Origin of the sequence: Pontibacter pamirensis (assembly GCF_010015475.1) — a bacterium.
GTDB lineage: Bacteria > Bacteroidota > Bacteroidia > Cytophagales > Hymenobacteraceae > Pontibacter > Pontibacter pamirensis.
Genome location: NZ_SSNI01000005.1, coordinates 57,672 through 115,342 on the forward strand (window position 1 = coordinate 57,672; position 57,671 = coordinate 115,342).

At 48.0% G+C, this 57,671-nt stretch carries 46 protein-coding genes (2 of these 46 cut by a window edge); 17 read left to right on the forward strand and 29 right to left on the reverse strand.

The features are described from left to right. A protein-coding gene (gene ppsA / locus E1919_RS06490) for a phosphoenolpyruvate synthase (RefSeq protein WP_162052545.1) crosses the window boundary here: on the reverse strand, positions 1–630 show its beginning. The gene continues 1,815 nt to the left of window position 1, outside the view; only the first 630 of its 2,445 coding nucleotides appear in the window; it begins with the start codon at positions 628–630; its stop codon lies off the left edge, out of view. A gap of 903 nt (positions 631–1,533) precedes the next feature. Here ppsA and E1919_RS06495 point away from each other — a divergent pair. Next, a complete protein-coding gene (locus E1919_RS06495; protein WP_162052546.1) occupies positions 1,534–1,860 on the forward strand; it encodes a hypothetical protein in 327 nt (108 codons plus the stop codon). Between the two features lie 262 nt (positions 1,861–2,122). Continuing rightward, positions 2,123–4,792 (forward strand): cation-translocating P-type ATPase, encoded by a 2,670-nt coding sequence (locus tag E1919_RS06500; RefSeq protein WP_162052547.1) that lies wholly within the window; start codon positions 2,123–2,125, stop codon positions 4,790–4,792. Positions 4,793–4,964: 172 nt separating this feature from the next. On the opposite strand, the gene E1919_RS06505 is transcribed toward E1919_RS06500, so the two are convergent. After that, positions 4,965–6,512, reverse strand: a complete 1,548-nt coding sequence (locus E1919_RS06505) for an N-acyl-D-amino-acid deacylase family protein (protein WP_202915864.1) — start codon at positions 6,510–6,512, stop codon at positions 4,965–4,967. Positions 6,513–6,799: 287 nt separating this feature from the next. Here E1919_RS06505 and E1919_RS06510 point away from each other — a divergent pair, with 287 nt between their 5' ends. Beyond that, positions 6,800–7,402: a hypothetical protein gene (locus tag E1919_RS06510; RefSeq protein ID WP_162052548.1), complete on the forward strand. Its 603-nt coding sequence runs from the start codon at positions 6,800–6,802 to the stop codon at positions 7,400–7,402. Between the two features lie 85 nt (positions 7,403–7,487). Here E1919_RS06510 and E1919_RS06515 read toward each other — a convergent pair whose 3' ends face one another. From E1919_RS06515 to E1919_RS06545, 7 genes are all read right to left on the reverse strand, one after another. Continuing rightward, complete coding sequence (locus E1919_RS06515) at positions 7,488–8,297, reverse strand: tRNA pseudouridine synthase A (RefSeq protein ID WP_162052549.1); 810 nt, start codon at positions 8,295–8,297, stop codon at positions 7,488–7,490. 376 nt (positions 8,298–8,673) lie between these two features. Then, entirely contained in the window at positions 8,674–11,112 is a 2,439-nt protein-coding gene (locus E1919_RS06520) for a TonB-dependent receptor (RefSeq protein ID WP_162052550.1), read from the reverse strand. Positions 11,113–11,814: 702 nt separating this feature from the next. Continuing rightward, complete coding sequence (locus E1919_RS06525) at positions 11,815–12,105, reverse strand: isoamylase early set domain-containing protein (protein WP_162052551.1); 291 nt, start codon at positions 12,103–12,105, stop codon at positions 11,815–11,817. 206 nt (positions 12,106–12,311) lie between these two features. Then, positions 12,312–12,764 carry a peptide-methionine (R)-S-oxide reductase MsrB gene (gene msrB, locus E1919_RS06530; RefSeq protein ID WP_162052552.1) on the reverse strand — a complete coding sequence of 151 codons (453 nt, stop codon included), beginning with the start codon at positions 12,762–12,764 and terminating at the stop codon, positions 12,312–12,314. Positions 12,765–12,818: 54 nt separating this feature from the next. Continuing rightward, the gene (locus tag E1919_RS06535) at positions 12,819–15,248 is read right to left on the reverse strand and encodes a TonB-dependent receptor (RefSeq protein ID WP_162052553.1); all 2,430 of its coding nucleotides are present in this window, start codon (positions 15,246–15,248) and stop codon (positions 12,819–12,821) included. A gap of 434 nt (positions 15,249–15,682) precedes the next feature. Then, a complete protein-coding gene (locus E1919_RS06540) occupies positions 15,683–17,137 on the reverse strand; it encodes an alanine/glycine:cation symporter family protein (RefSeq protein ID WP_162052554.1) in 1,455 nt (484 codons plus the stop codon). A 303-nt stretch (positions 17,138–17,440) separates the two neighbouring features. Next, positions 17,441–17,770, reverse strand: coding sequence for a hypothetical protein (locus tag E1919_RS06545; protein ID WP_162052555.1), 330 nt, complete (start codon positions 17,768–17,770; stop codon positions 17,441–17,443). Between the two features lie 284 nt (positions 17,771–18,054). On the opposite strand from E1919_RS06545, the gene E1919_RS06550 reads away from it, so the two are divergent. Both E1919_RS06550 and E1919_RS06555 read left to right on the forward strand, forming a co-directional pair. Further along, positions 18,055–19,383, forward strand: coding sequence for an MFS transporter (locus E1919_RS06550; RefSeq protein ID WP_237144061.1), 1,329 nt, complete (start codon positions 18,055–18,057; stop codon positions 19,381–19,383). A 135-nt stretch (positions 19,384–19,518) separates the two neighbouring features. After that, on the forward strand, positions 19,519–19,731 hold the full coding sequence (locus tag E1919_RS06555; RefSeq protein ID WP_162052556.1) for a hypothetical protein: 213 nt from the start codon (positions 19,519–19,521) through the stop codon (positions 19,729–19,731). A 141-nt stretch (positions 19,732–19,872) separates the two neighbouring features. Here the strand turns inward: E1919_RS06555 and E1919_RS06560 are convergent, their stop codons facing one another. The 5 genes from E1919_RS06560 to E1919_RS06580 form a co-directional block, all read right to left on the reverse strand. Further along, positions 19,873–20,211: an STAS domain-containing protein gene (locus E1919_RS06560; RefSeq protein ID WP_162052557.1), complete on the reverse strand. Its 339-nt coding sequence runs from the start codon at positions 20,209–20,211 to the stop codon at positions 19,873–19,875. A 486-nt stretch (positions 20,212–20,697) separates the two neighbouring features. Next, positions 20,698–20,964, reverse strand: coding sequence for a hypothetical protein (locus E1919_RS06565; RefSeq protein ID WP_162052558.1), 267 nt, complete (start codon positions 20,962–20,964; stop codon positions 20,698–20,700). Between the two features lie 221 nt (positions 20,965–21,185). Continuing rightward, positions 21,186–22,277 (reverse strand): ABC transporter permease, encoded by a 1,092-nt coding sequence (locus E1919_RS06570; protein WP_162052559.1) that lies wholly within the window; start codon positions 22,275–22,277, stop codon positions 21,186–21,188. Further along, entirely contained in the window at positions 22,274–23,611 is a 1,338-nt protein-coding gene (locus tag E1919_RS06575; protein ID WP_162052560.1) for an ABC transporter permease, read from the reverse strand. The genes E1919_RS06570 and E1919_RS06575 overlap by 4 nt, the downstream gene beginning before the upstream one ends. 64 nt (positions 23,612–23,675) lie before the next feature. Further along, the gene (locus E1919_RS06580; protein ID WP_237144062.1) at positions 23,676–25,394 is read right to left on the reverse strand and encodes an ABC transporter substrate-binding protein; all 1,719 of its coding nucleotides are present in this window, start codon (positions 25,392–25,394) and stop codon (positions 23,676–23,678) included. A 587-nt stretch (positions 25,395–25,981) separates the two neighbouring features. Here E1919_RS06580 and E1919_RS06585 point away from each other — a divergent pair. From E1919_RS06585 to E1919_RS06595, 3 genes are all read left to right on the forward strand, one after another. Next, on the forward strand, positions 25,982–27,466 hold the full coding sequence (locus tag E1919_RS06585; protein ID WP_162052561.1) for a hypothetical protein: 1,485 nt from the start codon (positions 25,982–25,984) through the stop codon (positions 27,464–27,466). A 21-nt stretch (positions 27,467–27,487) separates the two neighbouring features. After that, positions 27,488–28,978, forward strand: a complete 1,491-nt coding sequence (locus E1919_RS06590; RefSeq protein ID WP_162052562.1) for a hypothetical protein — start codon at positions 27,488–27,490, stop codon at positions 28,976–28,978. A 129-nt stretch (positions 28,979–29,107) separates the two neighbouring features. Next, the gene (locus E1919_RS06595) at positions 29,108–30,436 is read left to right on the forward strand and encodes an MFS transporter (protein ID WP_162052563.1); all 1,329 of its coding nucleotides are present in this window, start codon (positions 29,108–29,110) and stop codon (positions 30,434–30,436) included. Positions 30,437–30,616: 180 nt separating this feature from the next. Here E1919_RS06595 and tnpC read toward each other — a convergent pair whose 3' ends face one another. From tnpC to E1919_RS06615, 4 genes are all read right to left on the reverse strand, one after another. Continuing rightward, positions 30,617–32,008, reverse strand: a complete 1,392-nt coding sequence (gene tnpC, locus E1919_RS06600; RefSeq protein WP_162052564.1) for an IS66 family transposase — start codon at positions 32,006–32,008, stop codon at positions 30,617–30,619. A gap of 46 nt (positions 32,009–32,054) precedes the next feature. Further along, the gene (gene tnpB / locus E1919_RS06605; protein WP_162052565.1) at positions 32,055–32,399 is read right to left on the reverse strand and encodes an IS66 family insertion sequence element accessory protein TnpB; all 345 of its coding nucleotides are present in this window, start codon (positions 32,397–32,399) and stop codon (positions 32,055–32,057) included. 499 nt (positions 32,400–32,898) lie between these two features. Continuing rightward, positions 32,899–34,560, reverse strand: a complete 1,662-nt coding sequence (locus E1919_RS06610; protein ID WP_162052566.1) for an amidohydrolase — start codon at positions 34,558–34,560, stop codon at positions 32,899–32,901. Positions 34,561–34,569: 9 nt separating this feature from the next. Further along, entirely contained in the window at positions 34,570–35,343 is a 774-nt protein-coding gene (locus E1919_RS06615) for an AMP nucleosidase (protein ID WP_162052567.1), read from the reverse strand. A 91-nt stretch (positions 35,344–35,434) separates the two neighbouring features. Here E1919_RS06615 and E1919_RS06620 point away from each other — a divergent pair, with 91 nt between their 5' ends. Further along, on the forward strand, positions 35,435–35,884 hold the full coding sequence (locus tag E1919_RS06620; protein WP_162052568.1) for a type I restriction enzyme HsdR N-terminal domain-containing protein: 450 nt from the start codon (positions 35,435–35,437) through the stop codon (positions 35,882–35,884). Positions 35,885–35,940: 56 nt separating this feature from the next. Here E1919_RS06620 and E1919_RS06625 read toward each other — a convergent pair whose 3' ends face one another. The 3 genes from E1919_RS06625 to E1919_RS06635 all read right to left on the reverse strand — a co-directional run bounded on the left by E1919_RS06625 (position 35,941) and on the right by E1919_RS06635 (position 40,079). Next, the gene (locus tag E1919_RS06625) at positions 35,941–37,812 is read right to left on the reverse strand and encodes an LTA synthase family protein (RefSeq protein ID WP_162052569.1); all 1,872 of its coding nucleotides are present in this window, start codon (positions 37,810–37,812) and stop codon (positions 35,941–35,943) included. Between the two features lie 146 nt (positions 37,813–37,958). Continuing rightward, positions 37,959–39,071: an alanine dehydrogenase gene (gene ald / locus E1919_RS06630; RefSeq protein WP_162052570.1), complete on the reverse strand. Its 1,113-nt coding sequence runs from the start codon at positions 39,069–39,071 to the stop codon at positions 37,959–37,961. Between the two features lie 243 nt (positions 39,072–39,314). Beyond that, complete coding sequence (locus E1919_RS06635) at positions 39,315–40,079, reverse strand: DUF1573 domain-containing protein (protein ID WP_237144063.1); 765 nt, start codon at positions 40,077–40,079, stop codon at positions 39,315–39,317. 201 nt (positions 40,080–40,280) lie between these two features. Between E1919_RS06635 and E1919_RS06640 the strand changes: the two genes are divergently transcribed. Further along, positions 40,281–42,689 carry an alpha-ketoacid dehydrogenase subunit alpha/beta gene (locus tag E1919_RS06640; RefSeq protein WP_162052571.1) on the forward strand — a complete coding sequence of 803 codons (2,409 nt, stop codon included), beginning with the start codon at positions 40,281–40,283 and terminating at the stop codon, positions 42,687–42,689. Between the two features lie 78 nt (positions 42,690–42,767). Here the strand turns inward: E1919_RS06640 and E1919_RS06645 are convergent, their stop codons facing one another. Then, on the reverse strand, positions 42,768–43,322 hold the full coding sequence (locus E1919_RS06645; protein WP_162052572.1) for a hypothetical protein: 555 nt from the start codon (positions 43,320–43,322) through the stop codon (positions 42,768–42,770). Positions 43,323–43,391: 69 nt separating this feature from the next. Here E1919_RS06645 and E1919_RS06650 point away from each other — a divergent pair, with 69 nt between their 5' ends. Together E1919_RS06650 and E1919_RS06655 are read left to right on the forward strand one after the other, a co-directional pair. Continuing rightward, positions 43,392–44,387: an acyl-CoA synthetase family protein gene (locus E1919_RS06650; protein ID WP_162052573.1), complete on the forward strand. Its 996-nt coding sequence runs from the start codon at positions 43,392–43,394 to the stop codon at positions 44,385–44,387. A gap of 35 nt (positions 44,388–44,422) precedes the next feature. Beyond that, entirely contained in the window at positions 44,423–45,346 is a 924-nt protein-coding gene (locus E1919_RS06655) for a M90 family metallopeptidase (RefSeq protein ID WP_162052574.1), read from the forward strand. A gap of 166 nt (positions 45,347–45,512) precedes the next feature. Here the strand turns inward: E1919_RS06655 and E1919_RS06660 are convergent, their stop codons facing one another. The 3 genes from E1919_RS06660 to egtB form a co-directional block, all read right to left on the reverse strand. Continuing rightward, positions 45,513–46,619 (reverse strand): pyridoxal phosphate-dependent aminotransferase, encoded by a 1,107-nt coding sequence (locus E1919_RS06660; protein WP_162052575.1) that lies wholly within the window; start codon positions 46,617–46,619, stop codon positions 45,513–45,515. Positions 46,620–46,766: 147 nt separating this feature from the next. Then, the gene (gene egtD / locus E1919_RS06665) at positions 46,767–47,774 is read right to left on the reverse strand and encodes an L-histidine N(alpha)-methyltransferase (protein ID WP_162052576.1); all 1,008 of its coding nucleotides are present in this window, start codon (positions 47,772–47,774) and stop codon (positions 46,767–46,769) included. A gap of 4 nt (positions 47,775–47,778) precedes the next feature. After that, complete coding sequence (gene egtB / locus E1919_RS06670) at positions 47,779–49,053, reverse strand: ergothioneine biosynthesis protein EgtB (RefSeq protein ID WP_162052577.1); 1,275 nt, start codon at positions 49,051–49,053, stop codon at positions 47,779–47,781. A gap of 260 nt (positions 49,054–49,313) precedes the next feature. Here egtB and E1919_RS06675 point away from each other — a divergent pair, with 260 nt between their 5' ends. Then, positions 49,314–50,372: an o-succinylbenzoate synthase gene (locus E1919_RS06675; RefSeq protein WP_162052578.1), complete on the forward strand. Its 1,059-nt coding sequence runs from the start codon at positions 49,314–49,316 to the stop codon at positions 50,370–50,372. 370 nt (positions 50,373–50,742) lie between these two features. Here the strand turns inward: E1919_RS06675 and E1919_RS06680 are convergent, their stop codons facing one another. Next, positions 50,743–51,081, reverse strand: a complete 339-nt coding sequence (locus E1919_RS06680) for a cytochrome-c peroxidase (RefSeq protein ID WP_162052579.1) — start codon at positions 51,079–51,081, stop codon at positions 50,743–50,745. Further along, complete coding sequence (locus E1919_RS06685) at positions 51,056–51,232, reverse strand: hypothetical protein (RefSeq protein WP_162052580.1); 177 nt, start codon at positions 51,230–51,232, stop codon at positions 51,056–51,058. The genes E1919_RS06680 and E1919_RS06685 overlap by 26 nt, the downstream gene beginning before the upstream one ends. A 303-nt stretch (positions 51,233–51,535) precedes the next feature. On the opposite strand from E1919_RS06685, the gene E1919_RS06690 reads away from it, so the two are divergent. After that, positions 51,536–51,841 carry a ferritin family protein gene (locus E1919_RS06690; RefSeq protein WP_162052581.1) on the forward strand — a complete coding sequence of 102 codons (306 nt, stop codon included), beginning with the start codon at positions 51,536–51,538 and terminating at the stop codon, positions 51,839–51,841. Between the two features lie 271 nt (positions 51,842–52,112). Here E1919_RS06690 and E1919_RS06695 read toward each other — a convergent pair whose 3' ends face one another. Next, positions 52,113–52,808 carry an SIR2 family NAD-dependent protein deacylase gene (locus tag E1919_RS06695; RefSeq protein WP_162052582.1) on the reverse strand — a complete coding sequence of 232 codons (696 nt, stop codon included), beginning with the start codon at positions 52,806–52,808 and terminating at the stop codon, positions 52,113–52,115. Positions 52,809–53,023: 215 nt separating this feature from the next. Here E1919_RS06695 and E1919_RS06700 point away from each other — a divergent pair, with 215 nt between their 5' ends. Both E1919_RS06700 and E1919_RS06705 read left to right on the forward strand, forming a co-directional pair. Further along, a complete protein-coding gene (locus tag E1919_RS06700) occupies positions 53,024–53,470 on the forward strand; it encodes a LexA family protein (protein ID WP_237144064.1) in 447 nt (148 codons plus the stop codon). A gap of 3 nt (positions 53,471–53,473) precedes the next feature. Next, positions 53,474–54,781: a Y-family DNA polymerase gene (locus tag E1919_RS06705; RefSeq protein ID WP_162052583.1), complete on the forward strand. Its 1,308-nt coding sequence runs from the start codon at positions 53,474–53,476 to the stop codon at positions 54,779–54,781. Positions 54,782–54,827: 46 nt separating this feature from the next. Here the strand turns inward: E1919_RS06705 and topA are convergent, their stop codons facing one another. Further along, complete coding sequence (gene topA / locus E1919_RS06710; RefSeq protein WP_162052584.1) at positions 54,828–57,290, reverse strand: type I DNA topoisomerase; 2,463 nt, start codon at positions 57,288–57,290, stop codon at positions 54,828–54,830. Between the two features lie 163 nt (positions 57,291–57,453). Here topA and E1919_RS06715 point away from each other — a divergent pair, with 163 nt between their 5' ends. Further along, positions 57,454–57,671, forward strand: the 5' portion of a protein-coding gene (locus E1919_RS06715; protein WP_162052585.1) for a SixA phosphatase family protein. It continues 277 nt past the right edge of the window; the window shows 218 of its 495 coding nt (coding positions 1–218); it begins with the start codon at positions 57,454–57,456; the stop codon falls past the right edge of the window.

Below are 57,671 nucleotides of genomic sequence, written 5' to 3' on the forward strand. Positions count from 1 at the left end.
ACCTGATTCCGGATCAAGGGTGAAGCATACGCCCGCGCTGGCTAAATCAGAACGCACCATTTTCTGTACGCCTGCCGAGAGGTACACTTTCAGGTGATCGAATCCGTGGTCGTGCCGGTACTTAATGGCCCGGTCTGTAAAAAGGGAAGCGTAGCAGCGCAAACAGGCTTTCAGCACCTGCTCTTCTCCGGCTATATTCAGGTAAGACTCGTGCTGCCCGGCAAAGCTTGCGTCAGGCAGGTCCTCGGCAGTGGCACTGCTTCTTACAGCCACCTGAACCTCGGAGCCATACTGCCGGCACATTTCTTTGTATGCAGTGCGTATGGCTTGCTCTACGTTATCCGTTATTTTGGCCTGCAGCACAAGCTCCCGTATCTGGGCGCCTACCTCCTGCAGGTTAGTAAAATTATCTGTGTCCAGCCCCGATAAGTGCTCCTCAATCTTTTCTGTCAGGTTATTATTTTCCAGAAACTCCTGGTAACCCTTCGCTGTGGTGGCGAAGCCGTCAGGCACGCTGATATTGTCAGCAGCCAGACTTTGCAGCATTTCACCAAGGGAAGCGTTTTTGCCCCCAACATCAGCAACATGCTGCATGGTTAATTTTTTGAATGGGATAGTGTAAGTAGACATAGCTGGAAGTTTATATAAGATTGTGCTTATTCAATATAGTTTTGTGCTTCTCTAGTAAGAGTATACTTGGTTTAAAGCAAAGTGTTTAAGGGGGTTAGCGTAGTTCAGGAGAGAGGTGCATGTCGTGGTTTAACTGAAAAGGCGGGAGATTAATCCCTCTTTTTCAGCTTCAAAACTGACTTCATCAATCTGAATTGCCTTCTTGTTGCCAGCGGCTGCCTCTTCCTTCTTCGGCAGTGTCAGGCTTTAAAACATTGTTTTTTAATTTACCAGTGACATTTTTTGATGATTAAGGTTAGGTTTAAAGAATATGGCTATTTCTGATGTCATCTTTTGTAGTGCGCAAAAAGCACTGGCAAGTACGTGTGGTATACTTTTATCCATGGCAGCACCCACGTTGCGCAGGTGCTGCCATGGTTATTCAGCATGATAGCCCAACACCAGCATATCCACTCTTCGCTCGCCGGTAAAACGGCTTGATACCTTGTTCGATGCTGTCATGTATAATACTTAAAATAGATTTCATAGTGTAGCAATTGAAGTGTGTAATAATTGCTATAAAATTCCGTTATAAAACAGTGATATCTAATGATTAAGGTCAGTTTCAGACATGATTTATATCTTTTTGCCAGAACTACAGGAACAGCTTTGGTCGGGTGCATAGACTGAACAGTTAATTCAGATACTTAAAAGGCTCGAACAGAACATGACATGTTCTTACCGCTGTCCTTCTATTAAAAAGAGTGCATGTCGGTTGGCAGGAGGTATACTACGGGCATACTAGCTGTGCAAAGGTTAATGATATCCGTCCTGCTGAGCGATGACTTGTGTCATATTTATGGTCATAAGATTAGATTAGAATTGTATAGCAATTATTTCAGACAACAGTTAAAAGCGCTAACTATGTTAATTGTAAGAGACTTAAACAGACTGCAAAAAGGGTTAAAGAACAGCAGCACCTTGTTGATGAAGAAAGTTAGTGGGGGCTTAGAGTGCTCTTTTTTAAAAGAAGGCTTTACAAATAATGTCGTTTTGATAAAGGATGATATTCTTGCTGAAGCGTTGAACAGCTCAGGAGTAAATGGTATTATAGCAGGGGTGGATTTCCTGGTGTTCAGAAGCGTGTTTGATACCTTCTCTTTACGCGTAAAAGCCAGGAAGCTGTACCAAGAGCTACATGCCTCTCTTCCTGCTGCCAACGCAGCCATGCTGGATGCTATAGCGGCTTAAGTAGCTATCTATACCCTCTGCAATAGGATTCTGGTTAATCTTAGTTTATATCTTCAACTATATATTTTTTTCATCAGAAGGAATGCAAAAGTCCGTTTAACTGCTCATTTTATTAGCAGTTAAACGGACTTTTGCATAGATGGAAAAAGAGCAGGCTTTCTGTATATTAACACGCTTTTTAAGATGCAGGCTGGGGTTAAGGACTTTATACCGCATGTTTCCGTAACAACAGTGAACTAAGTGGCTACAGCAATATATAAGAATGAACAATTGGTACACAAGAACGAAAGATGAAGTTTTAGCTGAACTCGATTCATCAGTCAATGGCATTTCGGATGCTGAGGCAGGTGTTCGGCTTGAAAAATACGGACCTAATAGTCTGGAGGAAAAGAGGCAGAAAAGCCCTTTTAAAATGCTGCTGCAGCAGTTCACTGAAACTATGGTGCTTATTCTGATTGCTGCTGCACTACTTTCCCTCTTTCTTGGCAAGTACACAGAAGCCGTGGCCATCCTGGCTATTGTGCTGCTTTTCGGGTTTCTCGGGTTTATTCAGGAGTACCGGGCAGAGCGTGCTATGGCCGCACTCAACCGCATGGTGGTGCCTAGGGTGAGGGTGAGGCGCAACGGAACAGTAAAAGAGATATCCGCAAAGGAACTTGTGCCGGGAGATACTGTGGAAATCGAGGCCGGAAATGTAGTGCCCGCCGACCTCCGTATTCTGGATGCCTTTAACCTGAAAGTGCAGGAAGCCTCTCTGACGGGTGAGTCTGAGTCTGTAGAAAAAGCTACAGCGCCCATCACCAAAGAAGATGTGCCTATAGGTGACAGGAAAAACATGGCTTATATGGGAACCCTGGTAACCTATGGAAGAGGGGTGGGAATTACGGTTTCTACCGGTATGGGAACCGAACTAGGAAACATAGCCAATCTGATAGCAACCGTTGAAACAAAGAAAACACCATTGCAGGAAAGGCTGGACAAACTCGGCAAAATGCTGGCACTGTTTGGTGTTATTGCGGCCGCTGTTATTTTCGGTATAGGCATTCTTTTAGGTGAGTCAGCCGCAGATATGTTCCTGACGGCTGTGAGTGTTGCAGTAGCTGTCGTTCCCGAAGGCCTTCCTGCAGTGGTGACCATTACGCTGGCGCTGGGCGGACAAAGAATGCTGAAGCGGAATGCCCTCATCAGAAAGCTACCCGCCGTGGAAACACTCGGCTCTGTTACCGTTATCTGCTCCGACAAAACGGGTACGCTAACGCAGAATAAAATGACGGTAACGGTAGTAGACCTGCCAGAGCACACCATTGATTTGAAACCTGCAGCCACAACAGAAATAGAAGGGCAAGGGGCAGCTGCCCTTGATTTTGCCCTCGCTGTTTCAGTTTTGTGTAATGATGCCACACTGGAAAAAGGTGGAGAACCTGGTTCAGAACAGGTAATCGGAGACCCTACAGAGACTGCTTTATTAGTAGCAGGTGCTAAAAGAGACATTCATAAGGATGACCTGTACCAGACGTTACCAAGAGTTAACGAAATACCCTTCGACAGTGACAGAAAAAGGATGTCTACTATTCATAAAGTGGAAGGAGCTTTACCTGAATATTTTCAAAACCTTCCGGACACACCTTTTCTACTCTGTAGCAAAGGTGCTCCTGATTCTCTTTTAAATGTTGCTGATTTTGTGTGGGTGAATGGGAAACAGGAGCCGCTGAACAATGAATGGAAGGAAAAAATTTTAGGAGCGAACACGAAACTGGCCAAGAACGGGATCAGGGTGCTGGGGCTGGCCTTTCGCATGGTGGAATCGGATAACGGTAACGATGAAGTGGAGAAGGGGCTCACCTATATCGGACTTACGGGTATGATAGACCCGCCACGGGAGGAGGTGAAGGTAGCAGTTGAGAAGTGTAAACTGGCAGGGATCAGGCCCATCATGATTACGGGAGACCATCCGCTGACTGCCGCAGCCATTGGAAGGGAGCTGAACTTTGCGGAGCAGTATGATGCCGTATCAGGAGAAAGGCTGCACAAAGCAGATGAAGAGGAGCTTCTTTCATTAGCTGAAAAAACATCGGTATATGCACGGGTATCTCCGGAAGATAAACTTCGCATTGTGAGTGCTCTCCAGAGAAGAGGAGAAGTAGTAGCTATGACGGGTGATGGCGTAAACGATTCTCCGGCTTTGCGGAAAGCCAATATTGGTGTAGCCATGGGAATAACAGGAACAGACGTTGCCAAGGAAGCTGCTGATATGGTGTTGCTGGACGATAACTTCGCTACAATTGTGGCTGCTGTGGAGGAAGGAAGAGTAATTTTTGATAACCTGCTTCGGTTTATAAGATTCTCGCTTGCAGGAAACGTCGGTAAAGTCCTTATAATGCTGGTGGCACCGTTTTTTGGGATGGTGATAGCCCTGCAGCCTTTGCAACTACTGTGGCTGAACCTGCTTACCGATGGCCTACTGGGGCTTGGCCTTGGAACAGAGCCCGCTGAAGAAGACACCATGAGGAGGCCACCAAGAGACCCGGAGAAAGGAGCGCTGGAAAAAAGTGACATCATTCCTTTGGGCGTAGTCGGGGTGACCATTGCTGCGGTTTCGTTAGGATTGGCTTTATTTTACTACAACCCTAACGAGCTGGAAGACCTTACCTGGCAAACCATGATTTTTGCTACCATAGGATTTGCACAGGTGTTTCAGGCACTTGCTTTACGCTCTTCGGCCCATTCCGCATTTGCCATCAAAACCAATAAGCTGATGGTTTTAGTAGTTGTTTCTTCTGTTTTATTGCAGCTGGCGGTCATCTATTTGCCTTTCATGAAAAGCTTTTTCAGACTTGTGCCTTTACCACTGGAAGACCTCCTGATTTCAGTTGCTGCGGGAAGTATCGTTTTCTTTGTTATAAAGATTGAAAGAAGGTTCTTCAGGAAATAAGAAATAATAAGGACAGCGCTTCTCAAACATAGGATACGTTTAAGAAGCGCTGTCAAAAAAGCATCATTCGGGGCCGCTTTATACTGTTTCATTACAGGCAGTACATGCAGTAAGCTGTAGCATTTCATCATGTATAAGCCCAAACCACTTCATGGTGAAGTCGCGTTAACACTCATTTATTACTTTTCTTCAACATCCTACCATTTCTCTCACTGCTAAACTGAGTGCCCTCCTTCACTATTTGCCCATTAACGATCACATAGCGAAAGCCGGTGGCCAGTTGGTGAGGGTTTTCATAGGTGGCATTTTCCTGGACTTCTGACGGATTGAAAAGCAGAATGTCTGCTTTATAGCCCTCTCTGATCAGGCCCCGGTCTTTTAAGCCAATCGTTGCTGCGGGCAAGCCGCTCATTTTCCGGACAGCTTCTGTTAAAGTAAAAAAGTCCCGGTCTTCAACATACGTCTCAATTACTTTGGCGTAGGTCCCATAGCCTCTGGGGTGGTGCATGGTAGGGCTTCCATCGGTACATACCATTACATGTTGGTTCTTCAACAGGGTTTCCTGTAAGGTCTCGTCCATTACAAAGTAGGCACCGCTAGCGCCGTATGGGCCAATATTGTCCATGAGTACATCCTGAAAAGGTTTTTCCAGTTCAGCGGAGACCTGAGCAAGCGTTTTTCCTTTATATGGCCCTGAACCAATCAAGGTGGCCTCAGGGCCATTCCGTAGCATTACCCTGTTCTGGAGGTAGGTTCCCAGTGCTGCCCTTCTGGTTTTCAGCACTTGCTGGTAATCGTTTGGCTTCTGGGCCCACTCCGGAAAAAGAATGGCAATGCCTGTATAACTGGCGGTGTAAGGGTAGAAGTCTGCGGTAACCTGTATGCCGCTTATTCGTGCGCTGTCCAGCAGTTGCAGGATTTCCTCCGCCCGTTCTTGCCCCTTGCCAAACACTACTTTCATATGCGACACATGCACAGGGCAATGTCTCCCCTGCGCCAGCAATTCCCGGATGGATGCTTCTACAAAGGCGTCATCTTCGTTCCGCATATGGCTCATTATTAGCCCCTCTTTTGCGCCGACCACTTTCGCCATCCTGTTCAACTCTGTGCTGTCTGCAATATAGCCGGGGGTATACTCCAGGCCGGTTGTCATACCAAAGCAACCTGCATCCAGAGCATTTGCCAACATTTTTTCCATGGCCGCTAAATTCTGGTCAGAGGGCACTGAGTCATACTGTATACCGGAAAGCATGCGCAGTGTACCGTGGCCGACAAACATGGCGATGTTTACAGCAGGTGCTTTTTTGCTGACAAGGTCCATCCATTTACTTAAGTCTTTCTCTTCCGGGCTAAAGCCATCCTGCCCCAGGCAAATGGTGGTAACACCCATCGAGAGAAAATTTTTGAATTCAGGTGTTTCCAGGGGATCTCCATGTGCGTGTGTATCAATGAAACCGGGCGTCAGCACCAGGCCCTCCGCATTTACCGTTCTGCCAGCGGAATAGGAGGAAGAGGTGTCTCTTTCTATCAGCGCAATAGAGTCGCCTGATACCAGCAGGTTGGCCACATAAGGTGCCTCCCCGGTTCCATCTACAACAGTTGCCTTTCGCAGCAGCAGGTCATAGGTCTGCGCATTTCCCTCTTGCTGGCACGATGCCATTATGGTGGCCAACAAGGTATAAATGAGTGTCTGCTGCGCTTTTATAAAAGTCTTCTTCATCTTTCACAATTGTTGGAGTGTTTTTCTAAATATCAGTAGGCCCTGCAAGAAAGGAAAAGTGGCTGCTTCTATTGCTTAAACCGCTGCATTGAAAAATTTATATGGCCATTCTTTGTGCCGGATGATTGCACGGGTGCTGCCTTATGATTCAATATATCCTAATTCAGTTGTTATACCAAGTATCGCCATCGTAAAACAGCAGCTTTTACTTGAAATATCTTCTTGATTTAGTTAAGTTTATATGCTGCTATACCCTATGATTAGTTTTTGTTAATGATGCATTTGCTATGAAAAAAACTATAACTACTGCTATACTTGCCATGGCAGGTTTCAGCGCCTTCGCTCAGTTAAATGTACCCTCTTCTGAGGTACAGGTAAAATCTGCTGTGCTTGCTGCCCCTTCTGATAAACGGGCGGAGGCCACTGTATATGGGTACAACGCCAACGGTGAATTTGTCTTGCTGCGGAAAGGAACAAACGAAATGGTTTGCTTAGCCGATGACCCCAATCAAAAAGGCTTCTCAACTTCCTGCTATCATCAGGACCTGGAACCTTTCATGACGCGTGGGAGGGAGCTGCGGAAAGCCGGCAAAAGTGCACAGGAAATTTTCGACAGCCGGGAGCAGGAAGTAAAGAGTGGGAAGTTAGTGATGCCAAAACAGCCTTCCACTTTGTTTGTATACGGTGCTCCGGATGAGAACTTTAACCAGGCAACCGGTGAGGTGAAGGAGGGCTATCTGCGTTATGTGGTGTATATTCCGTATGCCACCTCCGAGAGCACTGGTTTACCTCTTAAACCAGATGCTCCGGCCATGCCGTGGATCATGCATCCCGGAACCCATGGCGCGCATATCATGATCAACCCTCCCAAAGACAAAGCAGCGCAGTAAAGCTTCTTTACCCCAAACTTATTTTGCTGATTCTGTTATTGAGATACTAAACCGTGTTAAACTTAAGCTTCTTTAACTGAAGCTTTCAAACTACTTGCCAGTAATTGTCTGTCTGGGGCTGCGGAGTTGCAGAAAAGGCGTTGCGGGGTAATATATCCAAGTACGGGTAAGTAACCTTTGACAGGAAGAGCCCCTGTGGATAGGCTGGAGTAAGGGCTTTAGGTGCTCTCTCAGCAGCCAAATAGCTTTCAAATTCATCAATGCTTAGCTCGCTCATTCCTATCTGGATAAGCTTTCCCACTACAATCCGAATCATACGGCTAAGGTATCTGTTTGCTGAAATCTGGAAGCGCAGCCTATCGCCATTTTTATTTGAGAGCCATCTGGCAGCGGTGACGTGGCAGATGGTACTGTCGTGCTCCGCCGGTGTGAGGCATAAAAACCGGTAGTCGCTGTACAGTGGGAGCAGGGTAGTGGCCGCGGCCATTGCATCCAGGTTCAGGTTCTTTAGGAGATAAAGGGAACTCACGCTGCTCAGGAAAGGGTCTTTGTAGGTATGCATATAATAGTCGTAGCTCCTTTGTTTGGCATCGAATCTTGCATGCGGCATACCCTCCATCGGGATAATGTCAAACACGGCAATATCAGGCGGTAGAACTTTGTTCAGTCGGAAAAGCATGTCGAACTCCCATGGCTTTTCTACATCCAGATGAAAAAAGAACTGGCTGGCATGCACCTGGGCATCTGTTCTGCCACACCCCACAATAGCGACAGGTACTTTTAATATTTTCAGAAGGCCATTTTCTATTGTCTGCTGTACATTTACCCCATAAGGGTGGCGCTGCCAGCCTCTGTAGTTGGTGCCGTTATAGCCGATATGGAAAAAGTATCTCAACGCCTGTACAGGTTTATTTGTGTTGGGAACAAGTTCACAAGGTAGTATGGTTTTTTTAACCTAATGATTTTTCACTGTTGTTAAACGGGTATTTCATGTGAAGTATTAGCTGTTTTTTGATGTCTTTTTTGGGTACAAAAGATATTGACTCATGTTTTGTGCCTGCTGCCCGTACAGTTCTTCTGAGTCTGGGTTGCCTTACTGGAAACAGCAAAATGAACATCAGGATGAATAAAGTATCTGCTACTATACTTTTGGTCCATACATGGCACAGATGAACTGCAGTCGCTTGATATACAAAAACGTTCCGCAGTTTTACAAATTAACTGCGGAACGAAAGAATCTTAAAATAAGCTTCAACTGTCAGTACGGCTGGTTAATTCCCGCCTGTTCTGTTCAGCTCATCCAGGTTCACGTTGCGCTTCTTAGACTGGAAAGCAGTGCCTTTGTTGAAGCGGTAGCGCAGGTTAAGGCGTACGCTCCTAGCCCCGTGGTACTGCTCTATGGCGTTGATGTTGCCATTCAGGTTTGCTTCCACGTTCATCACCCGGCCTTTGAAAATGTCTGTCACGTTCAGGGTCATGGTTAGTTTGTCGTTCAGGAAGTCGCGCTTCAGTCCGGCATCTAGCCACATCTGTTCATCTATTTTGTAGAGTCCATATACCGCAGGGCTTTGGTAGCCGCCGTTTATTTCGAGGCGCAGGCCGTATGGCAGCATCACGTTGTGGTTTGTCTGTGCAATTACTGTTACCTGGTCATTTACAACCACGTCGTCACCTGACATGTTGGTAAACTCCTGATACATGGTCATGAGGTTGTTGCTGATTTCCCATTTGCTTGAGACACGCACCGGAGCCACCAGTGTAGCGGTTGCGCTCTTCAGGTTCTTTACGTTTTGTTGCTGAAACACGGTTGTGTTATCTTCTGGGTTCTGCGTCGGCACTTCTGCTATAAAATCCTGCGTTACAGCGTAACCCAGCACCAGGTTATAAGTCTGCTTCAGGGTCTGTGTTACCTCAAAAGAATTAACGTACTGCGGCTTCAGGTTAGGGTTGCCTTGTGCCGAGGTGTAAGGGTCCAGGAAAAAGATGAACGGGTTCAGATTCTGGTAATTCGGTCTGTTGATGCGGCGGCTGTACTTATAGCCAATTTGATAGTTGTAGCTTACTTTTTGCTGCACAAACACGCTCGGGAACAGGTCTAAATAACTGCGGTCTGTTTTGTGTTTCTTGGTGAGCGAGTTACCGCTTGATTCAGTCTGCTCTGCCCGCAAACCACCCTGTAAAGTCCATTTCTCACCCAACGAGGCCGACACGTTGGCATAAGCCGCATAGATGTCTTCTTTATAGATAAAGTGGTTGCTGCGGTTAGGGTCCGGAATCTGTCTGCCGTCCGATGTCTCATAAAAGCGCAGTTCATTGTCGGAGGTTACGTGGCTGGCCTTTGCACCTAACTCCAGCTTTGTCGTTTTGCTTAATGACTTCGCGAAGTCCACTTTGGCGGAATAAATGTCGTAGCTGGTAGGGTTCTCACTTAATAACAGCTCCTGCGTTTGCTCTGAAGGAGTGCTCAGGGGAATATAGTTGTTCCGGAACGAAGCATCATCCCGGCTGGTGATGTGCACATAGTCCAGGTCGGCGGAGAGGGTAGTGCCCAAGGTATCGAGTTTGCCGAGGTAGTGCAGGTTTACTGTTCCGTTGCCGTATGTGCCTTCGGTGCTGTTCAGGGAATGAATGAACAGGTCATCTGCTGCATTGGCGTTTCGCAGGTAGGAGTCCGTCCGGAAGAAATTTTCGCTACTGTTAAGGTTTAGGTTTGCCATGGCCCCAATGCTGTGCTGCGCGTTCAGGTCATAATCGCTACCTAGGCGCAGGGATGGCTGCAGGCGCTCGCCCTCTTCATAACCTGTCTGGTCAAAAGTGCTTTTGCTGCCATCCTCGCTCATGAAGACACGGTCCATTTCCGCGTCGCGGTAGCGCATCCGTTGGGCAAAGTCCAGGCTTCCGAACGAATTCCACTTACCGCTTTTGTGGCTCAGTTCAGTACCGGCAGTATAAGAACTCAGGTTGTTGTACTGGTACCCGCCATAAACACTGCCGTTCATACCTGCCTGCTGCGGCTTTTTGAGGTTAATGTTAATAATGCCCGATGCACCTTCTGCATCATATTTAGAAGAAGGATTTGTGATAAGTTCCAGGTCTTTGATGTTCTCGGCGCTCATGCCTTGTAGCAGGTTCTGGAGCTCTTTCCCTGATAAAAAGGAGCGCTTGCCGTTCAGCATCACCTGCACACCTGCCTTGCCATTCAGTTGCAGGTTGCCGTCCTGATCAATCCATACCCCCGGCGACTTGGCCAGTACTTCATAAGCGGTGCTGCCGCTTGCCATAGCGGTGCCTTCCACGCTCACCACCATTTTATCCGGATGTGTTGTAACGGTAGGGCGCATAGTTTGCACCTCCACTTCACTCAGCGTCTGTACATCGCCTTTTACCTGTACTTTCCCAAAGTCTTTGGAAAAGCCTGTGCCAGTCACCTGAAAAGATTCTGTCAGCGTCTCTGCATAACCCAGTGCACTTATTTTTAGCTGGTAGTTTCCGGCAGCCGGTGTCTTAATCTGGAAACTGCCATCCATGTCGGCAATGGCGCCTGTCACTACTTTGGCGGTGGAGGCATCCAGTACAGCTACATTTACAAAGCCAACCGGCTGTTCTTTTTCGTCTACCACCGTGCCAGACAAAGTACCATCTGACTGGGCAAGAAGAGGGCTGCTACACAAGAGCAGGTGCATGGAAAGTAATGAGAAAAAATTTTTCATAGGTTTATTTTGTTTCGCGTTGTTGTAATGATGTCACAAAGATGGTGTATAGTACTTTGTATAGCAAGGTACTGTTGGTTGAAGTTTGTAACTTTTAGACGAATGGGTTTTTTTATTCTACCAACACTGGAAGCAAGTAGGTGAGGAGGAGTTTTAAAGAGAAATATTATAAAGTGTCATTATCGCAACAGGCGCAGGTAGAATCCTCCTAATCTGAATTGTAAATAGCTTTAGTATTGGCTTAAAATTAGTGGTGCAGTGGGCTTGCTTTTACTGGGCAAGTTGAAAATGGTATAGAGTTATCACGTTCTGCTGCCAGGATTCGTTTCGCATAATGTGCGCTGTGCAGAAAGGAGAGAAGCAGGACTACTGAGGGCTGTTATAGCTGAAGAATACAAGTCTGCCATTTTCAAGCCGACAGTATTGGTGTGCATACCTCCACTATTGGGAGGATGGCATAATTATTCGCGAACTATTTGATAATGCCTCCGCAGCAACAGTAAGTTGAGGCTGTTGGATCGTTAGAGCAATAGAATATAGGCCTTTGAATTTTGCACAATGGGATAACCCAATGGAGAAACCTCAAGACAGAGAGCCTCCATTGGGTTGAAAATATTGATAGCTACTGAAGTTCTGAAAAGTACTTTAGCAGCTGTTCAGAAGTAGAAGTTTATATTCAGTATGCTTGAAGTTAAAAGCTTTTTAAAGAACAATGACGCTGTTGCTGCTGCCGAATTCATTGGGCTTTTGTTCGTCTGCCTCCGGCTCATTCATCCATTCACTCTGATTCACACGATACCTGAATTCATGCTGAGTGTTTTTCGGAAGGGAAGCATCATAGGTAAAAGTACCTCCTTTTTTCTTGCTCATAACAGCTGGGTTTTCCCAGTCATTATTCAAACCCAAAATTTCTACCGTTTCGGCATTCTCAGGGGTTACCGTGAATTTGACCTTACAAAGGTCTTTCGTTTTAAGGTACGTCTTCTGTATCATCTTATAAATTTTTTATATTGGAAACCAAATATATGCTTTAATGCGAATAATAAAAATAGGTAACCCAATAAATGATAAAAAGTTAATTATCTATAAATCAGCGCTTCCCTTACTTGCCTGTATTAGTAAATTGTAAATCAGGAGCTCAAAGTAGCTGCGTTTACTTATAATGGAGCCCCTGTTATATCAAGTTTTCGTAAACCCGTTCATGTTGATTTATCCAGCTTCTGCAAGCTCACTGAATTGATGCAGTACCTCAACCCCATTGGATCCGGGCCGTCATGAAAGACATGGCCCAGATGGCAATCGCATACATTACACATCACCTCTATTCTCTTCATCCCGTGGCTGTCGTCAAAGGCGTATTTTATGGCGCCTTTGGCGATAGGTTGAGTAAAGCTTGGCCACCCGGATATGGCATGATACTTTTCATCTGAATCAAACAACAGATTTCCACAGCCTATACATGCATACAACCCAGGTTCATAATTACGGCAGTAAGCATTTCTGTAAGGCCGTTCCGTGCTCTTTTGCCTTGCTACCTGGTATTGCTCCGGCGTAAGCTGCTGCTGCCATTCTTCCGCTGTTTTCTCTACTCTTCTTCTGGGCTCAGGATTACTGTATTTGGCAAATATTATGACGTCTATCCAACGTAGCATCGTGCATTGTTCTTACAATCGTTCTAAACAACGTGGGAGTAGAGGGTTAGGTTTTTAGCGGCCGGCCTTGTCATCGTTGCTGATTTTTTTGCTTCTTCTGCCGCCTCCTTCGCCCATTTGTCCAAAACGCCACTCAAACATTAGCCTTGCAGAGCGATTCACATAAAAGGAGCGCGCTTCTGACTCGAAGTTAGGACCGGAACGTTCTGATGTTTGGGTAATTCCACGGGTTAAAGGGTTGTTCACGGCCAAGGTTACGCTGGCTTTGTTGTCCCAGAACTCTTTTTTTGCAGAAACGCCATGCCAGTAGTAGCCGGTGTTAGAACCCTGTAAGCTAATCCAGCCAGTCCCAACACTGCCGAAGGCTTGCAGGGAATAATTCTTAGGAAATTTATAGGTACTGTTCATGTTAAAGTTCAGTATAAATCCGTCGTTGTGCATGTTCAGGCTGGAACTGCTCAGGTCCACATAACGCAGGTCTGCACCGCTGTTCAGGTTCCAGTTTTTTGCCAGTTGGCCAGAGAAATTTACATTTACCCCGTAGTTCTTTCGCTTTGCAATGTTCTGTGGCATACTGAGCGATACTCCATCTGCATTTACGGTGGAGAGGTATTCGATGGCATTGTCAGTATAGCGCCAGTACAGGGCTGTGTTCACTGAAATGCCTTTGTCGGTATTCAGGTTATGGGCCAGTTCAACGGCATGGTTCAGCTCAGGGTCCAGGTAAGGATTACCTGTACTAAGGTTCAGCGTGTCGCTGGCATTTACCCAAGGGTTCAGGTACCAGATGAGCGGGCGCTGGATGCGTTGCGTATAGCTCAGCTTATAGGTTTGGTTTTTAAAGCCCTTCGAAAGCGTGATGCTCGGAATCAGGTTCGTGTATTGGTTTGCTAACTTAGTTTTGGTTGTGATGAAGTTTCCATCAATGTCTGTGTGTTCGAGCCGCATACCTGCATTCAGGCCCCACTTGCGCTTGTTGTTCAGGCGCACAGAGGCATAGCCGGAGTACACCCGCTGCATGTAGTCGAAGTCATTCGACTGGGTCGGGTCAGGAACCAGGGGGCTGTTGCCGTCCAGTGACTGCTCTACGCGAAACTCACTGCCAATGTCGCGCAGGATGGCTTTGGCACCAACTTCCAGTTTTATGCTGGTGGTATCGCGTCTACTAACTACTTCCAGGGGGTGTACATAGTCGGTTTGCACCGTATATTCTTTGTTGCGGCTATAATTAGAGCTGTGCTGCCGGAAGGTGACTTCATCGGCACCAGAGTAGGTTTCAGTGTCATAGAAATAATTGTCAGGCATCCGGCTGAACTGCGTGAGCAGCGAAAATTCCTGCTCCGGCTTTCTGAAAGTCTTGGTATAGCCTAAGTCAAGCTGGCCGTTGCCATAGGGGTTCCGGAAGTCGCGTTCGTTGCGGAAGGCCAGCAATTCGTTTCCTTCTGCATCCGTCAGCCGATTCAACGCGGTGCTGTTGTTCGGGAAGTTACCTCCCCACACATTGGCTGAAAAGTTGATGCGGCTTGTAGAATCGGGATCATAGTCGATGCTCATCTCGCCATAGCCGCCTGTACCTGTGTTATCGGCATTGTCTTGTTGCGTTAAGATGCTAACCGGCACCCCGTTTACAAGCGTAGTTCTCACCAGGTTGTTCTCCCAAACATTCCGGTACTGGTAGCCATTGGCAGATAACGATACGCCGATTTTGTTTTTCCTGTAGTTCAGGCTGGTGCCAAGTCCGCGGTTAAAGTTGCCAAGGGTAGCGTTTGTGGATCCGTTTAGCCCCTGCAGCCCTTTCTTTGTGATGATGTTGATCACGCCGGCCGAACCTTCCGCATCATACTTCGCCCCGGGGCTCGTAATCACTTCGATGGATTTGATTACGTTGGCAGGCATTTGCCGCAGAGCATCGGCCAGGTTGCGCGCCATCATAGCCGATGGTTTGCCGTTTATCAGCACCCTGATATTGCTGTTGCCCCGCATCTGTACATTCCCATCGAGATCCACGTTAAGGGTGGGAACTTTACGGAGCACATCTGCGGCAGTACCACCTGCGTTGGAAGCATCGTTTTCGGCGTTATATACCAGTCGGTCGCCTTTGTCCTCTACCAAAGCTTTCAAGGCGGTTACTTCCACTGCTTCTAGCATTTTACTGTCGGTGCCCATCTGTATGGTACCTAAAGTTAAAGTGGGCTGAGCGGCGGTAAGCTTCACAGTTATGGTTTTGGTTCTGTACCCGATATATGTCAGCACCAGTGTAAAATCCCCCAGCGGAAGGTTAGAAAGCTCAAAGGCTCCCTTATCATCAGCGGCGGCACCGCTTATGAGTTTATCCCCGCTTTTGAGTACTGCGTTCGCGTATGAAATTGGTTGGGAGGTCAGAGAATCTGACATGACGCCACTTAGTTTCCCTGGATTAACGGATTGAGCTACCGTACTTCCAGCACATAGCAGTAGCAGCAATAAGGCAAAGGCATTTTTCATAGTTTAGGATTGATAGTGATTATAATGATAGTGACTGTGCTTTGGCTATTTTATAGAAGGGTAGCCTTTGAGGGTTGTTGTGTTGGGATGTAAAAGGATGATGTCGAAATAGGAATTATAAGGAGGGCTTTGTTTCTTTCATAGCTAGTTCAGTGCATGTGCCTAGATAAGGGACCATTAATTGCTTATTAGAATGAAAGATGCAGAAATTTCTATAATGGTTGCTTTACTTGAAAAATTTTAACATTCATTTAACCTTTACCCATACATTTAGCCAATCCCAGCTCCTAAGATCGGTGCTCAAAAAAGGGCAATATAAAGAAGAGGGCGTTGAAGAGGAGATAGCTTTAGCTGATTACTCTTCAATGCCCTCATAAAAAATTTGGCTATGCCCTATAGCAGGCAGGCCCAGACTTAAAAAGCATTTGCTTTACCTAACGGGCAATAGCTTCCTTTTGTACCTGTTCCGGCTTATCCCATTCTTCTGCATTTTTGATATTAAGCTTCTTTGCGCTGAAAACAGGATCAAGACCAGCCTTGCGCTGGGCCTGGTAATCATGGAGCGCCCGAAGGGCTGGTTTCCTTAATAAGATGATGGCCACCACGTTCAGCCAGGCCATTATGCCCACGCCAATATCTCCTAACACCCAGGCCGATTCAGCTGTTTTAATTGACCCGTAGAAGGTAGCCGCCAGAATGAGCGCCCGCAACATCCATAGCAGCCATTTGCTACCCTTCTTATCCAGGTAGGTCAGGTTGGTTTCTGCAATGTAATAATAGGCCATAATGGTGGTGAAGGCAAAGAGTAACAGGGAAATTGCCACAAAGCCGCTGCCGAGTGAAGGGAAGTAAGTATTCACCGCCTGCTGCGTATACTCCGGACCAAAAGCCACTCCAGGCAGATTTTCTACTATAAAGCCGCCTTCTGGATTCACGACATTATACTGTCCTGTGAAAAGTATCATAAAGGCGGTGGCGGTACAGACAAACAGCGTATCCACGTAAACAGAAAACGCCTGCACCAATCCTTGTTTTGCCGGGTGGCTTACCTCTGCGGCAGCTGCTGCATGCGGCGCTGTTCCCTGTCCTGCCTCGTTGGAGTATATACCTCTTTTAACTCCCCAGGAAATGGCCATACCAAACACACCGGCAAAAGCAGGTTCAATGTCGAAAGCAGAACGGATAATCAGGCTGATTACTTCAGGAACCTCTGTGATATTCATGGCGATGATAATCACGGTCATCAGGATATAAGCGCCCGCCATAAAAGGTACGGCAATTTCTGCTACCTTACCGATGCGTTTTACACCCCCGAAAATAATAAGCGCCAGTAAGGCGGTGACAGCAGCCCCGGTTACAGCCACAGGTATGTCGAAGGCCGTTTTTATACTGGAAGCGATGCTGTTGCTTTGCACGCCCGGCAGAAACATAGCCATGCTAATGATAGTGGCAACTGCAAAAAGAACAGCATACCATTTCACACCAAGTCCTTTTTCAATATAATAAGCAGGACCACCACGGTATTGTCCGTCTTGAACCTGCTTGTATATCTGGCCCAATGTTGCCTCAATAAAGGCAGAAGAACTACCCAGGAAGGCAATCACCCACATCCAGAATACAGCTCCCGGTCCGCCCATGGCAATGGCTGTTGCCACACCGGCTATGTTACCTGTTCCAACCCGGCCGGCAATGGCGATAGAGAAAGCCTGGAAGGAGCTGACGCCTTTTTCAGATGATTGTCCGTTGAAAAGCAGTCGAAGCATTTCCCGCAGGTAACGGACCTGCAAAAAGCGGGTGACGACTGAAAAGTAGATTCCCGCACCTAAGCAAAGTATAATAAGGACATTGCTCCAGACAATGTCGTTGATTGTGCTAATGATGTTCTCCATGTGGTTTTTTCGGCAGGGGAAAGCAGCCTGAGACTGCTACATTCCCTGTATTTGTAGGTGAAATTGTCTTTCTCAGCCTAAAGTAAGTGAATTTTTGCCATAACCTCACCAGAAGGCTATTTGAAATACTATGGCGTTATCCACCCTTAGCGCCAGATAAAGCATGTTACTACAAGCACTTACTATGTATGGTAAGCAAATAAAAGGAGCTGAGTAAGGTGCACAATTCTGCGTACATGCCTGCACGTGCATCGACTGGTATTTCCGTCCTAAGTAAGCTTATTCAGGAGAGGCGCAGATGCTCTACTTGCTGCTTATTCTGATAAAACCCCTGTCATAGACTCTTTTCTGGCTGAATTCATCCGTCTCATACCAGACATCCGCCACATAGGCTGGCGTGATGTAAGTAGTAGCAAATTCCTGGTTCCCATTAATGGTTTTGTAGTCTGTCACCATTTCGTATCCATCGTCCAGCGCTTTATAATAAGCTTCATCATCATCCAGTTCTGCTGCATAGCGGTTGTATACCTGGTGGTATTTGTCTGTGATGGTCTCATAGTGGCGCTGCAGTTCCGAGGTTTCAAACTCCATGAAGCCCTCTTCGTCTCTTGTCCATTTTCCCTGTATTTCCATACCTGCTAAGGTAAGAGATGGACATGGGAAATGATAGGGGTTTAAGAATATTGGAGTACCTGTTTTATAGTGGAAGGGGAATACAAGAATATAGCACCACCAGTATGCATTTCTTGTCTGAATGGGCTGTTAACTAAAGTATGTGCTGATAGAAACTTTTTGCAACTTTAAATGTCTGATTTTTATTGAGCACATGCTCAGGCAAGAGATTGCCTGTAGCAGCGTATTAATTATTCAGAGTAAAAGGGCTAAATTCACAACCTTCACTTCACAAGAAAGCATATATGACACAAACGGTTCAGGCCGCTGAGAAAAAGAGGCTCAGCTTCTGGCAAATCTGGAACATGAGTTTCGGGTTTTTAGGGATTCAGTTTGGCTTTGCACTCCAGAACGCCAACGTCAGCCGGATTTTTGAAACACTCGGTGGAACTGAAATCGCGCTTTACTGGCTCGCGGCGCCTGTTACCGGGTTAGTGGTGCAGCCCATCATAGGTTATCTCAGTGACCGCACCTGGCATCCGGTGCTGGGCCGGCGGCGGCCATTCTTCCTGATTGGCGCTATTCTGGCTTCAGCCGCTTTGTTTGTGATGCCGAATGCTTCTGTGCTCTGGATGGCGGTAGGCATGCTCTGGATTCTGGATACGTCTATTAATGTTTCAATGGAGCCTTTTCGTGCGCTTGTAGGCGATTTGCTGCCGTCGAGCCAGCGAACTATGGGCTTTGCCATGCAAACTTTTTTCATAGGTATTGGTGCCGTAGTAGCTTCAATGCTTCCCTACATTTTCACCAACTGGATTGGTGTTCCCAATACTGCTCCTGAGGGCATGATTCCTTCTTCCGTGAAGTGGTCTTTTTACGTGGGAGGCGTTGTTTTCCTGTCTGCTGTGCTGTGGACCGTGTTCAAAACCAAAGAGTACCCTCCTGAAAATATGGAGGCGTTTGAGGCCGAGAGAAATAACACCAGCTTCAGCGATGGCGTCAGGGAAACGGTAATGGGTATTTTTAACATGCCAAAAACGATGCTGCAGCTGGCAGTTGTGCAGTTCTTCTCCTGGTTTGCCCTGTTCTCTATGTGGATATACACCACCAAGGCCCTGACCAGCCACGTGTATGGGGCTTCTGACACAACTTCTCTAATCTATAACGAAGGTGCCGATTGGGTAGGCGTTTGCTTTGCCGTTTACAATGGTGTTTCTGCCATTTTCGCCTTGCTGCTGCCATACCTTGCTAAAGCTACAAGCCGGAAGCTCACTCACCTGATTTGCCTCGTGCTGGGAGGGTTGGGCCTGATATCCATTTACTTTATAGAGAACCCAATGATGCTGCTAGTATCTATGGTGGGCGTGGGTATTGCCTGGGCCAGTATCCTGTCTATGCCTTACGCTATACTGGCGGGAGCCTTACCAGCAAACCGGATGGGCTACTTCATGGGCGTGTTCAACTTCTTTATCGTAATCCCGCAGATTGTGGCTGGTGCCATTCTTGGCTTCATGACAGATGAGTTGTTTGGAGGAGAGGCTATTTTTGCACTGGTGCTGGGAGGGTGTTCTATGATACTGGGGGGCTTCCTGACTTTAATTGTGGATGACGTGGATGAGCAGCTGGCGAGGTAAAAGCCCCTGAAAACATTTATAATTTCTTCGAGGCCACCGCTGACCGGCAGCACTTGGGATGCGCTGCCTTCCATTGACGGTGGCCGCATGGTAGCATCGCGTGGTGGTTTTGTGGATGCCAACGGAGAGTGAGCCGTGGAAGGCGAAGGTGTTGCACCGGATATTGAGGTAATCAACAAACCCGCAGATGTAATTGCAGGCAGATATCCGCAGCTAGAGCGTGCCGTGGCAGAAGCATTGGAACTCATTAAAACACAGGAGGTGATATCAAAGTTAAAGCCTGCCGCCCCAAACCGATGGCACCGACCAGAAGGATGGGAAAAAGAAGTAGAGCAATCAAATCAATAATAACAGGAGCAACTCACACATTTTCCTGAAAAATGTTGAAGATAGGGGTAAGGATTTTACCCGAAAAAGTACATCGGTGTAGAGGTTTCTCTACACCGATGTACTTTTCTTGTTTTTGATTTTCTTGTTTTTGATTAAAAGCTATTTTAGTGTAGAATTCCCTTTCTTTCTGCAGTAAGCATAAGCATCGGCCATGGTTGGCAGTATGTTCAATACGCTGTTCAGGCCAGCCTTTTCTATTACCCTATGGATTTTAGGGTTAAACTGGTAGAAGAGCAGTTCGACGCCACTGGACTTCGCTTTACTACACAGAGAGAGGAGCATGCGCAACGACTTTGTTGGGAGAGAGGAAATAGACTCACAGTCTACCCATACGGTTTTATTTTTTGATAAGGCAGCGCAGCGCATCACCTGCTCCAACATATTACAATCGTCTGTATTTACACATCCCTTTGCCATTACCAGGCTGCAGTACTTCATATGTTGTACAAAAACTGCCATTTTTTCCTCCTGTTTGTTTAGGTTATACTTATAAATCCCTCTTTGAAAGGAGGACTCATTGTAAACAAGGTACGGCTACAAATTTTTCTGACAGATAGCAGAAACATGTAGTCGTTTTTGTTGTAAATACTTAACTTTTTACTTGTACAGCCAATTAAAGGCCTGTTTTGGCAATACATGCGCTATATGAGTGTTTACGTCACGTTTTGTAGCAAAACTCCTCCTAGTACTTCTACGCAAAAACGACAGTGCCAGGTGGTAAAATATGATGCTAAAGAGGAAGCGCTAAGGGTTAATATTCAGTTATTTGCAGTTACGTGATATTGGCAAACGCAACAGCTTTACAAAACAAAAGCCCTGTAGGGGGGACTACAGGGCTAATGCTAATCTAAACACAAACAACCAACAAATTTATTACTAAACAAAAATGAATTCAAAACTTTGGCTCTTGGTAGAGCTAGAGTATCAATAGCGAATAAAGGGGGCAGAAAGGCTGATTGAATGATAGTTATCAGCGAAGCCTACAAAGTAATCTCCTATGAATATCCCGGCACCCTTGTTGACAGCGCTGGCTACTTCTACGTGGTGAATCATGTTGCCATCTATGGTGGCGTATCCTACATGTTCCTCTTCATGAGTGCCTGCTTTTAATTGAGCAATGGCAGACAAACATGCACTTTTATAGCAGCTTTCTGCCTGTTTCTGAGGTGATTGGTGAACGGTGGTATTCATGTTGATCGGGAGCTTGGGGTTTTAATACGTTACAATTTTACGCATACCAGCTCTCAGGAAACAGGAATATTAAGCGCTGCAGGTAACATGAATATCAAACCCATCCACGCTGTGCTTTGGGCTCTGAAACGCTATATTATTTTTTGAAACAAGGATGTTTTGCTGCAAGTGTAGGTGAGAGCATGGCTAAAATTTGACTTATAATTGTCAAAAGTAACATTTTAGCCCCTGGTATTTTTAGAAAAAATTTGTGTTAAGTAGTGGCTGCAGGTGTAAAATGCCAATACTGTAAACGTAAGGAAGCCTCCCGGAAAGACTACCATCCACCAGGCGGAAGTGTCGGAACGGATATTGGCTATCATTCTTCCCCAGCTAACTAACGTGGTCGGCACTCCAATATTAAGAAAAGATAATGTTGATTCGAGAGCGAGTAACCCCCCAAGTCCAAAGGTGAAGGCTACCAACACAGGCCCTGCGAGATTGGGCAGCGCATGTCGCAGAAGGAGTTGGTTGGTACTCAGGCCGATGCTTTTCGCCGCCTCAAAGTATGGCAGCTGCTTTATCCGAAGCATTTCAGCGCGCGCCAGGCGTGCCACGCTTGTCCAGATGGTGAGTACGAGAATCAATGAAAGCAACACAACAGAGGGAGGCAGGAAAGAGGCCAGTACCAGAATCAGCACTAACCGTGGTATAGTAGAAAGCCCTTCAATCAATCGCAGCACCATTTGGTCCACGGGTACGGCTATTCGTTTTCGTAAAGAAGTCACTCTTTTATGTAGCAACACGAAAAAGCCGGAAAGTAACATGAGCAGAAGCGCACATGTTAGCAAGCTTGCAGCAAGTGCAGTTGCCCCTAGACCTACGCGCGTGATCTGGATGGGGAGATAGAAGCCGTAGTAACAAAAGCAGACCATGCCCAGCACCAGCACACAAAAGCTGCTCCTGCGCATGGTAAAGCCACGGTCTGCGTAAAATCCTGCTCCTGCGCCTAAAATTAAACCTAGGAGCGTAGCGAGCAGCATCACAGGTACGCTAATGAGAAGCGCAGTGCGGGCACCATACAGTATGTTGGAAAGCACGTCTCTCCCCACGCTGTCCGTGCCCAGCAGGTGCCTCGCCTTATCAGGTGCAGTTGTAGGTTCAAACGGTGGCTGAAAGGTATGTGCATAATCAAGTTCGTCCGGACCATAGGGGAGGGGGAGCAGAGGCAAAACGAGTGCCAGCAGAAGGAGCAGCATGAGATAGCAGGCCGCCATCCGAAAAGCTGTTTTACGGCGCCAGAGATAGACCATGTTTTGCCAGACCTGCTTCATGCTAATTGCTGCTTAATGCGCGGATCGGCCCAGGCATAGCCCAGATCAGCCAGCAGGAATGCTATGATTCTGAAAGCCGCTATAACCAGCACAATGCCAATGAGCACCGGGTAGTCCCTGGCCAGCACCGAATCTATTAACAAACGCCCAATACCCGGTACAGCAAATATCGTTTCGATGATCAGGGTGCCAGCCACCAGGGCGGGAAGTATATCAGAAGCAATGGTGATGATGGGCAGCAGCGAATTCCGGAGAATGTGCCGCCTTATCACAGCGCCTTCGGCCAACCCCTTAGCCCTGGCTGTTCGGGTATAGTCTGCCTGCATTGCCGAATGGATGGAGGCGTAAACCTGATTCGTGATATAAGGCAGGCTGGAAAGCACGAGGCAAAGCATGGGCAGTGTCATATACTGCCACCACTGGCTTAACTGTTGCCAGAAACTTAGTCGCTGTGGAGAATAATAGCCCATGCCATAAACCGGGAAAAGCTGTATAAAGTCTGGGTTTGCCAACAGCACCAACAGCAGCAGCGCCAGCACAAAAACAGGTATGCTGTCGGTGATGAATAGAAAAGGTAGCAGTAGCTTTCGCAGGAACCGGCCTTTTTTCTTCACCATCAGGATGCTCAACTCCAGCGACAGCGCCAGTGTAATGGCCATACTGCAGATCAGAAGCCACCACGTATTGCCAATCGCCTCTGTTAAAAGTGCCAGCACAGGACGGCTGCTTCTGTAGGATGTGCCCATATCGCCCTGGAGGAGCCGCATAAGCCATTGGTGGTATTGGTTCTGGCGGCCATGCCAGCTTACCTGCGGAACCAGAAAAGCAAAGGATGCCCGCTCTTGCTGCATTGTCTGTAGCCTTTCAAGCACCTGTTTCGCCGCCTGCTTAACCTGTGGATGGCTTGCGACCACTGCGACTTTTCTGGCAGCATCCTGCAAAGGATGATACTTTACTTCAGCTCGCAGTGTCTGAAGGTGGTGCTTCAGGGAAGCATCAGGATAAGTTTGCAGTTGTTTGTCTATTAACTCAGTGCTTGAAAGATATGCCTCTGCATTATGCTCGCTTCCATAGTGCCAGGCAAGTTTTCTAAGTCGCGCCTGCTTGGTTTCAGAATAAAGTCGGTTCAGGGAGTCTGTTGGCTGAGTTGCCGGGGCCAACGAGAAATAAAACAAGGGCTGATCCAGTCCGGTTCTCCGGATATAACTCTGATAAGCGGCCTGCCTGTCGCTCTCAGCGCCTTTGCTGTAATACCCGGCGCTGTTCTCCAAGATACGATCAGTGGCAAAAGAACCAGGCAATAGCCTGCTGAGCAGGAATACAGCAGTAGCCATTAACCACAGAGCCGGTATAGCCAGGAGTAACCGCTTAAGAAAATAATATAACATCAAACGCTACTTATTCTTGTAACGTGAACGCACTCACATCATAGTTTGGCTTCAGTCCGGATACTTTAACATTGTCGAACCGGCGATGCACTGCAAGGCGATCTTTACGGTAATACATGGAAATGAAAGCCGCCTCCTCATGCAGGATTTCCTGGAGGCGCTTCAGTAGCTTCGCTTTTTCCTGTGGTGATTCGGCTGTATTGATGGCATCTAACACACTGTCGCTTTCCGGCGTTCCGAACCCAGTAACGTTGATGCCACCTTCAGAAGCGAAGGTAGTATGGAACAAGGGCTGGAAGTTAAACACAAAGGGATTGCCAGACAACGACCGGAAAAACATCTCATATTCATGCCGTTTTAAGTTACTGCTAAGCAAACTATTCTCCATGCCCTGTACCTGTACCGGTATACCCACCTCTGCTGCCCTTTGCTGGAAAATTATAGCGGCTGTCTCGAATGTGTTGCTACCAGCTTTATAGTTGACTTCAATAGTCAGCTGTTCTTTTTGGCCATTTAAGGTTTTATACCACTCACCCTGTTCTTTTTGCCATCCAGCGGCGCTGAGTAAGCTTGTTACTTTGTCTGCGTTATAGCCGCGGGGCTCCAGGCTGCTGTTGTAGTACTCTTGTACAGAGGGGGGGACAGGACCAACAGTAGGAGTGGCATAATTTCGCTGAGAGACTTGTATAATGCTGCTAACATCCAGCAGATGGGCAATGGCCTGTCGGGTACGTTTATCGGAAAACTTAGGGGAGCGTGTGTTAAGACCGGCATAGACAAACTCATAGGCATCAGGGGAGTAGAGGGCATAATCTTCCTCGAAACCCTCGTCGTTCCTTATTTTGTCGAACTCAGCTGCCTCAATATTTTCTAAAACATCAAGCTGCCTGTTCTTAAGAGCCAGTAAAGCAGTGGTGTTATCAGGAATTATCTGAAAGCTGATTCGCTCCGGATTTGCAGTCAGGTGTTGTGCATCGGGTATGTCATTACCCCACCAGTCGTTCTTGCGCTTCAGTGCAAGGTATTGCCCGTTTGCCCACTCTTCAAGCAGATAGCCACCGCTGCCTTGCAGCATGGCGGTGCTGTGCCCATACCCCGGAGAGTTGAACTTCGCTGCAAATGCCTTTAGATTCTCGTTGTTTTCTAGCTCGGAAAGGCCTCCGCTTAGTGCTGCCACCTCAATTGGTTTCAGCAGTGCTTCCGGGTCAAACAGATATGCCGGGAGTATAAAGTAATCTCCTGTCAGCAACTCCATTTCAGGACTGTAGCCTGCACACACAAGCGTAAAGCGCTTTGGGTTGGAGGCGTCTATCCTGATATCCCGAATGAATTGTACCTGAGGTTTTAAAAACTCGTTGTTGAGCAACGGAGCTTTCAGCACTTTCAGGGTAAAGGCAACATCTGCTGCTGTTACAGGCGAGCCATCCGTCCAGGTTGCTTCCTCCCTGATTTGGTACGTGAACAGCGACACGGAATCCCGGCGCTCTACCTGTGGCATTTCTGCCGCAAGGAAAGGCTTAATCTTGTCATCCGCGAGGTCTGCACTCAGCAGGCTCTGAAACAGCAGGTTAACTATTTGTAGCGCTCCAGCATCACTATAGCTTACCGGGTTCAAAGTTTCCGGGTCCACCGCCAGTCGTACCCGCACCTCCTCAGGCGCACGTGCAGGCTGGCTACAGCATGAAAGAACTACTAAAAGACTTACTAATAATAACCTGAGATTTTTCATTTAACTACCCTTTGGCTAAAGATTGTTGTTAAGGGCAAGTTAGGGAAAAAGAACGGAAGGGCGAATATAGCCCTGCCTATTCTAAGCCACCATTTGTCCAGGTTGAAGTACCACCATTAGTAATGACAGTGGTAGGCGTTGAAGTTGAAGTTGAAGTGACTTTTTTATTAGTGTTTGTTCCAGGGACTACAGTACCTAAAGTAATCAACACAGATATTATAAGTTCTACCATTTTTTTGAAATTTAAGATGATTATTTAAAACAAAGTTGAAGATGTTATTTATTAATATAAAGGAATGTTTTGTCTAAAAAATAACTATAACATTTTGAGTTATTTATTGATTATACTTGATGCTTAATTCATAATACTTTAGATGAATATATCTTTTGGATTAACTATAAGTTTCAAAAAGATTATAAGTAACTTTACTATATATTTGAAGTCTTTTATAATGATAGTAAATGTTTGATTTTATCTTGTGAACCTAAAGTAAAATGTATCTTTTTTAATAACTATGACTATTTTCATGTGTTATTTAATTATATAACCAAAGCCATCGTGGGTTGATGTTTAAAAAACATATTTAATGGAAGAGCTGTCTAAAATTGTCAAATTAGTAACGAACAGTATTAGTCTAAATTTAGTTTTACCGATTGCAAATGGGCGCTTGAGCAAAGAAGATGCCTTATATGAAGGCATTAAAAATGGCAAGTACATAACTGATGAGGCTGCTGCTAAAGACTTATACAGGTCAAAGCCTAACGATGTGCGTTACAAAATGCTGAAGCATAGACTTAAGAAAAAGCTTTATAACAATTTGCTGTTTTTAGATTATAATAAGTTTGGTTCTAATAATGATTTTATAAAAGAACAAGCATGTCTTTTAATGCTTCAGCAGGCTTATACGTTAAGATTAAATTATGAATTTGATTTAGTCCTACAATTGGTTGGAAAGGTAATGGCTATCGCACAGGAGTATGAATATACAAATCATCAAGTCACAGCTCTTGAATTGGCAGTTGCTTGTTATTCAGAAAAAGGAAATTTAAAACAATTTGACAAAACGCTTCCTTTATTAGAAGAAGCGTTGCTAAAACGTAACTTGGAATCTAAAGCAATAAATATATTTCAAAGTGTAAATGTCAATTTAAAAAAATCAGTAACGGCCAGAAAGCGGCTACTACCAAGGCTGCCTGAAATGATAGATACATTAAATGCACTTTGGCAGGAAGCACGAACTTTTGCTTCCTTCGATGCCTACTATAAAACCTCCATATCCTATTATGAGTTAATAGGCAGCTTTGAAAAAATTGTTGAAATGACTGTGAATGCCGAAACTTGGGTTGAAAAAGGTGTAATCAACTCTTTAAGATTTAAATCAAACTATAATAAATTTGTCTTGGTTTATGCACATCTTCGGAACAAAGACTATGCTAATGGATTACAATATGCTGAAAAATATGCTTTAGATTTTAAGGAAGGATATATCAATTGGTTCCCTTATATGGAAAACTATTTTTTATTAGCTCTTCATTCTAATCAACTTGAGTTGTCTGGCATTCTTCTTAATAAAGTGCTTTCTAACAGTTCTTTTCAAAAAATTTCTAATGCAGCTAAAGAAAGGTGGAGTCTATATCAGATGTACTATAGATTATTTAGCTTAAATTCTACAATACCGAATAACGTCTACATCAATCCATACAGTCTGTCTCTTCCAGAGTATAGTAAAGATAAACTTGGTTTTAATGTTGCCATTCTAATTTTACAGTTCATTTATTTTCTTCAAAAAGGAGACTCTGAGGCGCTCCTTTATCGAATAGAGAGTCTGAAAAAATATATTTTAACTCACTTAAAAGACGCTTTTAGCTTACGGAGTAAGACCTTTCTTAAGTTATTGATTTTAACCGTCACAGAAGATTTCGAGGCGGATGAATGTAAGAAGAAAGGTCAAAAGTTATATCAAAAACTTATTGAAACTCCCCCTCCCGGTGATGCCTATGCAGAAATTGAAATAGTGCCATATGAGCACCTCTGGAAACATATCCTTTCAATTTTAGAAAACAAATCTTAGCCAATAATACTACTTTACATAATGGATGAGCTAAAAAGGCTGGCTAAGCTGGTTGTTGAGCGTAGCAGTAAAACTTCACCTCTCATCAACCAGCAAGATGAGGACAGCCTAGAGACGAAACTATTTAACCTTATTAAAAGTGATAACATCATAAGTGATGAAGCTGCAGCGGAGGCTTTGTATGGCATTAATAGTGCATCCGCTAGTTACCGTATGCTAAAGTCGAGGGTGCGGAAAAAACTTTTTAATCATTTGCACTTTTTAGCTTTTCCGGAGAGTAAGTACAGAGTAAGTGGCATCGAAAGCTATAACTGTAGTGCATTGATATTAGAGGCACAGTGTCTGATCCTAGCAAGTGAATATCGCATTGCAGATAAATTATTAAGTCAAGCTATCGCATTAGCAAAGACTAATGACTTAAATGATTGTATGATTAGGGCTTTAGAACAAAGGCAGATTATTAATTCAGCGATTCACAATATAAAGTTATACTATAAAACTCAGAGTGAACTACAGAAATATTATGATATAGAAGCAAAAGAGCGTGCTGCTCTACAGTTGTCTCGTTTTGCGAACATTGAAATGAGTGCAGGTGTGAATGGCAGAAATAGGTTTATAAGCGAAGTTCCAAAAATACTGAATGAATTACAAGATCTATGGAAGAATTCAATGTCCTCACTTATCTTCAACTCCTATCATAGCTTAAGTATCCATTACTTGGAGCTTTGCGGTGACTATGAAGCAATCTCTGATGCTGTAGAGAAAGCAGAGCAACTTCTAAAGGAGGGGCATGTACATTCAAATTGGTTTAACCACAGGTACAATCAATATATCCGAGTTTACGCTCTGCTTCAAACAAAGCAGTATGAACTAGGAATTTCCCTTGCAAGACAATACATACATCAATTTGAGCCTTACACGCTCAATTGGTTTGCATTTATGGAAAACTACCTGCTCTTAGCGCTGCATTCGGAAAATTATGAACTGGCCAGTGAATTGATGCAGGAGAGTTTAGGTAGCCAACATATACATACCATTCAGAATGCCGCAAAGGAGAGGTGGGAGTTATTCAGACGATATTTGCTGTTGACGCATACCATCATACCTTCTATCAATATAGTGAACTTGCCTCAGGGAGTGCTGACAGAGCTTGTAATGCTGCCTAAGGACAAGGTTGGGTTTAACCTGTCGCTACTCGTTCTGGAGACTATAAATAGCTTTTTGAATCAGAGTATTGATGATTATGAGTCGCATGCAGAAAGAATGAGGAAGTATATATCTAAGTATCTGCGGGGCGAGAAATCAGAACGGCCAAGGGTGTTCTTAAGGCTGTTACTGTTAGTGATTAACGAAAATTTCCATCCCATAAGGTCAAAAGAAAAGGGGCAAAAGCTATACGATAAATTGAGTCAGACGGCACCTCCGGGAGATGCATTCGCAGAGGTGGAAATTATACCGTATGAACACCTGTGGGAGCTAGTGCTAAAGGTTCTTGAGAAGCGGGTGTCGTAATGCTGGTATGCGCCTCTTAATCTTTCCTTTGGTGTTGTACATGAATACAATAATATTTGAACGTGTCCAACCTTTCCTTTCTTAAACGGTGATAAGCTTAATGAATAGTAATTTTTACTACTTTACCGAATGGAAAAGAACAACCCAACTGTTACAAGAGCCTGGTGCTTTTACGACTGGGCCAACTCCGTTTACTCGTTGGTCATTACGTCCACTATTTTTCCAATCTACTTCAGCGCTGTGGCCAGGAACCCCGATGGGACAGACGTAGTCAACTTTCTTGGATTTGAATTGGGGAGCTCTGTGTTGTTTACTTATGCTATTTCAGCTGCCTTTCTAATTATTGCGGCTCTTAGCCCCTTCCTGACTGCTATAGCAGACTATAGTGGCAAAAAGAAGCTGTTTATGCAGTTGTTCTGCTATCTTGGTGCTGCTTCCTGCGCCGGTCTGTACTTTTTTACCCGCGAAACATTTACTTTTTCGGTTATACTTTTTGTGCTGGCAACCATAGGGTTTAGCGGCAGTATCGTGTTTTATAACGCCTACCTTCCAGAGATTGCCACCGAAGACCAGTATGACAGGTTAAGTGCTCGCGGCTTTTCCATGGGATATATAGGCAGTGTGCTGTTGCTGGTCTTTAACCTGGCCATGATTATGATGCCGCAGTGGTTTGGTATTGCTGCTGATAACACCTCACTTCCTCCTCGTATTGCCTTCCTGACCACAGGTATCTGGTGGTTTGGTTTTGCCCAATACTCTTTTTATCATCTGCCGGGCAACGTGTATCAGCGCAAGCCAAAGGGCAACTGGATACTGAATGGCTTCAAGGAACTGAAGCATGTGCTGGACCAGGTAAAAGGTTTACCGTTAATGAAGCGCTTTCTGCTCGCCTACTTTTTCTATAACATGGGCGTGCAGACCGTGATGTACCTCGCTGCCATTTTCGGAGAGGTGGAGCTGCGGTTGCCGAGTGAGGTGCTGATTCTGACGATATTGATTATACAGTTATTGGCTGTTGCCGGTGCCTATACTTTCTCAAAGCTATCTGCAAAGTACGGCAATATACAGGCGCTCATCTTTGCTGTCATCATTTGGATCGGCATTTGTGTGGGGGCCTACTTCACCTATAGCGAATTTCAGTTTTATGCCCTTGCTGCTGTGGTGGGGTCTGTTATGGGGGGAATACAGTCGCTCTCGCGCTCTACTTATTCCAAGCTGATACCTGCTGCCACAATAGACCATGCCGCCTTCTTCAGCTTTTATGATGTAACAGAAAAAGTATCTATTGTATTGGGCACACTGGCGTACGGTATGATTGCCTATTATACCGGCTCCATGCGAAACAGTATCCTTGCGCTTATCACATTTTTTGTCCTGGGGCTGCTTTTCCTGTTTCTGGTGCGTGGCAAAAAGTCGCTGGAGCCGCAGGCTAAGGGTGTACAGGTAGCGAGCAAGTAAGGCTTATGCTGTTACGATTATTCTATAAATGTATAGATAGTGAAATGTAAATCTGTCTAAGCTGCCGTAGCAACGGCCTATCCAGCGGCATCTCACCTACAGTTACATTGTTTCTCTCTGAGATCTCAAGGCCGAGAGGCCACGTCTTCGGGCATTGCGCTGGGGTATCCGCCCGGTGAACTACATATATGATTTGTTCTTGAAGTTCTGCGGGTAGAGGTCCTGTAGATTTTTGTGATTGATGGACATGATGTTCTCCAGGTTATACTTGAGCCAGAGGTAAGGGTTTACCCCGTGCTTTTTGCAGATGGCAAAGAAGGAGTAGGCCATGTCAGCCCGCTTTGCCGCCTTATGGCTACCTGCGAATAAATAGTTGTTCCGTCCCAAGGCCAACGGCCTGAGCGCGTTTTCCACCCCGTTGTTGTCGATGTGGAGGTTGCCGTCGTAGAGGTAGGCGCTCAAGGCGTCCCAGCGGGCGTAGGCATAGGCCATGGCCTTGCCTATCTGGCTCTTGGGCAGCGTGCCCTTTATCTCTTCAAAGATCCAGCTTCCCAGTTCATTGAGGACAGGCAGCGACTCTGTGAGGCGCAGCTCCTTTACAGCGGCTGCCTCCAGCCCGCCTTCCCTGGCTTTCCTTTCCGTGGCGTATAAGTGCTGGATGAGGGTGAGCGCCTTCTCGGCCCTCGCCCGGTCATTGTCCAGCGCCCGCTCGAACTCCCTGCGGGCGTGGGCCCAGCAGGCCAGGTGCGTGATCTCCTTCTTTCTGCCGTACTTTTCGTACACGGCGTACCCGTCTGTCTGCAGGTAGCCCCGGAAACTGTCGAGCATCGCCTTTACCCCCGCCGCGGCGCGCGTGGTTTGGTAGTCAAAGAGCACGGTCCTGTCCAGTGGGGAATGGTAGACCCAGTAGTAGCCCTGGTGGCAAGCCCCTTTTTTATCGGAGTCGAGCACCTTTACCGGGCTCTCGTCGACCTGCAGGTAGCCTTTGGCTTTGGTGTCGAATACCAGCTGCTCGTAGAGCGGCTCGAGCTTTACGAGCGCCTCCTTTGCCCAGCCCTCGATGGTGAAGGAGGCTATGGAGATGCCCTTGTCAATCACCCTTTCAGGAAGCACACCTATCTCCACGCCCGCTTTGTCTTTGGGGGCGTATTTGTAGCGGATGTAGCGGCGGATGAAAAAGCGGGCCGGCCTGCACTCGAGCTCCTCTGTGACTTCCTTGCCGATGCACACTATTTGGGAAAGGTCTCCCTCGGGGTGGATCTCGACCTCTTCCACGGGCAAGTGCTCCGGCAGCTTTGCACGTCCCTTGTGGTTAGGGCGCCTGCGCACGTATTCGACCTTCTGCTTTGCCTCTTGCTGTTGTTGTTTGGTCTCTTGCCCGGCGGCCTGGAAGGGAAGCGCTGTCTGGTTCGGGTCGCCCTCGAAGCGCTCGCGCTTCTGGCCGAACTGCATCCGGCGGTACATCTGGACCTGCGCCTCCGGATAGGCGATGCGCTCGTCCTTCTCTTTTCCCAGACGGCGCAAAGCCAGCAGCATTTCTTCTTTCGAGAGGTTTTCCAGGGCTGTTTGCATGCCTTGAAAATAAGCAAGAACAGCCGAAACGACAAGAAAAACCCGCTTATTGCTGTAAGGAAAACCTTCTCCGCCGATTGCTTTTCACTACTTCGATGCCTTCCACCATCAGGACAAGGTCGCTCCAACTCAGGACGCTGCCCCCTGTGGATTTGGACAGCGGAAAGGTACCCTGCTCGAGCCTTTTGTAGTAGAGCACAAAGCCCCCGTGCTCCCAGTGCAGCAGTTTGAGATGAGTGCGCTTGCGGTTGAGGAACACGAACACCTCACCGCCCGTGGGGCTGCGGCCAAGCTCCGACGCCACGATGCCGCACAGCCCGTCGAAGGACTTGCGCAGGTCGCAGTGGCCGCGGTAAAGGTGATAGCGGTGCGATGAGCCCAGGGAGAACATATCAGTAGAGCCTGATGAGACGGGAGAGCGTGTTCATGTTGCCCAAAGGCACCTTTATTCTGACACCGTTGGGGAAGATCACTTCTACATCTTCTGCCAAAGCGCTTTTATAGGGCAGCAGCTCAGCAAAGCCGCTTTTTTCACTTTCGCGGCTGCGCGAGACCCAGTAACTGAGAGTGCCCGGTTTTAGGCCTGAGGGCAGAACGCTTTCTGTGTCATGCCACTGCGCCGCCACTCGGCCACAAGCGAGAGCATCCGCTCTGTTTTATCCATAGCTCTGTTGTTTTAACAAAACTCCCAGCGCCGAACAGGAAAACGCGCCCTCGCGGGAGTGGAGCGCTAAGTTGCATCCATGGAAAAGGCCGCTTATGAGTCGCTGGATGAACCACCACTACGGTAGCTTAGACAAAATTAGTCCTCATAATTATGGGCATCAAAAAGAAAGGCCGCTGCAGGAAATTCTACAGCGGCCTTTCTTATGAAAAATTACTCTCCAAAACTACTTCTTATACACCTGCTTCCCATTTACATATGTTCTAAGCACTTGCACGCCGCGCATCTCGGCAGGGGCAATGGTTATCAGGTCTTTATCTATGAGTATAAAATCAGCGAATTTACCAGCCTCAATACTGCCTTTTTCATTTTCTTCAAAATTAGATTTGGCAGCCCATATGGTCATTCCGCGTAAAGCATCTTCTCGGCTAAGGGCGTTCTCCATCTGGAAACCACCTTCAGGATAACTCTTTGCATCCTGACGAGCCACAGCGGCATGAAACGTATAGAAAGGATTAATGTCCTCCACCGGGAAATCACTTCCGAGGGGGATATAGCCGTTCTGCTGCATCAGTTCTTTGAAAGAATAGGCGTGCCTGATGCGCTCATTGCCCAATCTGTCACCTGCCCAATACATGTCTGAGGTGGCATGCGTTGGCTGCACGGATGGAATGATGCTGTACTGTCCGAACTTGTTCATGTCTGCCGGGTTTACAATCTGGGAATGCTCAATGCGCCAGCGCTTGTCGTTTTGGCCACCGAGCACGTTGCCGTAAATGTCGAGGAGCAGGCGGTTAGCGGAGTCGCCGATGGCATGGGAGTTCATCTGGAAGCCATGCTCGTTTAAAAGTTTGGCAATGTCCCTGAACTCCTGCTCAGAAGCCAGCAGGAAACCATAGTGATTGTCCCGGTCTGCGTAAGGCTTTAGGAGGTTCGCACCCCTTGAGCCAAGCGCACCGTCAGCATAAATCTTAAATGAGCGCACGTTTAGCCTATCGGTTTTGTAAGGGCCGTTTTTAAAATAGTAGTCCTGGTTTTCTTGACTCGGATTCAGCATAGCATACACCCGAATCTGCAGTTCCCCCTGCTGCTGCATGGCGTCGATCAGGTCTACCGTCGACTTGTCCAGACCGGCATCATCCACGGAAGTAAGCCCGACGGCAAAAACATTCGCTTCTGCGCTCTTCAGTGCCTGTCGTTTTTCGGCCTCGTCCGCCTCCGGAATTTTGTCGGTCACCATGTCCACAGCGTTGTCTATCAGGATTCCCGTCATGCGGCCGTCTTTCACTTCTACCAGGCCACCCACCATTTTGGTTTGCGGCGTTACGCCTGCCAGGTCCAAGGCTTTCTGATTGGCCAAAGCAGCATGTCCGTCCACTCGTGTGATGACAACAGGAGTATTGGGGAAAAGCTGATCCAGCGTATCCTTGGTGGGGAAGTCCTTTACAGCCCAGTCGTTCTGGTCCCAGCCGCGGCCTGTTATCCAATCTGCGTCGGGATACTTTTCACGCTGCGCTACTAACTGCTGCACCACTTCTTCAAAAGATGCTGTGCCCACCAACTCTGCAGACTGCAGCCCCAGGCCATAGCGGTAGAAGTGGGAGTGGGCATCAATCAGGCCTGGATAGATGGTTTTGCCTTCTGCATCCAGCTCTTCTGTGGCGGTGTAGGCCTCCCGTATAGCAGCAGTGGTGCCTACGGCTATGATTTTGCCGTCTTTCACTGCAAAGGCTTCCGCCTTCTCAAAATTATCATTCACGGTGTAGACCGTGCCGTTGTATACAATCAGGTCAGCTTGCTCCATGTTTTGTTTTGTGCTGGTGCAACTGCTCAATAGAGTGCCACCCAGCAAAAGGGCAGCGGCAAGGGTGCGTAGGGTATTGGTCATCCTTTTGTTTTATTCGAAGCGCATGTGTTTTACAGAATCACCTGTGTTGATTAGCTCCAGCAGGGAGTCGATGCCTATGCTTAGGTGCTTTTCTGCATAGTTTACCGTTACGTGCTGGTCGCTTTCAGATGTCTTCACCCCCTCCGGAATCATCGGGTTGTCAGACACCAGCAGCAGGGCGCCGTGCGGTATCTCGTTTACAAAACCAACTGTGAAGATGGTGGCTGTTTCCATGTCAATGCCTATGGCACGAATCTGGCGCAGGTATTCCTTAAATTCTTCATCGTGCTCCCACACGCGGCGGTTAGTGGTGTACACCGTGCCGGTCCAGTAATCAAGCTCATGCTTTTTTATCATGGAGGATACTGAGCGCTGCAGGCGGAACGACGGCAGGGCAGGAATCTCGGACGGCAGGTAATCATCTGACGTACCCTCGCCCCGGATAGCCGCGATAGGCAGGATAAGGTCGCCGATCTGTGTCTTCTTTTTCAGGCCGCCACATTTCCCTAAAAAAAGGGCCGCTTTTGGTTTAATGGCAGACAGCAGGTCCATTACTGTGGCTGCCATGGCGCTACCCATACCAAAGTTGATGATGGTAATGTTGTTGGCCGTGGCCGATTGCATGGGTTTGTCCAGGCCCTTCAACTCTACACCGAAGCGGTCTGCAAACATGCGGACATAGTTTATGAAATTAGTCAGCAGGACATACTCGCCAAACTCTTCTAAAGGCACACCTGTGTAGCGGGGTAACCAGTCCTTTACTATTTCTTCTTTGGTCTTCATAATCTTCATTTACAGCTATCATGATATAAAAAATCCGCCTTGGCAGCCGTGACTACTGGGGCGGAGCATTATAAATGGCTAAATTGCAGGCATGGATGCTTTGAATTTGCCATCATTTGAGCACAAAATTACTAAATCCGGCGCAAATTACCTGATCTTTGATACAATACGAAGAAAATACGTCGTGCTTACTCCGGAAGAGTGGGTGCGGCAGCATTTTGTGCATTACCTTATTAATACGCTTTCTTACCCTAAAAGTCTGATTAGCATTGAGCGGAGTGCCAACTTTAACAAGCTGCAGAAGCGCTCAGACCTATGTGTGTATAACCAGCAGGGGAAGCCTCACCTGCTGGTAGAGTGCAAAGCAACGCATGTACCCATCACGCAGGAAGTTGTGAAGCAGGTTTCAGTTTACAATCAAACGCTGCAGGCGCCGTATGTGGCAATTACCAATGGACTGGAGCATTTCTGCTGGCAGGTCGATTTCGGAACAAGGCAGTTTCAGCCCCTGCAGGAGATACCTGCTTTTAATTTTGAATAACTGAATTTTATATAATTTATTAAGCAAAATGTTAAGGTCATTCAATTATGCAAAATTTAGTCATTGTAAAAGTACAGCTTGTTTGCAATTATCCCGTTTGTGAAATACTGCACATACGCCTTTAACTGCTGTTCGGCTGTGGGGGCAGGGGGGGCAGGAGCCATGTCCGCAAGTGTGTAAAACCGCACTTGGTCATCCTGTGTCAGTTCGGTCACCTCATCCTGTTGCACCATAAACCAGGCGTTCCCACTATATAACAAGGCGCGGCCGGAGCTGTTGTCATCAAAGACAGATCGCCCGAATGGCAGTGCCTTATCTACTGAAATGTTCAGATAGTCTGTTACCGTCGGCATAATATCTGTATGCTGGACGACCTGCTTTTCGTTTACACTGTCCAAATTCTTGTCAGGATGAAACAGGAGCAAGGGCACACGGTAATGGCCTAACTCGTTTTGGTAAGCCGGAGAGATACTCTCCTGCGTATGATCAGCGGTGAGTATAAACAGGGTGTTCTCATACCAAGGTTCCCTGGAGGCGGCTGCAAAAAATGCCCGCAACGCAAAATCAGCGTACCCAATAGACTCATGGATATCCAGCTCTCCCTTTGGGAAACGACCTTTATACTTGTCTGGTATCGTGTAAGGCTGGTGCGAGCTCAAGGTGAAAAGGGTAGCCATAAAAGGCTCCTGAAAAGTAGTGAGTTCTTTGGATACATAGTGGAGGTAAGGTTCATCAAATATGCCCCACTGCCCATCGAAGTCGCTGGCACGAAGGGCTGTCGGGTATTCGTCTAAGCCGTAGTATTCCTGTATGCCTGCTGTCCGTGCGAAATCGTTGAAGCCCATCGTGCCGTTGGCCGCCCCATGAAACATGGCAGTGCGATAGCCTTCCTGCTGCAGGACATGACCTAAACCATAAATTTCATTTGCCTGATAGGGCGAGGTGATGAACGGCTCCTGCATCAGAGAGGGAATACTCGCCAGAATAGAAGGCAATGCCTCTATCGACTTCCGGCCATTTGCAAAAGCATTCTGAAACAGTACACCCTGTGTGGCCAGCGAGTCAAGAAAGGGGGTATAGCCTTGGCCATTGTTTAAGGCACCAGTATACTCAGCAGCAAAGCCCTCTAAAATAACAATGACTATGTTTTCCCGCTTCTGCTTTACATCCGGCTGCTTATACTGGTCAGGATTGAAAGGCAGTGCTGCCAGCAATTCCTCCTCAGTATTGTAGTAACGCTTCTCTTCTAGCTGTGCCTTTCCTACACTCTTAATAAAAGTAAAGGGAGTATTCAGTGTGAGGTGGCCGAGGGAGGTAGGCTCCAGCACAAAGGCGTGGCTCGGGCGCAGCGGTTTCAATTGCCAGCCACCCCGGATGCCTAACACGGCGAAGGCCGCTACCAATAACAAGCGCAGGCTGCGCTTCCAGGCATGAGCCGTAACAGCAGGTGCAGCAGGTTTTTCAGGGTACAGCTTTACGAGGCACAGCACCAGCAACAGGAAAGCAAGTCCGAGATACCAGTAGTTACTTAGCAATTGCCCGAGCTGATTTGTAATGTCATTTGTGATGGTAAAAAGCTCGTTGCTGGAGCGCCTTCCAATAAAACTGAAGAACTCCACATCCACCAAAGCCAGGGCGATAAAAGGCGCGTTAGAAAGCACAAACACCCACTTGAGCAGGCGCTGGTACTGTGGGTGCATCGTGTTGCCGGCTGGCAACAGTGAGAGCACAATAAACAGGCTGTTCGTAATGATGATGGCTGCTACATCAAAGCGCAGGCCATGCAGGAAAGCCAGGAGCGTTCCTGTTGCATCAGCTTCCGCAAATGTGCTGTAATGAAAGCAGAAGAAAACTACGCGCAACAGCATGTAAAGCCCCAGTATCAGGCTGAGGCGGCGAAGCAGTAGTTTAAAAGAGGTATCGAACATGAAGCTTTTATCTGTAAAGGTGCTCTATAGAGCACAAGGTGCTTTTATAATGGCTGCCCTGGCTCTTGCTTTACAAATTCTATGCAAAAATAAGAGCGCCTTCCTGACAATGTCAAAAAGGCGCTCGTTTTATAGGAATATCTTTGTTATAGCACGTTCTCAGCCGGTACAAACTTCAGGCCGAAGGCTTGTGCAACACCTTCGTAAACAACCTTGCCTTGTACCACGTTCAGGCCTTTCAGCAGCTCTGCGTTGTCGGTGCATGCTTTCTTCCAGCCTTTGTTGGCCAGTTGGATCGCGTATGGCAGTGTGGCGTTGGTAAGTGCTAGTGTAGAAGTATAAGGCACTGCACCCGGCATATTCGCCACGCAGTAATGTACCACATCATCAATAACATAGGTTGGGTTCTCGTGAGTAGTAGGCTTACAGGTTTCAATACAACCACCCTGGTCAACCGCAACATCCACTACCACTGTTCCCGGGCGCATCTGTTTCAGCATTTCACGTGTAATCAGGTGAGGAGCCTTCGCGCCTGGTATCAGTACCGCGCCTATAATCAGGTCGTGTGTTGACAGCAGCTCACGGATGTTATACTCATTGGACATGAAGGTGTTCACGTTCGCAGGCATGATGTCATCGAGGTAACGCAGGCGCTGCAGGTTGTTATCCATTATAGTAACATCAGCACCCATACCCGCCGCCATCTTAGCAGCATTCGTGCCTACCACACCACCGCCTAGGATCATTACTTTGGCTGGACGCACACCCGGTACGCCACCTAACAGAATGCCACGGCCCTGCATTGGCTTCTCCAGGTATTTAGCACCTTCCTGAATGGACATACGGCCTGCCACCTCAGACATCGGAATCAGCAACGGAAGCGTTCTGTCAGCTTTTTCTACTGTTTCGTAAGCAAGGCACACCGCTTTGCGCGCTATCATGGCATGCGTAAGAGGCTCGTAGGAAGCAAAGTGAAAATAAGTAAACAGCAATTGGTCTTCCTTTATAAGCGGGTACTCCAATTCAATCGGCTCCTTTACCTTAATGATCATTTCGGCTATGCCATATACCTCTTCGATGCTAGGAAGGATAGAAGCTCCGGCCCGAACGTAATCATCATCAGTAAACCCACTGCCGACGCCGGCAATAGTTTGTACATAGACAGTGTGGCCATTGCGCACCAGTTCAATCACGCCGGCAGGTGTAACCCCCACGCGGTTTTCGTTATTCTTGATTTCCTTTGGAACACCAATAATCATGTGTTTCTATTTATGTGGTTTTGAAATGCTGCGCAAAGATACCATAAGTATCCTGAAATAAAATACCCGCAGTCTACTACATTTTAGAAGGGTATAACAGGAGAAAAAATGCCTGAAATTAGTATAAAACAAAATAGGAGAGAGGGAAAAACGAAAGGCTTTAAAATGAAAAAAGGCAGTGATAAAATCACTGCCATTAGTACAAAATAAAACTATGAAAAAAACTATCTCTAAGGTGCGGGCTTATTTGCCTTCCCTTAACATATCCTGAGGTGCCTGCCGCTCTGTTACGTTCGCCTTAAGCGTTAGCCTGAGCGTGGGCACTATTATATCATTTGAAAGAACTGTTACTACCTCGTTTTGCTCTTCTAACACATTGGCACTGTATCTTAGTTCCAAAAGTGCTGTTTGTCCTGGTTTTAAAGAAGACTCTGAAACACGGTACTGCACACAGTTGCAGTCAGTCTTGATTCCCTGTATAACCAGCGGCTGGCGGCCGGTGTTTTTGATTTGGAACTTAGCAATTGCTTTTTGTCCTTTTTCAAGTTTACCGAAGTTATAGTTTGTGCTGCCAACTGCCAAACGCGGAGACATTATTTTTTGTTCCTGTGTAGGTACAGATATTAAATCTTTCGGCCCAACGTCACCTTTTATGTACAATACCTGAGTCGGCTCTTCAGCCGTAGAGGTAACTGTAATGGCTTTATGAAACGGACCCGGTCGGCCTGTACTATTGTATACTGCATTAATCACGCCAACTTTTCCTGGTAGTAAAGGTTCTTTTGTCCAGGTAGGTGTGGTGCAACCGCAGGCGGGCTGAACAGCGGAGATTATTACCGGCTGATCCCCCACATTTTTTACTCTAAACTCGTAAGTAGCTTGTGTGCCCTCTGCAATAGTACCGAAATCGTGGGTTTCTTTCTCAAAGCTTAGTTTGCCTTGTGCCTTTGCTGCACAGGCAGCAAACACAAAACAGAGCAGAGTTAAGAAGTAAAGCTTTCTGGTCATAAGCTGAAGAGCAAATTTTAAGCAAATAAAGTTTTGTAATGTTCAGGGCAAAACAAATATACAAAATTCTTTTTTAAAATAGGAAGTTACCCAAAGTGGCTACCCGTGCCAAGAGTTCCTGAATTTGAATTTAGGGGATTCTTCTGTACTTTTGAAGGGTAAAACACACTATTAGTCTAACTGTAGTCTAACTGATAAAACATGCAAACTGCTGAAGCGTCTATCACTCAAAAACTAACAGCTGAAGAGATCCTGAACGACTACCGTATTGGGTGGGAGAGCCGCCAAGCGAGTCTTGCCGGACGCAAAGAGGTGTTCATGGGCAAAGCGAAGTTCGGCATCTTCGGCGACGGGAAGGAAGTGGCACAGCTGGCGATGGCGAAATTTTTCATGCCCGGCGATTTCCGCTCCGGCTATTACCGCGACCAGACCCTGATGTTCGCGATAGGCGAGTTGACGCTGCAGCAGTATTTTGCGCAACTATATGCCCACACAGATGTAGAGGCAGATCCCTCCACAGCAGGCCGTGCCATGAATGGCCACTTCGGCACACGGTCTCTGGATGATGAGGGAAACTGGAAGAACCTGATGGAGATAAAAAACTCCAGCGCAGATATATCCCCTACCGCAGGGCAGATGCCGCGCCTCGTCGGGTTAGCCTATGCCTCGAAATTATATCGCCAAAATCCGCATCTGAAGCACCTGGAACAGTTCTCCGCTAACGGAAATGAAGTAGCTTTCGGCACCATCGGTAACGCATCTACCTCCGAGGGACCTTTCTTTGAGGCTATCAATGCGGCGGGTGTACTGCAGGTTCCGATGCTGGTTTCTGTCTGGGACGATGGCTACGGCATTTCGGTGCCAGCCGAGTACCAGACCACCAAAGGCAGTATTTCCGAGATTCTGGCCGGCTTCCAGCGCAACAGCGAGGAGGAGCAAGGGTACGAAATCTTCAAAGTTAAAGGCTGGGATTACATGGCGCTCTGCGAAACGTATGAGGCTGCTGTACGTGTTTGCCGTGAGCAGCACGTGCCGGTACTGGTGCATGTAGAGGAGATGACGCAGCCGCAAGGCCACTCTACTTCCGGTTCGCATGAGCGTTACAAGCCTGTGGAGCGCCTGAAGTGGGAAGAGGAGTATGATTGCCTGAAAAAAATGCGCGAGTGGATGCTGGAGAATGGCATTGCCACTGCAGAGCAAGTAGATAAAATTGAAGCAGAGGCAAAAGATGCTGTGCGTGCTGCCCGTGGCAAGGCATGGAGTGACTTTGCCGGCGCTATAAAAGATGACCATGACGAAGCACTGAAACTGCTGGATAACCTGGCAGCTGTCAGCGACCATGCAACTCAAATTGCCTCTATTGCTAAAGAGCTTCGTAAAATAGCTCCTCCTATTAGAAGCGACGCTGTGAAGGCTGTGCGTAAAGCGCTGCGCTTTGTGCGTGAAGAGCGCAGCCAGCCAAAACGCGAGTTAATCGGCTGGTTAGAGCAAGCCATGGGCGAAAACGCAGAGCGCTATAACTCCTACCTTTTTAGCCAGTCAGAGGAATCAGCGCTGTTGGTAGAGGAGGTAAAACCGGAGTTTGATGAGAACTCTACTTCAGTGGATGGCCGGGAGGTACTGCAGGCGTGCTTTGATGCTATGCTGGCCCGTGACCCACGCGTGTTCGCTATTGGTGAAGACGTAGGGTATATCGGTGATGTAAACCAGGCCTTTGCCGGCCTGCAGGAGAAGTATGGCGAATTGCGCGTAACAGATACCGGCATCCGGGAGTGTACCATCGTTGGGCAGGGGATAGGTGCCGCACTTCGTGGCCTGCGCCCTATTGCCGAAATACAGTACCTCGACTATTTGCTATACGCCATCCAGATACTGTCTGATGACCTGTCAACTTTACAGTACCGCACCAAAGGTGGACAAAAGGCACCGCTTATCGTGCGTACGCGGGGCCACCGCCTGGAGGGCATCTGGCATTCCGGTTCACCAATCGGCATGGTGCTTAACAGCCTTCGCGGAATGCACGTGCTCGTGCCACGTAGTATGACACAGGCAGCAGGGTTCTATAACACGCTGTTAAAGTCAGATGAGCCCGCTTTAGTGATCGAGTGTTTGAACGGCTATCGCCTGAAAGAGCGTATACCGAACAACATCGCGGAGTTTACCGTGCCGCTTGGCAAGCCTGAGATTCTGAAGGCGGGTACCGATATGACCATTGTGACTTATGGCTCTATGTGCCGCGTTGTGGTGGAGGCAGCCAAACAACTGGAAGAATACGGTATTTCGGCTGAGGTAATAGACGTGCAGACGCTGTTACCGTTCGATATCGACCATATGATTACAGATTCTATCCGGAAAACAAACCGGGTGCTGTTTACAGATGAGGACGTGCCTGGTGGTGCCACTGGCTATATGATGCAGCAGGTAGTGGATGAGCAGGGCGCATACCGTTGGCTGGATTCCAAGCCTCAGTGCCTGTCAGCACACGCGCACCGTCCTCCATACTCTTCTGATGGTGATTACTTTTCAAAGCCAAACGTGGAGGATGTATTCGAAACAGTGTATGATATGATGCATGAAGCTGACCCGGAAGCCTATCCTGCCATCTATTAAAGAGCTTTTAAAGAAAATATACCATAAAAAAACCTGGCAGTTTAACTGTCAGGTTTTTTTATGGTTAAGCTGTTTTATTTATTCCCCCTGAAATAGCACGACATCATCTGAATAAACCACGTTGCTCTTGTTCAGTGCTCTGTCATAAATGTATATTTCAAAGCGAACAGTATCCCTCGGGTCAAAAATGTCATTAGAGAAGTTGGTGAGGGTGTATCTTATCTCCCCTTCCAGGGTTTCGTCCTGGTCATCGTTGGAGAGGCGTGGAAAACGGCCGTTTAGGTTCAGGCTTGCTACCGGAAAAGGGTAAGGGACATAAATACTTCCCCGTTTGATTTGTAGATTTGCAAAAAAGTTGTTGAAATAAGGAGAACTTTGATCAAAAGGTGGCTGGAAATCAGGATCAGAATTGCCTGTAGGAGTCCTTCGGAGCCCTAAATTACCGTCACCATCCGTGAAATCCACAACCACTACCAGGGAGTCAAACGTAATTCTGTTCTTAGTATAGGTGTACTGGTCTACGCGATCGAACGTGATAGCAGGTTCATCGGGATAGTTTGGTTCCTCGCGGCAACCACTAACCAACAAGGCCAGCAGCAGCAGTGCTGCGCTATACTTTAGGAGGTATTTCATATAGGATATTAGAAAATGAAGCTAAATTTACTAAAACTAACGCAGGAAATATAGGATTTGTTGTATTCAATGGACTATAAAAAACATCATATCAGCCTGCTGCAGCAACAGGAGATTACAGACTTTAACACTGCTGCCCTGGACCTGTTCCGTTACCAGGCGCAGCACAATGCTGTTTACAGGTCATACATCCAGTATCTGGGTATAGAACAAAGCGCGGTACAGGTGCCGGAGCAGATTCCGTTTTTGCCGATTGAGTTCTTTAAGGAACACGAAGTAAAAACAGACGCTTTCGAGGCTGAGACTGTTTTTTACAGCAGCGGCACAACCCGGCAAACCCGAAGCCGCCACTTTGTGTCCGACCTTACATTGTATAATCACGTAACAGAGCGCACCTTTGAGAAGTTCTACGGACCGCTGCAAAGTTATGTCGTGCTGGCCCTGCTGCCGTCTTACCTTGAGCAGGGTGGTTCTTCGCTGGTGGCTATGGTTGACCATTTTGTTAAGAAGACGGGGCAGCAGGAGAACGGTTTTTACCTGCGCGAGCACGACAAATTGTTGCAGGCCCTGCGGCAGGCAAGGCAACGTGGAAAGAAAGTTTTGCTGATTGGAGTTTCCTACGCCTTGTTGGACCTGGCAGAAGAACTGAAAGGGCAGGAGGACTTTGGCGGCGTAATTGTAATGGAGACGGGAGGAATGAAGGGCCGCCGCCGCGAGATGATCCGGGAAGAGTTACACGCACAGCTAAAGAAGGGCTTTGGCGTTGATGCTATTCACTCCGAGTACGGCATGACAGAACTTCTCTCACAGGGTTATTCCAAAGGCGAAGGCATTTTCTGGCCCGGCTATACCATGCGCATCCTCCTCCGCGACCTTAACGATCCCTTCGATATCAGCCCTGAGCACCGCTCTGGCGGCATCAACGTGATAGATCTGGCTAATGTTGATTCCTGCGCCTTTATTGAGACCAAAGATATTGGACGTGTTCACACGGATGGCAGCTTTGAAGTGCTTGGGCGTTTCGACAACTCAGATATAAGAGGATGTAATTTACTTGTTGTCTGAGCATCTTTCCTGCATAGGGCGCGTTTAATAGAGGCATGGGTTACATAGTTTTTATTGCACTGGTAGCAGGCGTATGCCTGCTTTTTTATAGGTGGGCCACCCGCAAAACGCGCAGGCGCAAAAAAGTGCTGGCGCAGGAGTTCCCGGCAGAGTGGCGCAAAATTCTGATAGACCGGGTTGGCTTTTACCATACCCTGAAATCCGATGAAGACAAGCGGCGCTTTGAGAAGATGCTGCAACTCTTCCTGTCAGAGAAGCGGGTTACCGGCATAGATGTGGTGGTGGACAACCTGACGAAGGTATTGGTTGGCGCGAGTGCCATCATTCCTATCTTCGGTTTCCGGGATTGGGAGTACCAGAACCTGGGTGAGGTACTGGTGTTTCCGGGAAGCATCAAGCGCTATAAAAACGAAAACAATGAGGCGGTTTCAGAAGTGCTGGGGCGCGTAAACCCTTTCCAGAACGACCACTATGTAACCCTTTCCAAACCTGCGCTGGAGCGTGGCTTCAACGACATGGCCGATCGGAAGAATGTGGGCATCCATGAATTTGCCCATATGCTGGACCAGGCTGATGGAGAGATAGACGGTACACCGGAAGCTTATTTGCCAGACGATCTAATAAGGCCCTGGCAGGAACTGATGTACCGGAAAATAAAGAAAATCAAGCAAGGTAAATCCGATATCAATAACTATGGCGCTACCAGCGAGGCAGAATTCTTTGCCGTTGTTACGGAGTATTTCTTCGAGAAGCCCGACCAACTGGCTGAAAAGCATCCAGAGCTATACAAGCTGCTGACAGAGATTTTTCATCAGAAGAATATCAAGCGCCGATTCCGGATCAACTTTAAGGAGCTACTGAATCCCTACGGCAAACGCGTTGGCCGCAACGAACCTTGCCCCTGCGGTAGCGGCGAGAAGTATAAGAAGTGCTGCAGGCTTAAGAAGTCAGCAGCTTAGTTGTTCGTTAATTGCTGTTTGAGGAAGGGGAAAGACACTCGCTGGTACACACGCTGCGGGGGCGCGGCTATTCTTAACAATAAAAGGAGTGCAGGTTTCCCCAATTACGCTACTTGCTTCTTTACACATCAAGTAAACTTAGCAACAGTTATCAATTAACAATTTATCAATGCAAGGCTCCTAACCCTTCCTTCAGCCGCTGCATAGCCTCCTGTAATCTTGGTGTTTCGATGGCAAAGGACATGCGGGCATGGCCGGGAGCGCCGAAGTAGTCTCCGGGTACGAGTTCCAGATTGTGGCTTTCGCGGAGGTAACGGCAGAGGTCGACGGACGTAATAATCGTTTCACCGGACGGTGTTTCCCTGTTGAGGTGATGGCTGAAGTCAGGGAAGTAGTAGTAGGCGCCGTCGGGTGTATAGTACTTCACTTTCTGTATTTCGTCCAGCCCTTCCTGCATCAGCTGCCTGTTTTGCGCCAGCACCTCCAGCATAGGAGGGAGTGCCTGGTCTTGCTTTTCGATAGTAGCCAGTGCCGCGTCCTGCAGGAAAACACTCACGCCAGCCAGCGTGCTTCCCTGGAAATCAATACACTTTTTGATGACCTCTTCTGGCCCCAGCATATAGCCAAGGCGCCAGCCTGACATGGCAAAAGACTTGGAGAAGCCGTTTATAAGGAGGATTTTTTCTTCTTTTGCCCCCTTGCAGGAAAGGAGAGAAGTAAAAGGCCTGCTGTAAGTAACACGGTCATATATTTCATCTGACAGGATATATAAGTTCGGGAATTCGTTCGTCACCTCCAGCAGTGCCTCCAGTTCCTGTTTGGTATACACGCGACCGGTTGGGTTGCCGGGGTTTGTTAGTAAAAGTATACGGCTACGGCTGTTCAGGTTCTTGCGAAGTGCTTCCGGTGTTAACGTATAGTGCTCGGATAGCTGTGTCGGGAGAGGCACCAGCATCCCTTTGCTGTATTTCATCAGCTCATGAAACCCAAACCAGGCCGGTGTCGGCACCACCACCTCGTCTCCCTGGCACAGCAGTATAGTGAACAAATTGAACAGCGCCTGCTTGCTGCCAGGGGTAATTAGTACCTGCTCCGGCCTTACACTAAGTCCATCACTCTTGTATAAGTTGCAAATTGCCTGTCGCAGTTCAGGTGTTCCTTCGGTGGGGCCATAAAATGTTTTACCGGCTTGTAAAGAAGAGATGGCGGCTGCAGTGGCGGCTCCCGGGCTACGGAAATAGCTTGAGCCGGAGGCAAGGGAGATGTGTTCCATGGTAGGGTGGTAGATTTTCAGTTCTACGAGAGAAGTAGTTTATTAAAAGATATAAGCCGCTTTTGCTGTGTCTTTGATCAGCAAGCTGTTGGTGAGAACACACACCAGCGGCAGAACAGAGCTCAATAGCAATAAGGGCTATACAGCTCAACCCACAGTAAAAAGTACGTCAGCAAAGCGGCAGGCATCATCCTGAAACACCGTTTCAACACTGAAACCGCAGGCTTTCCCCAATTCCGACACCTGCTGCAGCGAATACTTGTGCGAATTTTCGGTATGAATGGATTCCCAGGCATCAAAATGAAAGGTTTGGCCAGTGTCTCGGATATACACATCCTGCTCCTTTTTGCTGACAAGGAAGCTGCGCATCACCCCCTCGTGCGGGTTGTAGATAGGGTAGTGGCGGAACTGTTCAACCTCAAAGTTGCCACCTAACTCTCTGTTAATGCGGCGCAGCAGGTTCAGGTTGAACTCAGCTGTTACGCCGGACGCATCGTTATAAGCGCTTAAAATTGTATCAGGGTCCTTACGCAGGTCGATGCCCATCAGTAGTTTATCCCCGGGGCTAAGGTTGCTGCAGATGCGCTGCAAAAAGTGTTTGCTTTCATCTGCTTTAAAGTTGCCGATGTTGGAACCCAGGAACAGCACGACCTTACGCTCGGACTTGTTTTCCTGCAGCCATTCCAGTGCCGGAAAATATTCTCCTACTACCGCCTGTACATCCACGGAAGGCATTTCCTGTTGCAGGCTATTACTGAGTTGCCGCATGGCGTCTCCGGATATATCCACGGGCACGTAATCGAAAGCGCTTTTCTGCTCATTCAGCTCCCGCAGCAGGATTTTAGTTTTCATGGCGTCGCCGGCACCCAAGTCAATCAAATGAAAAAAGCTATTTTCAGCAAACTGCTTCGCCATTTCCTGCCGGTTTTCCGTCAGCACTTTAAACTCACAGCGGGTCAGGTAGTACTCTGGCAGCGCCATAATGTCCTGGAAAAGCCTGCTGCCCGCGGCGTCGTAAAAGTAGCGCGAAGGCAGGGACTTTGGCTCCTGGCTGAGTCCCTCGGCCACAACCTTAGCAAAGGTTTCTGTACTGTTGGTACCGTCCTCTTGGCGGCTCAAATCTATCATGGGGGCTACTGTTGGAGTCAATTCCATCTGATTATTTTTGTGCAAGTCGGATGCCGTTGTACTGCCAGCGCTTATCGGGGTGAAAGAAATTGCGGTAGGTTGTCCGGATGTGGCTTTCAGAAGTGGCGCAGGAGCCGCCGCGCAGCACCATCTGGTTCAGCATAAACTTGCCGTTATACTCGCCAATGGCACCGGGTGCTTTCGTAAAGCCCGGGTAGGGGTGATAGGCGCTGTAGGTCCATTCCCATACATCGCCATACAGCTGTTGCAATCCTTCAGTTGAAGGGTCCGCGGCGGTAGGCTCCAGCAGCCCGCTCTCCACGAAGTTTCCTCCTGCAGGCGGGTATACCTGCGATGCCGCCTCCCATTCGAACTCTGTGAGCAGGCGCTTTCCAGCCCAGTTAGCATAGGCGTCTGCTTCATAAAAACTCAGGTGGCACACCGGGTCATTTGAGTTCACTTTCTCCAGTCCGTGCATTGTAAAGCGATGCCATTCATCTTCCTGCTTCACCCAGTATAGCGGTGCTTCCAGGTTCTGGCTGTTCACCAGCGCAAACCCCTCATCCAGCCAATGCCTAAAATCCTTATACCCGCCATCCTGCATAAACTCTAGGTACTCTCCATTGGTCACCAGCCTGTTCATGACTTGGAAACTTTCCAAAAGCACCTCATGCACGCCCAGTTCATTATCAAAACTAAAGCCCTCACCCTGGAAGCCGATGGTATACGTGCCACCCGGAACCTCTAAGAAAGTAGCTTTAGTTGCCTGATTATTATCTGGCTGCTGTTGCTGTGGCTTATAAACCGGCAGCAGCGGATTGGTGCTGAGGATATACTTGATGTCGGTGATGAGCAGCTCCTGGTGCTGCTGCTCATGCTGCAGGCCCAGCTGCAACAGGGGCAACAAGCCTGCTAGTTTCTCTTCATCCAGTTGCTGGAAAAGACGCTGCATGTGCTCGTCCACGTGTTGGCGGTAAGCGTAAATGTCGCGCAGTGGCGGGCGAGTGAGGGTGCTGCGCTGGTCGCGCTGCACACGGCTGCCCACGCTGTTATAGTAGGAGTTGAAGAGGTAGCTGTATTGCTTGTGAAAAAGCTTATAGCCCGGCAGGTACGGCTGCAGCAGGAACGTTTCAAAGAACCAGCTGGTATGTGCCATGTGCCATTTGGGAGGACTTACATCTATAATGGGTTGTACCACGGTGTCTTCCGGTTCCAGCGGCTGGCAAACAGATTCAGTGCGGGCCCGAATCTGTTGGTATTGCTGTATGGTTTGTTGTGTGGCAGGTGCTGTAAAAATGGTGCTCATATATTTCTGTTGGTTGGGCTTATTTTACCTCTTAAGGTAATGGCTTTAGATTTGAACAAGTGTAGAGGCCGCAGGTTTAGAAATTTCACCGTAACATAGTAAAAGTTGCCGTACTGTGAGACAGCAGCTACAGGTGCTCAGTTAAAGCGTACGAGATTAATTTAAAATAATTAGCTACCGTATGCTTCTACTTGAATCTTCATCTACGTCAGAATTGCCGTTTATGGTTTATCTTGCCACAAAAACAACAGCAGCAACACATGAGTCTCAACCTGAGCTATACGCCCCACACCCTGCAGTTTAAGTTTGACGCCCGCACCTCGCGCGGTGCCATTTCAGAGCACAAGCTTTATTACGTGAACTTATGGCAGGAGCATGCACCGGAAATAATAGGAGTAGGAGAATGCGCGCCGCTGGCCGGACTGAGCATCGATGACCGCCCTGACCTGGAGCAGAAGCTACAGGAGGTGATGCAATTGGTAAATGGACAGCAGGTACAGCTGCAGGCGGAAAAGCCACTGCCGAAGGAGTTGCAACTGCAGGAGTGGCCGGCGCTGCGTTTTGCCTTGGAAACGGCGCTGCTCGATTTGCAGCACGGCGGCCGGCGCCATCTGTATAACAATGCTTTCAGCCGCGGGGAGGCCGGCATTCCCATTAACGGCCTCATCTGGATGGGCGACAGTCGCTTTATGCAGGCGCAGATAGAGAAGAAACTGAAGGAAGGCTACAGCTGCCTGAAACTTAAAATAGGTGGGTTGGATTTTGTGCAGGAACTGGAGATACTTCAAAGTATACGCGAGGTAGCTGGCGCGCAGGAGTTAACAGTGCGTGTAGATGCCAACGGTGCCTTTTCGCCGCAGGAGGCTTATAAAAAGCTGGAGCGGCTGGCTCGCTACGAGCTTCATTCCATTGAGCAGCCCATCAGGCAGGGGCAGCATGAAGCCATGGCGCAACTCTGTGCCTATACGCCTGTGCCCATTGCCTTAGATGAGGAACTGATAGGTGTGCAGCAGCCGGAGGGAAAAGTTGCTTTGCTGGAAAAAATAAACCCGCAGTACATTATTCTGAAGCCAACGCTGCTAGGCGGCCTCGCTGCCAGCGCTGAATGGATAGAGTTGGCGGAAGCACACAGCATCGGCTGGTGGATAACCTCTGCGCTAGAGTCCAACATCGGCCTCAACGCCATCAGCCAGTTCACCGCCAACTACTACATCACCATGCCGCAGGGACTGGGCACCGGACAGCTTTACCACAACAACATCCCATCAGCACTGCAGATAGAGCAGGGGCAGTTGTGGTATAGAGGGGAGGAGTTGTAATACTACTACCGCAAGTTTACAATTTGCGGTAGTATAGAGAACAAAACCAAGCCATGCAAGTTGAGAACATGTTTCAAAAAAAGCTCTAAGCTGAAATCTTGAGGCAATAGGTCCAGACCAGCAAGTAAAACTTATACCTTACTCTGGCCTAGAAAAGACTTTCTCATGTATAAATCTTTCGTCTGTCAGCGTGTGGAGGAAGGCAATGAGTTTTCGCTTATCTGATTCCGATTTCCGATATAGGGATTCCTAGCTGGCCACGATGCTATAACTCTGCAGCTAAAGTGGGATGATACGGCTATACCTGACATGTGATGGTCCAGCACCTCCTCCAGCGTCTGGAAACGACCGTCGTGCATATAAGGGGCGGTTAAAGCGTGGTCGCCTGTAGTTCGTGTACAGCCTCTGCTATATCCTGGTGCAGTTCATCATGGTTTTCGATGGGGCCACGCGCCTGCTCTTCCAGGCTAAAGGTGCCGCCATCCCAGTTAAACTGGTTAAACCATAGCATGTTGGCCAGCGACATCGCGCCTCGCCGGTGCGCAATGCCGTCAATACCTACCGCCAGCGCCTTGCCGTCGGTAAAGGCTTTGGTCTGCTGGTGGCAGTTGCCGCACGACATGGTGTTATTGCCGGAAAGTTTCTTCTCATAAAACAGGTGCCGCCCCAACTCCACGCCCTCTTCAGTTAAGGCATTGTCTGGCGGCACGGTAAAGCGCTCCGGAATATGACTCGGAATCGTCAGTTGATAGGGTGTAGGGGGCGTAAGGCTCCACTTTAGGCTCCGTTTCCTTGTCCGGAGAACAGGCAAAGGAAAGCGGGATGACTGCCAGGTAGAGTACGTTACAAAAAGCTGCCATACTTGATCTGCTTGCTGCTATAAGGGGAGAACGTAAATATTCATAAATCAATTGTATCGAATCAGTATTGCCTGGAACTGCAGGTCAGGGAGTGTTCCGTTACAGAACCATTGATAGCCTTGTTGTCTGTTAGCCTGATGCCTGGTTCTAATTTTAAGCGAAAGGAAGGTTATCGCAGCGATTTAGTGACAAGTCCTTTGCCTCCCAGTTCCTTAATATACAGCCTACACCATGCATTGGCAACCGAGAAAACCGGCGAAGCGTAGGGTATAACATATTCATTCACCTTATCCAGCATAACCTATGCCTACTGAACAGTACCATGAACCAGCCCACGAGTTGTCAGACAGCACCCGTACCTTTGTGCGCATGATCACCTCCGTTATTGAAGAAGCCGAAGCCATTAGTTGGTATGAGCAGCGTATATCGGTAGAGAAAGACGAAGAGGCGAAAGCCATTATGAAAAATGCGCAGAACGAGGAATTTAAGCACTTCGGTATGGACCTGGAGTTTCTGCTGCGCAAAAAGCCTGCTTGGCGTGAGATGATGCAAACCATCCTCTTTACAGAAGGTGATATTGTGGAAAGAGGGGAAGAGGCAGAAGATTAGTCCATTATTTCTGTATAGCCAGATTCAAACAGGCAGTTACTTCTATTTCGATGACTGTAGTTGAAGTATTATGTTAAGTTATGCTTTAGTTAAAAGTAAGGCAGCGATTCGCCAGAGCAGGTAGGGTAGTGATGTCTTTGCTGGTGCGGGAGTATCCTAGCAACACAAGCTATGCTCAGACGCCTGAACAAGCATGCAGCGGCACTTGAGTCTGAACTAAGTAGTTGCCACAGCGCAGTTAAGTTCGACATATGTAGTATAACTATCATATTTACAAATACTCCCCCCGCAGCACCTGCGCCACTTTAACCATGCCGGTGCTGGCTTTCTCCTCGTAGCGGTGCAGGTTGGGGCGACGACGCATTTCAGGGAGGATAGGGTCTACTACAAAAATGGGCACGTTGTCGGGTACAAAGTCCACGAGGCCGGCGGCTGGGTATACCACCAGCGAAGTGCCTACCACCAGAAAGATATCGGCTTGCATCGTCTCCTGCATTGCCTGCTCCATCATAGGTACCGGCTCCCCAAACCATACAATGTTAGGCCGTAATTGCGACCCGCGCGAGCACTTATCGCCTTTCTTCAGTTCCCAGCCTTTCATGGGGTATATAAGCGAGGGGTCCAGGGTGCTGCGACTTTCAAACAATTTGCCGTGCAGGTGAAGGACGTTGCTGCTGCCTGCGCGTTCATGCAGGTTATCTACGTTCTGAGTGATAATGCGCACATCAAAATCCTTCTCCAGGTCAGCAAGCGCTTGATGGCCGGCGTTAGGTGCTACGCTATGGGCGTTTTTCCGACGCTGGTTATAAAAGTCGAGCACCAGGTCCGGGTTTTTGCGCCAGCCCTGCGGCGAGGCCACCTCCATCACATCATGCCCTTCCCAAAGCCCATTTGCATCCCGGAACGTGGCAATGCCGCTTTCGGCACTGATTCCGGCTCCTGTTAATACCACCAGTCGTTTTTTCATCTTATACTACATTTGATTTACACTCATACCTCTATACCCTAACTATTCTGCTTGCGTTGCCTCCTGCCAGTGCTGTTCCACCCTAGGAGTTTTGCAGACATTAAGAGCTAATAATCAAACTGCTACAATGATCAGAAGAAGAATCTTTAAAATAAAATACTAAAATATTTAGCATAAAATATAGCTAATACTAATTTAATTCGTAAAATAGCGGTATGAAAGCAGAAGTTATACTCATAGACAGACCGGATGTGATGCAGTTACATGATATGACAGCGCATCGCTTAGAATTATTTTCATCGGCCGTGCAGGCGGGCTTTCCAAGCCCCGCAGCAGATTACGATGCGGAGCCGATTGACCTGAACGCGTATATCACGCAGAATCCAACGGCTACTTTTCTGGCGCGTGTGGAGGGTGACTCCATGATTGGAGCGCATATAGAGCCCGGAGACCTCGTGGTGATAGACCGTTCTCTGAAGGCGACGAGCGGGCGCATTGTACTGGCGTTTGTAGCCGGTGAGTTCACAATTAAACGTTTAATAGACAAACCCGATGGTGCTTACCTGGAGCCTGAAAACCCGAAGTACAAGAGTATTCGGATTAACCACCCGGACATGGGCCGGATTTGGGGTGTAGTAGTGGGCATCGTTAAAAAAGTGTAATGCATGACAACAACTCTACGTTTCGCCCTGGTAGACTGCAACAGTTTTTATGTATCCTGTGAGCGGGTTTTTCGGCCTGAATTGGAAGATGTGCCGGTGGTGGTGCTCAGCAACAACGACGGCTGCGTGATTGCCCGGTCTGATGAGGCCAAAGCCCTTGGTATAAAAATGGGTATGCCTTACTTCCAGTTGAAAGATTTGATAAAGCGGGAGCGGGTGGAGGTGTTCAGCTCCAACTATGAACTTTACGGCGATATGTCGCGACGCGTGGTGAGTACGCTGTCGCAGTTTACCCCCAACCTGGAAATCTACTCTATCGACGAATGCTTTCTGGACCTGAGCCACCTGAAGCCGGAGGAGGTGGAGGAGTGGGGGCGCAGCGTCCGGGAGACAGTGAAGAAGTGGACCGGTATACCTGTGTCGGTGGGGGCGGCGGGAACAAAGACGTTGGCCAAGTTGGCTAACAGGCTGGCAAAAAAACGAGCGGAGGCAGGTGGCGTGCTGGCACTTCATACAGCAGCCGAAACGGAGGAGGCGCTGCGGAAAACACCTGTCGGAGACGTGTGGGGCATCGGGCGGCAGCATGCGAAGCGGTTGCAGCAGCTGAACGTGACGACCGCCTGGGATTTGAGCAGAATGCCGGATGGCTGGGTAAAGAAAAACATGGCTGTAACCGGGCTGCGCACGCTGCTGGAACTCCGGGGGCAGCCTTGCCAGGACCTGGAGCTGGAGACGCCGGACAAGAAAAATATCTGCACCTCGCGCTCTTTTGGCAGGCCGCTCACGGAGTTGTGCGATATAGAAGAGGCGCTCTCTACACATACTGTGCGCTGCGCCACCAAGCTGCGCAGGCAGAACAGCTGCGCCAGCGGTGTCACGGTTTTTCTGATGACGAACCGCTTTGCCGTAACGGAGCATGTGTACTGTAACAGCCGCACCATACAACTGCCGCAGCCCACCAACAGTGAACTTGAATTGCTGCCGCGCGCCATGCACCTGTTGAAAGATATGTTCCGGCCCGGCAAGCGCTATGTAAAGGTCGGTATCATCTTAAATGGCCTTGTGCCGGCATCGGAGGTGCAGCTGGATTTGTTCAGTAACCAGAACGGGGAAAAGCACAGCAAATTGATGGACACCCTGGACACCCTGCGCCAGCGTTTCGGCCATCATGCGCTGAAATATGCGGTACAGGGAAATAAAAATGAAAAAGACGTTGAAGAAGAGAAAAGAGCTCCCTGGATGCTGCAAAAGAAGTTCTTATCCAGCCCATATACCACATCTTTAAAAGGTTTGCTGCGCATTAAAGCGTAAAAAGCCACTCCTGGCTGGGAGTGACTTTTTATATGGAAATGCTTTGTTATTTAACAGTCTTCTTCTTTGCCGCTGCTTTGGCTGCCGTTGTTTTAGCCGAGGCTTTTTTCGGGGTAGCTTTTTTTGCAGTTGCAGCTTTCGCTTTGGCAGCCGGTTTCTTGGCAGGCGTATCGGCGTCTGCTTTTTTCTTGAAGCCGCCGCGTCCTTTTTTCTCCGGTGTCGCCTCCGCTAAATCCAGGCATTCCTGCAAAGTTAATTCGCTTGGCTCTTTGCCTTTCGGAATTTTTACGTTCTTCTTGCCCGCCACAATGTAAGGGCCGTAGCGGCCATTGAGCACCTGAATATCCGGGTTTTCGTCAAAAGACTTAATAAGCTTTTCGGCATCGGCTTTGCGCTTGGCCTGTATAAGGTCAACCGCTTCATCAGCCGTTACCAGCATCGGGTCCAGGGTTTTTGGCAGGGAGTAGAACTTGCCCTCGTGGCGGATGTATGGTCCGAAGCGACCAATGGCGGCTGTCATTTCTTTGTCCTCGAAGGTGCCCACAATGCGCGGCAGCTTGAATAGGTCCAGCGCGTCTTCCAGCGTAAGGCTCTCTACAAACTGGCCTTTGCGCAAGCTAGCGTATACCGGCTTCTCACCAGTTTCTTCGTTTTCCTCACCCAACTGCACATAAGGGCCGTAGCGGCCAAGCTTCGCCAGGATGGTTTTGCCTGTCGCAGGGTCTGCACCTAATTCTCTTGCCCCGGAGACATCCGCCCTGTTGATGCTTTCACTCGACTCGATGCGCTGGTGGAATTTCTGGTAGAACTGGTCCAGCATGGTTTCCCATTGCTGCTGGCCCTGCGCAATCTCATCAAACTCAGCCTCCACACGTGCGGTAAAGGAGTAGTCGATTACGTTCGGGAAGTGCTCCACCAGGAAATCGTTCACCACCATGGCCGTGTCCGTCGGGAAGAGCTTTGCTTTCTCAGCGCCTGTAATCTCGGTTTTGGTTTGGGTCGTGATGTTGTCGCTTTTCAGCGTCAGCACCTGATAGTTGCGCTCTTTCCCTTCACGGGCGTCTTTTTCCACATAGCCGCGCTTCTGTATGGTAGATATGGTAGGCGCATAGGTAGAAGGACGACCAATGCCCATTTCCTCCAACTTCTTCACAAGGCTGGCTTCTGTATAACGTGCGGCGGGGCGGGTGAAGCGTTGCGTGGCCAGCATCTGGCGCAGGCTAATAGCCTGCCCGATGCTCAGCGGCGGCAGCATACCTTTCACATCCTCATCAGCACCCTCCTCATCATCGTCTTTCGACTCGATGTATACTTTTAGGAAACCTTCAAATTTGATGACTTCGCCGGTAGCCTGCAATTTCTGGTTTGGCTGCGTAGAGACACCAATCGTTACTGTGGTTTTCTCTATCTGGGCATCCGCCATTTGCGAGGCGATGGCACGCTTCCAGATCAGTTCGTACAGGCGCTGCTCGTTGCGGTCGCTGCTGGCCACCATCTGCGAGAAATCCGTAGGGCGAATGGCTTCGTGTGCCTCCTGTGCCCCGGCAGATTTGGTTTTAAAATGACGCACCTTCACAAACTGCTCTCCGAAAGAGCGGTTTATCTCTCTCGTGGCTCCTTGTATCGCCTCTTCCGAAAGGTTCAACGAGTCGGTACGCATATAAGATATTTTACCGGCCTCGTACAGGCGCTGCGCCACCGTCATGGTTTGCGCTACCGAAAAGTACAGTTTGCGGCTGGCTTCCTGCTGTAGGGTAGAGGTGGTGAATGGAGGAGCCGGGCTGCGCTTCAGTGGCTTTTTCTCCAGGTTCTCAATAGTATAGTCGGCCCCCACGCATTGCTGCAGAAAGGCTTGTGCTTCTTGTTCTGTTTTAAACTTAGTAGGCAGTTCCGCCTCCAGCGCCTTGCCCTGCACATCAAAGCTCGCGGTGATGCGGAAAGATGCCTCGGCCTGGTGGCGATCAATCTCACGCTCCCGCTCTACCACCAAACGAACCGCCACCGACTGTACACGTCCGGCAGAAAGACCTGTTTTTATCTTTTTCCAAAGCACAGGAGAGAGTTCAAAACCCACCAGGCGGTCCAGTATGCGGCGTGCCTGTTGTGCGTTCACCAGGTCCATGTCGATGCCACGCGGTGTGCTGATGGCGTTGAGGATGGCGCTTTTGGTGATCTCGCGGAACACAATGCGGCGCGTTTTGGCATCGTTCAGGTTCAGCGCCTCGGTCAGGTGCCACGAAATGGCCTCACCCTCGCGGTCATCATCCGATGCCAGCCAAACTATATCAGCTTCTTTTGCGAGCTTGCGTAGCTGTGCCACCACCTCTTTTTTGTCACTGGACACGACATAGGTCGGCTTAAAGCCATGCTCAATGTCGATGGCATTATTACCCTTCGGCAGGTCCCGTACGTGGCCGAAACTCGACTTCACAGTGAAGTCCTTCCCCAGGTATCCTTCGATTGTCTTTGCCTTTGCAGGCGACTCTACTATAACTAAGTTTTTTGTCATGCTTTATATTTACAGGCGGGCAAATCCAGATTTGCCCAAAGTTCAGTCTTTTTTTCTAACAATTACAACCTCAACCGTAGAACATAGGTTTAACAAGGAGCTAAAAAGCCCGATTTTATTTATATTCAGTTATCTTTAGCCTATACGGTCACTTCAATTTTATATGCAAAGAACATTACTCATTTGCCGCCATGCAGAGGCGTATGACCCTTATCCGCTGCAGCCAGACTTTGAGCGGGAGCTTACGCAGCACGGGCTGCACCAGGCGAACCAGACAGGGAAATGGCTGCGCGAAAATTTCGTTAAAATTGACTGCCTGCTGTCCAGCCCCGCCCCACGTGCCGGCCTTACGGCACGTACTATTGCCGCCCGTTTATACTT

Excerpts from the sequence above, each read along its gene's own strand:
- E1919_RS06610 (WP_162052566.1), bottom strand. The coding sequence starts at position 34,560 with ATGACCAATACCCTACGCACCCTTGCCGCTGCCCTTTTGCTGGGTGGC.
- egtB (WP_162052577.1), bottom strand. The coding sequence starts at position 49,053 with ATGAGCACCATTTTTACAGCACCTGCCACACAACAAACCATACAGCAA.
- E1919_RS06550 (WP_237144061.1), top strand. The coding sequence starts at position 18,055 with ATGACACAAACGGTTCAGGCCGCTGAGAAAAAGAGGCTCAGCTTCTGG.
- E1919_RS06595 (WP_162052563.1), top strand. The coding sequence starts at position 29,108 with ATGGAAAAGAACAACCCAACTGTTACAAGAGCCTGGTGCTTTTACGAC.
- E1919_RS06700 (WP_237144064.1), top strand. The coding sequence starts at position 53,024 with ATGAAAGCAGAAGTTATACTCATAGACAGACCGGATGTGATGCAGTTA.
- E1919_RS06520 (WP_162052550.1), bottom strand. The coding sequence starts at position 11,112 with ATGAAAAATTTTTTCTCATTACTTTCCATGCACCTGCTCTTGTGTAGC.
- E1919_RS06570 (WP_162052559.1), bottom strand. The coding sequence starts at position 22,277 with ATGAAGCAGGTCTGGCAAAACATGGTCTATCTCTGGCGCCGTAAAACA.
- E1919_RS06660 (WP_162052575.1), bottom strand. The coding sequence starts at position 46,619 with ATGGAACACATCTCCCTTGCCTCCGGCTCAAGCTATTTCCGTAGCCCG.
- E1919_RS06650 (WP_162052573.1), top strand. The coding sequence starts at position 43,392 with ATGGACTATAAAAAACATCATATCAGCCTGCTGCAGCAACAGGAGATT.
- topA (WP_162052584.1), bottom strand. The coding sequence starts at position 57,290 with ATGACAAAAAACTTAGTTATAGTAGAGTCGCCTGCAAAGGCAAAGACA.
- E1919_RS06580 (WP_237144062.1), bottom strand. The coding sequence starts at position 25,394 with ATGAAAAATCTCAGGTTATTATTAGTAAGTCTTTTAGTAGTTCTTTCA.
- E1919_RS06585 (WP_162052561.1), top strand. The coding sequence starts at position 25,982 with ATGGAAGAGCTGTCTAAAATTGTCAAATTAGTAACGAACAGTATTAGT.
- E1919_RS06545 (WP_162052555.1), bottom strand. The coding sequence starts at position 17,770 with ATGGAAATACAGGGAAAATGGACAAGAGACGAAGAGGGCTTCATGGAG.
- E1919_RS06500 (WP_162052547.1), top strand. The coding sequence starts at position 2,123 with ATGAACAATTGGTACACAAGAACGAAAGATGAAGTTTTAGCTGAACTC.
- ald (WP_162052570.1), bottom strand. The coding sequence starts at position 39,071 with ATGATTATTGGTGTTCCAAAGGAAATCAAGAATAACGAAAACCGCGTG.
- E1919_RS06675 (WP_162052578.1), top strand. The coding sequence starts at position 49,314 with ATGAGTCTCAACCTGAGCTATACGCCCCACACCCTGCAGTTTAAGTTT.
- E1919_RS06705 (WP_162052583.1), top strand. The coding sequence starts at position 53,474 with ATGACAACAACTCTACGTTTCGCCCTGGTAGACTGCAACAGTTTTTAT.
- E1919_RS06645 (WP_162052572.1), bottom strand. The coding sequence starts at position 43,322 with ATGAAATACCTCCTAAAGTATAGCGCAGCACTGCTGCTGCTGGCCTTG.
- E1919_RS06535 (WP_162052553.1), bottom strand. The coding sequence starts at position 15,248 with ATGAAAAATGCCTTTGCCTTATTGCTGCTACTGCTATGTGCTGGAAGT.
- E1919_RS06525 (WP_162052551.1), bottom strand. The coding sequence starts at position 12,105 with ATGATACAGAAGACGTACCTTAAAACGAAAGACCTTTGTAAGGTCAAA.
- E1919_RS06635 (WP_237144063.1), bottom strand. The coding sequence starts at position 40,079 with ATGACCAGAAAGCTTTACTTCTTAACTCTGCTCTGTTTTGTGTTTGCT.
- E1919_RS06620 (WP_162052568.1), top strand. The coding sequence starts at position 35,435 with ATGGATGCTTTGAATTTGCCATCATTTGAGCACAAAATTACTAAATCC.
- E1919_RS06540 (WP_162052554.1), bottom strand. The coding sequence starts at position 17,137 with ATGGAGAACATCATTAGCACAATCAACGACATTGTCTGGAGCAATGTC.
- egtD (WP_162052576.1), bottom strand. The coding sequence starts at position 47,774 with ATGGAATTGACTCCAACAGTAGCCCCCATGATAGATTTGAGCCGCCAA.
- E1919_RS06615 (WP_162052567.1), bottom strand. The coding sequence starts at position 35,343 with ATGAAGACCAAAGAAGAAATAGTAAAGGACTGGTTACCCCGCTACACA.
- E1919_RS06685 (WP_162052580.1), bottom strand. The coding sequence starts at position 51,232 with ATGGCAGCTTTTTGTAACGTACTCTACCTGGCAGTCATCCCGCTTTCC.
- E1919_RS06505 (WP_202915864.1), bottom strand. The coding sequence starts at position 6,512 with ATGAAGAAGACTTTTATAAAAGCGCAGCAGACACTCATTTATACCTTG.
- tnpC (WP_162052564.1), bottom strand. The coding sequence starts at position 32,008 with ATGCAAACAGCCCTGGAAAACCTCTCGAAAGAAGAAATGCTGCTGGCT.
- E1919_RS06510 (WP_162052548.1), top strand. The coding sequence starts at position 6,800 with ATGAAAAAAACTATAACTACTGCTATACTTGCCATGGCAGGTTTCAGC.
- E1919_RS06590 (WP_162052562.1), top strand. The coding sequence starts at position 27,488 with ATGGATGAGCTAAAAAGGCTGGCTAAGCTGGTTGTTGAGCGTAGCAGT.
- E1919_RS06575 (WP_162052560.1), bottom strand. The coding sequence starts at position 23,611 with ATGGCTACTGCTGTATTCCTGCTCAGCAGGCTATTGCCTGGTTCTTTT.
- E1919_RS06565 (WP_162052558.1), bottom strand. The coding sequence starts at position 20,964 with ATGAATACCACCGTTCACCAATCACCTCAGAAACAGGCAGAAAGCTGC.
- E1919_RS06625 (WP_162052569.1), bottom strand. The coding sequence starts at position 37,812 with ATGTTCGATACCTCTTTTAAACTACTGCTTCGCCGCCTCAGCCTGATA.
- E1919_RS06495 (WP_162052546.1), top strand. The coding sequence starts at position 1,534 with ATGTTAATTGTAAGAGACTTAAACAGACTGCAAAAAGGGTTAAAGAAC.
- msrB (WP_162052552.1), bottom strand. The coding sequence starts at position 12,764 with ATGCTACGTTGGATAGACGTCATAATATTTGCCAAATACAGTAATCCT.
- tnpB (WP_162052565.1), bottom strand. The coding sequence starts at position 32,399 with ATGTTCTCCCTGGGCTCATCGCACCGCTATCACCTTTACCGCGGCCAC.
- E1919_RS06655 (WP_162052574.1), top strand. The coding sequence starts at position 44,423 with ATGGGTTACATAGTTTTTATTGCACTGGTAGCAGGCGTATGCCTGCTT.
- E1919_RS06695 (WP_162052582.1), bottom strand. The coding sequence starts at position 52,808 with ATGAAAAAACGACTGGTGGTATTAACAGGAGCCGGAATCAGTGCCGAA.
- E1919_RS06690 (WP_162052581.1), top strand. The coding sequence starts at position 51,536 with ATGCCTACTGAACAGTACCATGAACCAGCCCACGAGTTGTCAGACAGC.
- E1919_RS06640 (WP_162052571.1), top strand. The coding sequence starts at position 40,281 with ATGCAAACTGCTGAAGCGTCTATCACTCAAAAACTAACAGCTGAAGAG.
- E1919_RS06560 (WP_162052557.1), bottom strand. The coding sequence starts at position 20,211 with ATGAAGTACTGCAGCCTGGTAATGGCAAAGGGATGTGTAAATACAGAC.